Genomic DNA, 56,944 nt, shown 5'->3' with positions numbered 1-56,944 from the left:
GATCAACTCTGTAAGTATTTCAATCCAATGTAGGTAATCCATAGATTGTAATGACTCAGTGTAGCTTAGTCCAAAAGGAGGGAGGTCAGGGGACACAACATCATATCCATGCTTTTGTAGCATCCGCGCATAGGGTGCCAATAATCTGCCATTCCCGCCTGCACCATGAATTAAAATAACTTTAATTTTTGAATCTGGAGCGTACATACGATCCAGATGGATACGACAATCGTTCCATTCCCACCACTCTTCAGACGGTAAGTTATTTTCTGCTATTCGCAGTTCCTCAGGAAAAAATTTCTGATATTGCTTCCAATATATTTCGGATTCATTGTATGTTAAATGATTAGTGGTAGTATTCATCTATTCGCCCGTCTTCCCGGAGAACACCTTCGGCCAATTAGCCTGTGCAGAAAATAACCGCCGCCGTTTCTCCGCATCCGGGTCCAGCACCACCTGCGTTTCCCCATCAAAAATAACAGTTGCCCGCGAGTCCGCTCTATACGGCGGCCATTCCAGGCCGGGAATCGATGGATCCCCCCGGTGTGCGAATGCCGTCCAGGTCTTCTGCATCGTTTCGGACAACTTTTGCATGTCTGGAGTCACCGTCAAGCCATATTGCTTCAGCAGATGCAGGTTGCCGAACACATACAGAATTTCGGCACCATGAACAGCCTTCTCCAGCAGCGGATGGCCCTGAACCGTCCAGTCAAACCGGTACATCCACACAGGTGCCGCAGCAGACTGGGTCTCCGCAAAGGCAATTGAACTGCCCCAGAAAAAGAGGTCCGTCAGGAGCTCCGCCTGCCCCTCCCAGGACTTCGGATAATCGACGGCAAGCTCCGCCAGATCGTCAATACCCATAAGCATTTCCAGTGCTTTGAGCGATTGCTCGAAGCTCTCCCCCGGACGTTCTTCCCGGAAAAACAGATTTCCCTCGTGCAGATTGGTACCGATCAGCAGCGGAATTCCTTGTGCCGACCCACCCGCTATAGCTTCAGCAGGATCAGCAGGCACCGTCATAGGCTCGATAACCGGCTGGAAAAACATGCTGAGCGCTTCACCGGACAGCTTGTAAGTCATCCGCGCCGCCGCTTCCAGGATCTGCTCCGCCGGAAGGTTATCCAATACCTCCAAATCACTGCCTGGAGTAAGCCCCAGCTCAGCCAGCAGAGCCGCTGCAATCTCTTGGCCCTGCTCCGGCTGCAACGTCTGCCCGGCCCCGCTCTCCATAATAGCCCCTGCGAACAGCCCCTGCGCGGCGGGCATTGCCAGCAGCGCAGCAATGCTCATGCTGCCCGCTGATTCTCCAAAGACGGTAACACGCTGTGGATCGCCACCGAAAGCGCTTATGTTGCCCTGTACCCACTTCAGGGCCGCAATCTGGTCCAGCAGACCCGCATTTGAAGCGAACTCACTGCTGAATGGGGACATATGTACGAATCCGAACGGCCCCAGCCGGTAATTTATAGTAACCAGAACAACCTTGCCGTTGCGGGCCATCCGGGTACCGTCGAACATCGGCTGACTGCCGGCTCCGGTCACAAAGGTTCCCCCATGTATCCAGACCATCACCGGTAAGTTCTCCCCGGCTTCCGCAGGAGACCAGACATTCAGATATAGACAGTCTTCCGAGTAGTCCGGGGATGTACCGCCAAACCGTGTACTACTGGTGCTCACAGGCTGATGGCTTACCGGACTGAATGAAAGGGCCTCTCTGACGCTATCCCACGGCTGAGGCGGCTGAGGCGCGCGAAACCGCAGCTTCCCGACTGGAGGTGCAGCAAAAGGAATCCCGCGCCATACCTTCACACCCTCCTCTTCGGCTCCCAGCAGTTTTCCGTATAATGTTGTAACCAGTGGTGCTGTCATATCAATCTACCTCTTCCTGTTATTCCTTGTTATCTTCAATCTGTATATAGAGTCCGGAGCGGAAACGGAACCACTGGAAGACATGGGTAACGACCACTTTCAGTACGGCATATCCCGGTACGGCCAGAATGATTCCGAGCACACCGAACATTTTACCGGCAAAAATAATGACAAAAATGATGGTAATCGGATGTATCTTCAACGACTTGCCCATGATCTGCGGAGAGATGAACTTGCCTTCGATCAATTGAACAGCCGTCCATACGAACACCATTTTGAGCAGCATGAACGGAGACGTTACCAGCGCTACGATCAGGGCCGGAGTAATGGCAATTGCGGGTCCCAGATAAGGTACAACCGCTGTACAGGCAGCGACAATCGCCAGAACCAGCGAATATTCAAGCCCGATAATTAAATATCCGATGTAGAGCAAGGCGCCGATGCAGCAGCTGACAATAATCTGTCCCCGAATATAGGACGCCACCTGGCTGTTCATCTCTGACATGACCATGCGGGTCTGAGGCTGCAATGCCGTAGGAATAAATCTCATCAAATAATCCGGCAGCCTTTTGCCGTCGCGCAGCAGATAGAACAGAATAAAGGGGGTAGTTACCAGGGCAAGCACAATCTCCGTCAGCGCTCCTACAAAGTTGCCTACACCGTTCAACGCATTGTTCAGGAAAGAAGTGCCCCACGATGTGACTTTGCTTGTAAGGTCAGTGACATCCGTCCCCACATTCTCCTGAATCTGTCCAAATAGCTTGCTGCCGGTCAGGTTGATGAATTCCTGTTGGATCTGATCACTGTATTTAGGAAAATTATCAATCAGGCCTACCAGCTGGGTGCGGATCATCGGGATTACCGTAAGCAGGATCAGGGTTATAATTCCGGCGATGATCAGATACAGAATAACGATGCCATAAGGCCGTCTGATCTTGCTCCGCCGCTCTAACCGGTCCACCAGAGGGTTCAACAGATAGTAGGCAATCCCCGATAACAGCAGAGGTGCCGCCACGGTATGCAGCAAGACTGAAATCGGTTTGAAGATAAACGGGATTTTGGCAAATACCAGTATATTTACCCCGATCAGCAGTACGATCAGCAGCGTTACCACAAATCGGTTATTCAGAAAAAACTTCTTGAACTTTTCCGGCCATACCTGCAGCCTCTCCATCACTCAAGCCCCCTTAACACAATTGCTTCATCCTATGTGTTTATTTGCACTTTGTATTAGCATAGTTAACACGGGGGGAGCAAGTCAAATTTCCTTTTAATCAAACTTGAGGTCAGTAATTTGGCCTGCGTTCATAAACCCGATCGACCTGTAGACTTTGTTAGAGTCCGGATTTTTGCCGTCCGCGTAGAGTACCGGTGTCAATTCTGCACTCAGAAGGTGCTCACAAAGGGCTGCAACCAGTGCGCTCGCATACCCTTGCTTGCGGTGACTTGCAGGGGTGTACACATCGTTAATGCGTGCATGTCTGGCCGAACGGTGCGTGATCTTTGCCATGGATACGGGGGTATGATCCGCCATCCACAGGTACAAGTCGCCGGAGGCGGCATCTTCAGCAGCTATCGTCAAAAAATCCTCCGGCCGCAGCATCTCGCCAAAAGCATCCTTCATGAATCCGGTCAAAAATTCAGCAATCACGGGAACCTGTTCAGCCTTAGCTTTCTCCAGGTGTCCATGGACCTCGGCAGGCTTCCACACCTCCGGACAATGATATGCCTCCAGCATCATATTCGTATGATAGAGCTTACCCTTTCTGTTACAAAAAGCCTCCGCAAATGTCTTCGCAATCTCCGGCTGCGCAGAAATCCCGGGAAACTCATATAACTGCACCCGTTCTGCTAGCTGCTGCACAAGACGCTCCTGCTGTTCTCTCTCAAGCTCTCCGGACACCCACAGCCAGGGATTATGTCCCGGTGATTGTGTGAATATCAGCTTGCGGTCTGAAGTGGTCAGCCGGATCGCTGCAGGATATTCGGTAATCCGGTGGATTAGATTATACCGAACCTCCTCCTTCATGAACGCCTCACTTTGCAGCACTTCGTCTCCCGTCTCAAAGCTCTCAAACATACCCGTCCCCCCTTAAATTTCCTTTTCATTTCATCATAGACCTCCCTCCCGCAAAAATAAACAGCCCGCCGCCAATTTATTCTGGCAGCAGGCCGTTCCGTATCCGTAGTAGTTTTTGTCAGGCTATCTAGCTTACCAGCTTCATCCGAAGCTTGTCCTTTCCGTCTCTTAAACCAGCGGGATCACAAGACTCCGGCCGCAATGAGATGTCATTCTGATCTCAGATCCGGTCAGTTGGATGCCGAGAAGCAGCAGCGGATCAGTATCTCTTACAGATACATCGGCTCCTGCAAGTACATCGGCTCCTGTACCATCTTCATTCCGGGGTTCTTCCATCCCAAGACTGCTCATCAGACACGGCTCCCCATAGTAAGCTGAGACCAGCCAGTGCATGCCTGGAGCGATGCCCGCCAGCAGAGTCGGGATAGCCGTCCGCGGACGAAGGACATTGGTATTCGTATGCGGACGGATCATCACGGCTTCACGGTAGCCCGCTAGCCCCAATACTCCGCTTACACCATGACTGCTGACAGCTGTCACCGCGTATCCGTCAGCGGAGCGGAGCTCCTGAAATGCCGGCTCCAGGGCCACGGCAAAACCGCCTTCTGCCGCATCCAAGGCCCGCCCCGTCTGCACGCGGTGAATGCGGATATGCCACGGAAGACCGGCAACCACCCAGGTCTGCACCTCCACATTCGCCCAAGGCTTCCAGCGGGAGTACAGGATATTGTCTTCAATCCGTGTCTCTATATTTTGCCGGCGTACCCGGTACAGATTATCCCCCGCCTCGCTAAGCGCCAGCATGGAATCGAACGCGCCCTGGGCAATCCCCCATTCCGAGCGGGGCACACTGAAGCCAAAGGCCGTGGAATATACGAATTTCTCATACTTGGCAGAAGTGTGTGTATGCTCATTGGTCGAGAGATGACCGCTGTTGAAAGCTGCCACATGATCCGTCTCGGGCTGGCGGCAAATGACCAAATGTGCAGGCTGCTGTACAGCCAGCGTTTTCAGTTCAGGAAGCGGCAGCTCTTCAGACAGCCAAAAGGGGTGATTGTCCTCCAGCGCAAGCGGCATGAAGAACTTCAGAGACCAGTAAGGCGAGCCCGGTGAATTATAGTTCTCGGCCATCACCAGGTTCGGATAAGCATAGCCGATGGTCAGTACGCCCTCTTCATTCAGGATATCCTGCTTCAGCCACCAGCGCATGTTGCGCAGGATCAGTCCCTTGATCACCCCGTAGGGCATTGTCTCTACTTCAGCAAAAGCCAGCGCACCCCAGAAAGCAGACTGCGCAAACCGGTACGCCAGACTTCTTCCATACGGAAGAGCCGAGCCGTCCCCGGCAAACCAATGGATGAATTCTTCGGCGAACTTCCCGGCCCGCTCTTTGAACACACGGGAACGCTCCGGATCTTCATCACCCATCAGCTTAGCGTACAGCAGGCCGTAGAAGTGGAAGGCAAACGGAACATAATAATCCATATGCCCGCCGATCCCGTCGCTGTACCAGCCATCCGAGAGATAGAAATCATCAATCCGGCGCAGGTTGTTCTCGAGCTGCTGCCCGTCATAAGGCAGCCCTGCTGTGCGGAAGCCCAGATTCACCAGCACGTTGAAGAAGAGCCAATTGCAATCGTAGCAGGGATGTGAATTCATCTGATTCAGCCATGCGTACAGATTGGCGCGCTCCTGGCCGTTCAGTGGAGTCCAGATCCGCTCCGGGATCATCGACAGCGCATAACCGAACGCCGCCATCTCCACAAGCCGCTGGTCATAGTCAGCGACCTCTCCCCAATATTCCTTATGTCCGGGATCAGTACCGTTCCTGATGCCATCCAGGATCAGTTCCCACATGTCATTCTCCCCGCCTCCGGCGAGAAAAGGCACAAATCCCCACAGCACCCGGGAAAAGCCCTCCATTTCCGCAATATCCGGACCATAATGGACTCCGGTTACGCCCAGCTTCACGCGGGCATGCCCATCGCTGTAGTGTGGCTTCAGCGGATGGGCAAGCTGCAGGAAGGCTTCCTGCAGGTCCGCTTTGGTGATCAGCGGATTAGCTTTTAGTTTCTCCAGCGAATTGGTTTTTGTCCGCTGCAGTTGGCTGCCCATCAATACCACTCCCTATCTGTTTCTTTTACTCCCAATAGAAAGGTCCCTTGCCCGTCAGCCGTGCCAGCCCTTCGACATAGAAGAAGTCCCCATAAATCAAGGGTACGTCAATATTCGTGCCAGCCGGGTAATTGCTTGTACCATGGAGAATCAGACCTTCCTCAGCCTCATTGTCCCAGGTGCCGTAATTGCGGTATAACGATTCCAATATCCGGACCGCAGGTTCCCGGTATACCGGCGCCTCGAGTTCGCCAAGCTTGTCTGCGAGGAGGAGCAGCCCGCTTGCGGCGCAGGCTCCTGCCGAGGAATCCCGGAAGTTCCGTGCTTCACCGGCTGCGCGAAAATCCCAATGCGGCACATGATCCTCCGGCAGGCGCGCCAGGAAGAAATGGGCCACCTTCTGGGCCGTATGCAAGTATTCGGTTTTGCCGGTATGATGGTAAGCAAGCGCCAGGCCGTAGATGGCCCAAGCCGTTCCTCTGGACCAGGCAGACTCCGGCGCATAACCCTGACCGCCAATGCCTTCGATGAACTCCCCGCTCTCCGGATCGAAACGGACAATGTGATAGACAGAGCCGTCCGGGCGGATAAAATGCTTCACTACCGTATCCATATGCGCTTCAGCAATGTGACGGTAGCGCGGGTCTCCGGTCACCTCCGCCGCCCAGAAGAGCAGCGGCATGTTCATGGCACAATCAATAATTGCATAACCTCTGTTGTCTTCGCCTTCATACCAGGGGTTCCAGGCGCGGATATAGCTGCCCTTCAGGTTGAAGCGGGCCGCCAGGTAATTCGCCGCCTTCAGCGCTCTGATCCTGGAGACCTCATTGCCGAGAAGCTTGTAGGAAGCCACACTGGTTAAGGTCCACATGAAGCCCAAATCATGGTCCAGACGGACATACTCATTCAGCACTTGGTCCAGCTGTTCCTCGCATTGCTCGGCCAAAGCCCGCAAGGACTCATCCCTGCTGTCGTTATACAAAAGCCACAGCTGACCCGGCCAGAAGCCTGCCGTCCACCAGAACGGCTGCTCCAGTACATATTGTCCGCCCCGACTCGCATGAGGGAAGCCTGCGCCGATCCGCAAGCTGTTCTGCTGTGTCTTCTTCAGCGCCTGATGCCATGCTTCTTCTGCCCACGCATGTTTTGTTTCTGCTATCATCTTTAGCCACCGCCATTCATTCATTTGGAATTGATCATGTCTCCATGAACTGAAACTCGAATTCATAGCTTTCCTGCTTGCCTGGTTTCCCCGAGGTGTGGAAATCCATTCCGTACCAGGTCCTGGCCTCGCCAAAATGATCGCTGTAGACATGCTCCGAAATCACTGGTCTGAGCGCACCGGTATTATAGAGGATACGCAAACCTTTTCCGCCCGTACCCCGCAGCAGAACACTGCCCTCCTCCAGCACAGGCTGGCAGAAGGTCACTAGCCGTTCCATCAGCGCCGCCGGGGCTTCGGCAAACCGGAAATCGTCGGTCATCGTAAGTGCAGGAAGGATGTCTGCGGTCTGCCAACTGAACGACCGCGTCAGCCGTTCCAGCGGTCCGTACCCGTAAGCAGCGGTCAAATCCAGCTTCAGCACACTCTCATCCCCCCCTGCCTCAGCTTCCAGCACTTTGGCACAAGCCCCGGCTCCCGGCAGCTGTAGCTGCCCGTCAATAATAGGCACACTGTGCCCCTGAGAACCGTTACAATCATAGGTATACCGCTCTGCACCGAAATATCCTGCCGTGTACTCTCCGCTGCCGAGATCAGAGAGATAGACCGTATCATCCCCCAGCAGAACAAATTGGCCAAGATCATTATGATTGTGCGGCTCGTCGTTATTTCCGCCTTTGGCGGCGAAACCGAATACCCCGGCCGGAGTAATCTTCCGGGTTACCAGCCATTCCGCATCCGGTAAATAGCTGCTGCTGCTGGTCCACTCGCTCCGGCTGTCCACCGGACTGCGCCAGATCAGGTTCCGCACCGCCGGTGCCCAGCGGCTGCAGTGGTCCTCCGTATATGAAGCCCTAATCGAAACAGGCGGCGATTCCACTTCAGAATAGATGGCGCCCAGATAGTGGCTGAGTCCCAAAGACACGCTGACTCTCTGCTGCGAATCGGAGAAGTTGGCTACGACATTGCCGCCAAGAAAACATTTTTGCTGGAATGCAGCGATGCTCTTCACCTTCTCCAGCCGGAACCAATCCAGTTCTCCCCGGCTTCTGCGGCGGAGCAAGTCAGCGTAATATACGAAATAGCCAAAACCATAATTCCAGTAGCCCATCCCTTCCAGGCAGGCACCGTCTTCACCGAAGCCCTGAAGATAATATTCCATTGTCCCCTGTACCTTGAACAGGATATCCGCAAGCGTCTCCGGGTCCTTCAGCATCAGCATCGCTGCCGCACCGACCGATCCCGAGCAGACCGCCGCCCAGTTATGCGTTGCCGTCTCCCAGTGATAAGGCCCGGAGTTCAGATAAGGTCCGAACAACCGTCTCTGTACCTCTTCTTTGATTCTCGTATGTAGTAGAACAGGAAGCCTGTCCCCAAGCAGACAGCTGATCTCACTCAGTGCAAAACCGGTTTCAGCCGAGAACAGATCAATCGTTTCCGGGATACCGCTATTGCCGGTATGGGCTGGCAGACACCATGTGTATTCGTTGCAGATGCTCCATATCATCTCGCAGACCGCATGGATATGGGTTTCCTGCTCCGGCTCCAGCAGAGACAGCAGTACTGACGTGTTCAGCATTCTCCTGCGCTCAAAATAGGGCCGTTCATACTCCAGTCTGGACCCGGTGCGGACAAAAACAGTAAACAAATCATAGGTAAGCTCAGGTGCTTTTTCCCCTCTGAGCCTGTCCCCTTCTGCACGAATTTCTGCGACCTCCTCCGCATATAGCGGTGAATTCCTTACCGTAGACCAGAATCCGGCTGAATCCCCATTAGGATAATACAGTCGGGTATCGGCTGGCTCCATATTCTGTACGGTTGCAAGCAGTTCGGATCTTAGCATCTTACGTCGCCTCTCTCTACGGCACACGGCTACCCACGGTATTCAACGGGCGTTACTCCTGCATGCACCTTAAAAGTCTTGATAAAATAGCTCTGGTTGTCATATCCCAGCTGTTCACAGATCTCGCCAACTGTAGAATTTGTTCCATCCAGCAGTTCCTTGGCTCTTTCCATTTTTAGTTTTGTAACATATTCGATAAAAGTAGTACCTGTCTCCTTCTTGAACAGCCTGCTGAAATAGCTGGCGTTCAAATGGAGATGATCCGCTACCTCATCCAGACTGATCCGTGTTCCCAGGCGAAGGGAAACATATTGACAGGCCTCGGTGACTTCGGTCCTTTTGCTGCCCCCGGCGCCAGCCCCCTTCGCCGCAACAATGGATTCCAGATGATTATCCAGCCATTCCCGCAGGGATGGCAGTGAATCGATATCCACGATCTCTTTGTGCAGCGTATCCGCCGAATACGCCGGACGGATGAACTGGAGGGAGTGCAGCTTCAGCTTCAGGTCGAGCAGCAGCTTCAGCGTCCAGTCCTTGACCGTCTCCGGAGGATACCGCTCTTCCCGGATCAATGAGATCCACTTGTCGGACACGGTACGCGCCTGCTGTGCATTCCTGCCCAGCAGTACCTCCCGCAGCTCCGTGGCAGCCTGATCATAATGTGCAAACAAATTGCTCACCGCGGCGGTGCTATTGGCAGACTTACGCGGAACGGTATCCCCTGGCATCAGATAAAAACGCTGCTCTTCGGCGTTCAGCAGCCCATTCAACTGCTGCTTAAGTCCTTCCGGTGTTCCGGTGCCCTCTCCGGTAATGAAGGACATGCGGACCTTCAGTACCTTCGACAGGGTAGACTGGAGAATCTTCAGCCCGGCTGCGGCTTCCGCATAAATATTACCCTGTAGACCAGGCCTGTAGGAGAACAGCAGGAACGAAGATTTGACATTGTAGCCAATATAAAGTCCGCGCGGCTTCATCCCGTCCAGCACTTCATTCATCACATTACTCACGGCAAAATGCAGCGTCTGATCCGAGGAGAAACGGTATTTCACATGCCGGTAATCCTCCAGGTAGGCAATAACAGGCAGACAGAATTCCCCCTGCTGGAACAGTCCGTATTCAGCAGCCTCAGCCAGCCATTTCTCCGGTGACAGCAGCGGCTGATGGATGAAATTCTTGATGCTCCGCTCCTTGCGCAGCTCCTTAGTCTCTCCGAACAGCTGCCGGATGCGGGAGGTCTCCCAGCCTGCGCGGTTCTCTTCATCCATGGATTCCTTGAATCTGCACAGCAGCTGCACAAGATCCTCCGGGTCCAGCGCATCTTTTAGCAAATAATCCTGCACATTGAGGCGCATCGCCTGCTGGGCGTATTGAAATTCATTGTGGCAGGATAAAATCGCGATCCGCACACCCGGCCTCAGCTCCTTGATACGGGCAGACAGTTCAAGTCCATTCATCCGCGGCATGCCGATATCTGTAATCAGAATATCTGGTATCTCCTGCTGTGCATGCTCCCAGGCACTCTCTCCGTTCTCATGCGTACCCATCAGGCGTAAGCCAAGCTCCCCCCAGCAGATACTCTCGGACAACAGCTCGATCACCGGATAATCGTCATCCACGAGCATCACCTTATACATCCCGTATCTCCTCCCTGTGCGGAATATGCATCTCTATCGTGGTCCCGCTGCCGATTTCACTGCGAACATTGATGACAAAATCCTCACCGAACAGCATCCGCATCCGTTCCACTACATTGGTCATACCCATCCCGGAGAAAGAACCTTTGGGCTCTTCGTGACCGGAGCTCATCTCCGTTCCTGCGGACTGCATCCGTCCTGCTATACTCTCTAGCCGGTCTTCATTCATCCCTAGGCCGTTGTCGGTTACAGACAGGACCGTATAGCTCTCCTCCACATCCGCACGAATACTAATTACGCCCGGCTGCTGGCTGAGCCCATGAATGAGCGCGTTCTCAACCAGCGGCTGAAGGAAAAAGCGCGGGACCTTAATCAGAAACGCCCTGGGATCAATATCCAGCTGTACCCGGGCCTCCTCCTTCTGGCGCAGATTCATCAGGCTGACATAGTGGGAGACCAGATCAATCTCTTCATGCAGAAAAATCTCATCCTCTTCACGGCTGATCGTCATCCGCAGCAGCATGGACAGGGAGCTGATCATTTTGGCGCTCTCCGGATCACCTCGCTTCATGACCTTCATACGGATCGAGTTCAGCACATTGAACAAAAAATGAGGGTTGATCTGAGCCTGGAGCATTTTCAGCTCCGCTTTTCGTTTACGGGCCTGGGTGTCTGAGACTTCTGCGATCATTTCCTTGACCCGGTCCAGCATCTGGTCGAACATCAGCCCCAGCCGCCCGATTTCATCATTACCCCGGACTCCGGAGCGTACCAGCAGGTTCCCGCGCTGCACTGCAGTTGTTACTTTGCCGAGCCTTACCAGCGGTTTCGTAAAGGCACGGACCAGAGTAATGAGCAGCAGCAGGAAGACGAAGAAGGAGATCAGCTGGATGACAAACACACGATTAAATATAGAACTGATATCTACGATGCTCTCCTTGTAAGGCTGCATCAGTACCAGCCGCCAGCCGTTGAAGGACAGCTGCTGCTGAACAACAAGATAGCGCTCCCCGGCAATGGCAACGACCTCTGAAGCCTGCAAAGAATTCACGGCGTTCACATACGGAAACGGTTTGCCAATACTCTCCGGATCTCCCCCGGAGACAATATGGTTCTCTCCATCCAGCAGAACCACTTTCTGTCCTGCCGACAGATTGCCGAAAATATCATGAAGCTGATCCTCCATAATGGTCACAACGGCATACCCATAGATCTCGGTGCTATCGAGGCGCAGCGTTCGGGCCACCGTCACCTGATACGGATGATCAAACTTGTCGTAGGCCAATTCAGTGGGCTCTACACCCGCCCAGTAGGACTCCAGCCCCTTCAGCTCTGTCATCTTGCGGAACCAGGGCTTCTTCTTCAACTCGAGCGGATTGTAATCGCTAACAGAATAATTCATATAATATTTATCGTTGGTCAGCAGAATTGTTACATAACTGTTCTGACCAACAACAGTAAGGGTATCCAGCTGTTCGAGCACACGGTTCTGATCCATAAACCTCTGATATTCGTTACCGCTTACATTATTGGCTGCGGCAAGCTTGAAATACGCTTTCAATCCGGGATTGGTCTGGACATAATTGGCGATGGTCAGCATCCCTTTCAGGCTGTTCGTCACCGAGCCGTTCACCAGCTGTAAGGAATCTTCTGCATTTGCAATAGCCTGCCGTTTGACGGCCTCCTGGGTTAATGAATTGTAGATCAGCAGCGTGAGCGCCGCAGGAACCAGAATACAGGCAATGGATGCGACAATCAGCTTGTGACGGATCGATTTGGGGGCGAGCTCCCTGAGTCTGCTGAACATAGCGGTGTCCCCCTTCAATATGTACCCCTGAAACAAGCAGAAACGGCTTGGCCCCCAAGTGAAAAAGGACTTCCGTTTCTGCGGGAAATATATTCTCATCTTGTATACATTCTATGAAATGATTATAGCAAATTATTTTTTATTGGCTGCAATTATTTTATTCACACGGTCCTGGGAATTCTTGATGGTCGTATCCACATCCTGATCCCCAAGGATCATTTTCTCATACTCCTCGTTAATGGCTTTGTACACCTCTGCCTGGTACGTAGCCGGCGGAATGATCGCCGATGCTTTGGAAGCCACAAGAGTGTCAACGAGAGATTTCTTGTCAACCTTCTCCGGATTCTTGGTACCGGCCAGGATCGTATCAATAATCCCCTCCACCTGATCGCTCGTTACCTTGCTCCAGGCCGGAATGTTCTTGCCTTGGACAAGCTGGCCTTCGGTTGTATACCAGCGGACAAATTTATAGGCCGCTTCCTTGTTTTTGGATTTGGCGGCAACGGACACATAGTCCGTAGTCACCGGTGTCAGACCCTTTTCATCTGCAGCGTTGTTCTTAGGGAATGGGGCTACGGCTACATTAAAGTTCAAAGGTACCTTTTCTGTACCGCCGATCTCCGTGTTCATCCAGCTTCCGATTAGAATCATGCTGGCAGACTGGTTGAAGAACTGGGTGCGGTAAGCCAGCTTCTGGGAGATCATGTCCGAATAAGGAACGGAAGACTTATCTTCCTTTTCCATTCTCATTCTCAGCTCAAGCGTCGCCTTGAAGTTCGGATCATCCAGATTGGAGGTTCCGTCCGCCTTCAGAAACTCGGAGTTCTGCGGCTGGTTCTCCATCTTCAGCTTCAGGAATTCCATCCAGCCACCTGCCTGCGGACCGTGGAAGTATGCCCCGTAACGCTTCTCTGCTCCTTCGCCCTTCGTCAGCTTCTGGGCATAGTCGGCAAAATCATCCCAAGTCCAGTCAGTAGGCACGGCAAGTCCTGCTTCATCCAGATTATCCTTGTTCAACAGCACGTACCATGGATTGAATTTGCCCGGCAGCGCATAGACCTTGCCATCCAAATGGGTATCCACTTTATAATCTTCTTCTACCTTGAAGCCGTCCTTGGCGATATACTCGTCCAACGGTTCCGCCATCCCCAGCGCAATCCGCTGGGCATATCCCGCTGCGTCACTGAACATCAGGATATCCATCGGCGCGGAGGAGGCCGCCTCCAGATCCAGCTTTTTGAAGGCTTCCTGGGTATCGCCCTTTTCACTCAGCTGCACCAGCTCAATGGTCACACCCGGATTGGCCGCTTCATAGGCTTCTAGTGTGTGCTTCCAGTTGTACGCCTCCTCTGTCCCATAAGTGTAGAGCCGCAGGTTGGTTTTCTCTGTATTGCCGGCTGCGGCTCCGTTCGTTGCTTTGCCCGCATCTGTGTTCGCCCCGCCACTTGTACTATTATTGCTGTTATTCCCGCCGCAACCCGCCAGCAGACTTAACATCAGAACCCCTGCAATCGCCCCGGACCAACCTTTTCTTTTCACCATCATTGAACCCTCCCTGGATAATATCAGTGACTCACAAATGAATTATAGGATACGCTTACATTTGGCACATGAAACAATATTTACTTTTATTGAATTATTTTTACTTCTATTAACCTTTTACACCGCCAAGTGCGATGCCCTCAATGACATTCTTTTGTCCCAGGATAAAGATGATAATCAATGGCAGGATGGCAGACACCGCTGCCGCCATAATCAGGGAGTAGAACTCTCCGCTCATGGAAGTGAACTTCTGGATTGCTATCGGCAGAGTCAGCAATTTGTCGCTCCGGATGAAGATCAGCGGATTCTGATAATCGTTCCAGGTCCAGATGAACCGGAGGATCGCATACGTGGCGACCGCAGGCTTCACCAGAGGCAAGGCGATGGACCAGAAAATGCGCGGATGTCCGGCACCATCGATTTTGGCCGATTCAATAAACTCCTGGTGGAGACCCATAAAAAACTGACGCAGCATAAAGGTCCCGAGCACACTGAAGGTTCCGAGCAGCACCAGACCCAAATGGCTGTCGAACAGCCCGATGTTGCGGTAAATAATAAACTGTGGAATCAGGATTGCCTGCCCTGGAATCATGTATGTTACCAGCACAATCATGAACAGGAAATTGCTGGCCCGGAACTTGATTTTGGAGAACCCATAAGCCGCCATGGCCGAGATTAGACAGGATGCCGCAGTAGTTATCACCGCAACCTTGATCGAATTCCAGTAGTATAAAGTGAACGGATAATCACCAAACCAGACCGCTTTGTAGTTCTCAACCGCATTCCATTCCTTCGGAAGCCACTGAATGGGATACGCAAATACTTCCGACTCCACCTTGAACGAGGTGACCAGCATCCATACAAAAGGCAGCAGGAACAGCACACTTCCGGCAAACATGACCACCGTAACTATGATTTTCAACCCATCGACGCCTGGACGTTTTTCCATATGCTTAACCCTCACTTCTCTGTCTAGTAATTGACCCATTTCTTCTCTGCCAGCCACTGCCCGAACGTAATCAGCATGACGAACAGGAACAACACGACGGCAATCGCTGAAGCGTAGCCAACCTTAAGATTGACAAAAGCTGTATCATACAAGTACCAGACCATCATCGTCGTAGAGCCAATCGGGCCGCCCTGGGTCAGCACCGCGATCACATCAAACACTTTAAACGTAGCAATGATGCCGGTTACAAGCAGGAAGAAGGTCGTGGGCGACAATAGCGGAAAGGTAATCCGTCTGAATTTGGTCCAGGCGTTAGCTCCATCAATTTCGGCAGCCTCGTACAGATCCTTCGGAATGGACTGGAGTCCGGCGATGTAGATAATCATGTTGAAGCCGATGGAGATCCAGACCGAAATCATCATAATGGAGATCAGGGCAAAATGCGGATCGGCAATCCACTTCGGCGGATCAGCAATCCCGATAGCCTTCAGCATTTCGTTAATCGGGCCGTACGAAGGCTGGAACAGTACCTGCCATACAATGGCTACGGCGACGGTCATCGATACATAAGGGACGAAGTAAGCGATTTTAAAATAACCCTTCATATACACGTAGCGGTCGATCAATATCGCCAGTACCATGGATACCAGCAAATACACCGGTACTGTCAGCAGAAAGATAAAGTTGTTGCGCACCGAGCGGATAAACATGTCGTCCTGCAGCAGATTGCTGAAGTTCTGCAGCCCTACCCAGCGGATGCCGTCAAAGCCTTGCACAAAATTCCAGTCAGCAAAGCCTAGCACCAGTGTGGCAATGATCGGTATCAGTACCAGAATCGTTACCCCGATCAGCATCGGGCTTACAAAGAGCAGCCCGGACAGCGTTTCTCCCTTTTGCAGCGACCAGCCTTTGCGATTGCGCACAGCCGGCGGCTTTTGCGTTAAAGTCTCCATAATTTGCCCCATGTCTCACACCTCAATGGTTTTGTTATAGGCCAATCCCTTTTCTCTGTTCTCATTATAAAAAAAATACCGTCAGCGCTTTGACGGTATTTTGATCTTATTCAGTATAATTTTTACTTCTTCTTTTTACCCTTGGCACCCTTGTCTGTCCGGGCCTTCAGCCCGCCATCGTAGGTATAGAGGATATGATCCTCCAGTTGTTCCCCTTGGAGCACCTTCCGCACCAGCTTTTTGCCCGCCTTGGGCGTCATCTCCCTATACCAGACTCCCTCCGGGTATGAGATCACTATACAGGCGTCCGAGCATCTTCCGTTACACTCGGTTACTGTGGTATGTATCTTACTTGCCGCTCCCTGTTTCTCAATTTCTTCCTCAATGGCATCAGCCACTTCTTCGCCTTTATTCTTTCTGCAGCTGCTGCCGCCGCAGATCAGCAAATGATTAACCGTTCCTTGCAGATTCCAGGTCGTCATTAAATGTATACCCCCTTTTGAACACTAATACCCCGCATAAGGATCATTCTAAACTCTAGCCATTCACCGGATGCCCGTCAATAGCGTACAATCGGTTTCCTGGAGTGCGGAGGACAAAGTCTTGGTTACCAGCCTCATTAGATGGGGATAATATCTTTTGCTTGCCGGGTCCTCAAGGCCATTACAAAAAAGAAAAGGAGAACAAACCAAATGAAAATCCTGTATATTTACGCCGTACTTGGCTTATTGGGCTTGACTATATCAATATCCGTGGATTGGTTAACCGGAACCCCATTCTCCATGTCGTTCAGCTTTCTTACCTCGATCTTCAACACTACTACCTTCGAGGAGCTGGCCGTCATCATTATATTCTTCTTACTTCCTTTTATCCAACTAGGGATGGATGCTTACAACAGGAAAAAGAAACCCGGCCATTGAGGCTACCGGTACCAGCCGAACCGTTTGCGCACATGGTGGACAAGGAACAGCAGAATAGGAATTACCGCGCAGAGGAGCGGAAGAATGTATTTCAGAAACGCTCTCCCTTCATTCAAGTGACTAGTGTAATTCTCAGCGCTCATAAATGAACTGAACAATACAATGACTCCAACAGGCACAACCAGTTTCCGGTAATCCTGAACTTTAAACAAATCTGCAGTGATTACGGTCGCTGCGTAACAATAGATCGACATTTTAAAGAAAACACCGATGATCAGGGTCAAAATGACTAAGGCATCCAGACGCTGGATAAAGTTAGCCACGTTTACCAGCGTGATCGTCGTATAAATGGGAAAGGCCGCTCTACTATATATATTTTCTCCAAGTACGGATATTTCAATGGCATGGGTGAAAGTGAGCAGCAGCCCGCTTAGGATCACTGCCATGACCCCTGCTCTTTTGGCTTTTCGGGGTTTGTTGAAATGAGGCAGAACCGTTGTCATGCAAACCAGTTCCCCAAACGGAAAAATCCAGATGCTGGGATAGGCAGAGCTTAGCGCATCCCACCAATCGTCGGCTTGAAGGGGAAACAAATGCTTAACGTCCACCAGTCCGGCAGCGATAACAATAAAATTGCAGACCAGCCCCATGATCATGATGATCCAAAAATAAATTTCCGCTGTCCTGGCGAATACCTCAATTCCCTTGTTCAGGATGTACATGACCGCAATCACCATAATTGCATTGATAACCAGGATCGGAGTCCGGTCGTAAGTAGACGAGATTAACAGATCTCCAGCCTCCCGTAAATTACGGGAGCCGTTGAACATCAGCACCGGAATATACAGCAGACTCAGCGGCCAGCCAATGGCCTTACCCAGTATTTTTTGTGTATAGCCGCTCATGATCAGTTCGGGAAACTGACGATACAGATCGTAGTAGATCAGATAGAGCAGTACTCCTCCTGGCAGGGCCATTAATATGGACAGCCATACCGCATGGCCGCTTTTCAGACCTATAGGAACTACCAGGGCCGTTCCCAGTTCAAACAGCACTATCATGGCAAACAATTGACTGGGTCCGATGACTTCTTTTCTCATAAGAAAGCTCACCTATCTTTTCATTAGATCAATCTTTATTTTTCAGGTGACATGAACGGAGCGAGCCGCATTCCTGTACCCCGAATATACGCTTCAACCTTGAGATCAAGTGTTCCTTTGGCAAAGATCTGGTCCCATTCGTTCTCCACAGTTCTCCAAGCGTTGGGGTGGGTACGTTTTAATTCATTCCCAAAATTCAAATAATCAACACCCGTTTGCTGTGCCGCTTGGAATGCCTGCTCTATTTCTGCCTTCGTCAGCTTTTCCATAGCCTCCTCCAATTTGATGATTTCCTCAGTTTTGCTCAAGTCCGCACTGCTCTTGGTCTCATTAATATTCCCTTCCTCACTGACATTCACATGAAAAACCGGAATTCCCTCCCGCAATTCTACCTTGACCCCGGTTCTGGATAATAACACGTTCACTGCAACTGCTTTTTTCTGTTCCCCTGCATCGATGTCCACATTCGTTTCGATGATTTTATTCAGTATCCAGTCTGTTCCCCTGGCTTCGGGTCCGTCGATCCATGTTACCAGCTTCCCCTTCTTGAATACGGCCTGGCCTCCCATTGTGATAGTAGTCTCTACATCCGATTGCTCCAGGTTTGATTTCTTCTTACCTGCTTCTACATTGCCAATCATGCGCAGTCCGCTGACCGTGAAGCCTCCCTCCCCTGTCATTTTATTAATCAGCTCAAAAACGTCAACCCGTTGATTCTCCCCCCACACATTGGAAGTATTTTGAATCTTCTTAGACAATCCGATGGAGGGAATGCTTTCCTGCGGTGTGAATACTTTTAGAATAGAAGCAGCACTTGTGTCTCTTGAGATCAGAACAGCTGTATTGAGCCTAAGCTCATGGGATCGTTCGAAGATATCCAATACACCGCTGATCCCGCTTTTTGCGATGGACTCTCCCAGTACCAACAATTGGGTATGGGCAAAAAATAGCTGCCGGCTTGCCTGCTTCGAGGTTTTGCGCAGGGCCCCGAATACCGTGTGATCGTTTGACGTATAGATGGTGATTGGGGACGCCCCGCTGTTTGCCCCTTGGCTTGTAGCAGTGGCTGACGGGATGACAACCTGGAACGTTACCTTGTATTCACCCGGTTTCGTTCCCTGGTCTATTCCGATTCCGCTGACAATAGCCAGCTCGTTCAATTCTCTGCTGTTCCAGCAGCCTGTCAGACTCAGGGCCAGTCCCAGATAGGTAATCAGGCAACCTCTCATTTTAACTTTCATTGGTGTTTACCCTTTTGCCTTTAACTACCTTTTTGCGCACATTACTATTATCATTGTTCAGACGCGGCCGGATTTTCATAAAATGAATGGGCGAACGAATTAAGGTGTCCTTCTGCGCCTTAAGGGCAAAAGGAGCTATAGGAGACATATAAGGAACTCCCAATGAGCGCAGGCTACATAAATGTGCGATCAGGATTAAAGCCAGAATAGCTATGCCATAAAGACCCATAAAGGCTGCAACAAATACAATGACAAATCGCAGCAGCCTTACTGAGAGTGCCATGTTAAAGGCCGGCGTAGTGAAGCTGGAGATCCCTGTTAAGGAAACAACGATAACCATAGCTGGTGAAACAATTCCCGCCTGAACGGCCGCTTGTCCCAGAACCAAACCTCCAATGATGGAGACCGTCTGACCAATCGTGGAAGGCAGCCGAATGCCCGCTTCACGGATAATTTCAAAGGTCACCTCCATCATCAATGCTTCCACAAAGGCCGGAAAAGGCACTCCTTCCCGCTGCGAGGCCAGATTAATCAGCAACGGGGTCGGAATCATCTCCTGATGAAAGTTAAGCGCGGCAACAAAGATAGCGGGACCGAACATCGAAATCAGCAAACAGAGAAAACGCAATAAACGGATCAATGTAGAAATATCAAAACGCTGATAGTAATCCTCTACCGTATGAAAAAACATAAAAAACGTTGTAGGTGCAATGAGCACAAAAGGAGTTCCATCTACAAAAATGGCGATTCTCCCGTCCAGCAGATTCCCGGCCACGCTGTCAGGCCGTTCTGTATTATACAGCGTAGGAAAAGGGGAATAGCCACCTTCTTCAATTAGCTGCTCAATGTATCCCGATTCCAATATGGAATCCACTCTGATTTCTTGCAGCTTTTCTCTTAAATTCTGCAAATTATCTTCGTTTACTATGCCATGTATATACATGATGGCCATACTAGTCTGTGTCACAGCACCCAGTGTCATCGGCTCTACCCACAGATTGGGATTTTTAATTTTGCGGCGGACCAGAGAAATATTAACCCCAATCGTCTCCGTAAAACTCTCCTTGGACCCGCGGATCGATACCTGTGTACTCGCTTCAGACACAGGACGGACCTCGCCTCCGCTTGTGTTGCCGCATATCGCTTCTGCCATGTCTTCGATCAGGATAAGGGTATTTCCGGACAAAAGGGCTTCAAAGAGCTCGCTTATCGTGGTGACGGACTTCCCTTTACCTGGATTCAACGCTTTTTCTTTCATATATTTATAAATGTCCAGGCTTGTTGTCAACTTCTGCCCTTCCTCGTTAACAGTTTGAAAGGACATGGCGTGTGAGATGAACTCATTCACGATCTCCTTATCCGTAAGGCCATCCATATATACGGCAGCAATCCGGGGAGCATCATCTATCGTTTGAAAATAGCGGATAATCAGATCCAGACTGTTACCGAGGCCTTCCCGGATATGCTGCAAATTGTCGTCAAGGTTCTCTGTAAGCGGGGAGCTTTGATTGTTGCTATCCTCCGTTTGGGACTTTTTCGGTTTGGTTGTTCGAGTAGCCATCATCCGCACCTCCTGCCCATACTATTTGCCCGCTTCCCTTTTTTTATGCAGCATATGGAATAGAGAAACGCAGGTGCAAACAGACTAATTGCAAGGATCTATGCACACAAAAAGGCTGCCGGCACGAAGAATTTCGTACGGACAGCCTCTGGTTATTCTATATTCAATAAATCTCCAGCCAATTAGTGTTCATCCACTACGCCAAGCGCCTTGTTCTTTTCCTTAAAGCGCTCATTATGCGAGGAGACATAAGCCACCTTGGGGGCCTCAGGGTCCAAATACAGCTTCGCGCTGTTCAGAGCAAGAACCGCATCAGTGAAGGTCCCGGCAATTAACCGGACCTTGCTGCTGTAATCTACGAAATCTCCGGCGGCAAATACGCCCGGAAGGTTCGTTTCCAGCCGACCGCTGACATTGGCACACCATTCGCCCATATCAATTCCCCAATCCTTTAGCGGACCAAAGTCGCTTTTCAGCCCATGATTCACTATCACTGCATCCACTTCAAGCTGCTCGTGTTCGCCCGATTCCATATGGCTGATCGTGACCTGGTCTATCTTCTCCCCATTGCTGCTGTGCAGCTGGCTAACCGTATGAGGAACACGGACTTGAACCGATGAGGCTTTCATACGGGCAATATTCTTCTCATGACCGCCAAACTGCTCGCGGCGGTGAACAATCGTCACGCTGGCGGCAACGGGCTCCAGCTCATTCGCCCAATCCACCGCCGAATCGCCGCCGCCCGAGATCAGCACCCGCTTGCCGCGGAAAGGTTCCAGCTCCTGCACAGTATAATGAAGGTTCGTCACCTCATAGCGGTCTGCCCCCTCAATCTCCAGCTTCGCCATCTGCAGGATACCGTATCCTATGGTCAGGATGATAGTACGCGTCCAGTGCCGCTCGCCGCTCGCTGATGTCAAAATATACGTGCCGTCCTCTTGCCGCTCCTGAGCAATGATCTGTTGGCCCAGTACGATGGTAGGATCAAAGGTCCGGGCCTGCTCAGCCAGCTGATCTATCAGTTTCCGGCAGAGTATTGGAGTAACTCCCCCCACATCCCAGATCATTTTTTCGGGATAAATGAGCATTCTTCCGCCCAGCTCATCCTTGGCTTCAATCAGCTTCGTCTTCAGGTCGCGCATCCCGCTATAGAATGCTGTATACATACCGGCAGGACCCCCGCCAATAATCGTCACATCGAATAATTCCAGCTCTTTGCTCATGTAATCCCCTCCATGTGTATTGGTATTTCAGCGAATTAAGAACGGGTACGGGCCAGCAGGTAGAGAAAATAAGGCGCCCCAATCACGGCAACGACAATACCTGCCGGAATTTCGGAAGGCTGCAGTATCCAGCGGCCGATGGTATCCGCCGTAAGAACAAGCAGTGATCCCAGCAGCGCCGAAGCGGGCAGCATCAACTGATGCTTCGGCCCCACCAGGCGCCGAGCCAGATGCGGCCCCACCAAGCCGACGAATCCGATTCCGCCGCTCACGGCGACACTGGCCGCTGCTAGACCGACCGCAGCCCCCAGCAGGCGGAATTGCTCCTTCGTTACCGCCGCGCCGAGTCCGGTTGCAGTCTGATCCCCCAGGTTCAATACATTCATGACTCTGGCCTTGTAGATCACATAGGGCAGCAGAATGAGTATCCAAGGCAGCAAGGAAAGTACGAACTTCCAGCTGGTCCCCCAGATACTGCCCGCAAGCCACGTGGCGACAAATTGATATTTGTCGGGGTCCAGGCGCAGGGTAAGTACAATCATAGCCGCGCTCATGCCTGCCGCAACCGCCACCCCGGTCAGCAGCAGCCGGATCGGAGAGATTCCCTCATGCCGCTTATAGGCAAGCGCATAGATCATGGCTGCTGTACATGCAGCCCCGACAAAAGCTACCAGCGGAAGCATAAATACCGGTGCGGCTGTGGTTGCCGGATAAAAAGAAACCAGCAGCATCACCATGAGTCCGGCTCCGGCATTGATGCCAAGAATTCCGGGATCGGCCAGATCATTGCGGAACACACCCTGCATCACTGCACCTGAAACCGCAAGTCCGGCTCCGATCAGAATCGATATCACAATCCGCGGCAGACGGAAATCGAACAGGATGAGCTCCTGTTTGTCCGTGCCACGGCCGAGCAGGGTATGCAGTAGCTGGGGCGGTGTCAAATGTATGTATCCTGTGTTCATACTGATCACACAAACAGCTGCGATCAAGGCAGATAGTACTGCCAGCACTTGTAATCCCCGTCTGCGTCTAACCTCATCAAAACTTATTGCCTTCTGTTTACGCACCTTCACAGCTCCCTTCTTTCTTTGCGGGCCAGATACAGAAAGAAAGGTACACCAATCAATGCTAGAATCGCGCCCAGCGGCGTTTCATGCTGCGGGATAATGGTTCTCGCAGTGAGGTCGGCGAGCACGACCAGCAGACTGCCAAGAACGGCGGAGCATGGAATAATCCATCGGTAATCCACACCGACAAGATACCTTGTCAAGTGGGGAATAATCAGACCTATGAACCCTACAGCTCCTACGACCGAAACCGAAGAACCGGCAAGAACCAGGACGATCAGAGCACCTGCCAGCTTCACCAGACCTGTACGTTGCCCGAGACCTTTGGCAATATCCTCACCCAGGCTGAGCATGGTAATGGAACGGGATAGAGCAATTGCCCCAAGAATAGCCACAAATACCCACGGAAACATGATCTTGAGCTGGAACCATTTCGTTCCGGCTATACCTCCCGCATACCAAAAGGCCAGATCTTGTCCGATTTTAAAATATAAAGCCACTCCCTCACTTAAAGCCGAGAGTAGTGCACTCAATGCCGCACCAGCCAGTACAAGGCGTGCTGGCGTAAGTCCGCCTTTAGCCAGGGAACCGATACCATATACGATCGCCGCACCAGCCCCTGCACCGGCAAAAGCATACAGAATCAAACCCATGAACGGCAGATTCGGCATAAAAGCAAACACAAGCGCCAGCGCAAAACCTGCGCCAGAATTAATGCCCATCAGCCCCGAGTCCGCGAGCGGATTACGGGTCATCCCCTGCATTATGGCTCCAGCCACCGCAAAGCTAGCCCCGATCATCACACCACCTAGCACGCGGGGAAGCCGCAGCTCGCGGATAATCTGGTGATCCGTAATATCCGGATTGAAATGAAAAATAGCGTTCCATACCACCGGCAGCTTAATATCCGCAGCCCCGAAAGAGACCGAAACCGCAATTCCCAGCGCCAGGGCAATCAGACCGCCAACCAGGATCAGCGTAGCCGCCCAAGGACGCGAACGAAGCTTCACCTCATTCTGCCGCCTAAGGGGACCTGTGCCGGTTGCTGTCTGTTGACTCATAGGTTCCACCTTTTTCTCATGAAATTGATAATCATTATCATTATCACATTGTAAAGGAAGATGCTGTATTTTGGCAATGGACAAATATGATTTGCAGCTTTTATAGAAAACCAAAACCCCCGGAAATCATCCTGAGGAAGCGACAATTTGCCGGGGGTTTTGAATGTCCTAAAATCTGAAGACTGCATACCATCCGCTGGTTGGTTTGACAACTGCAGGCGGGGCAGGAAGGTGCTTTTATCGGGTATAGTCTTCATATTCATCGCGCCGGTTCAACTTGTGATACATATATTCGTCGTTCTTCAGTTTGTAGAGTGCACCCATTCCGGCAAAGATGAAGAACAGCACCTCCAGTAAAATCATATTAATTATCCTTATCCGTCTCCGCGATGAGTCCATTATCGATCAGTTAGAAAGCGGCTTAACGGCGATCAATAACTTGGATTTGTGGAAAATGTGAACTTGATACGAGTGCATAGGACGGACCTCCGTGTAGCTTGGCGGCAATGTATATGTATGCTCTTCCCCGTCAATTACTACCTTCACTTTATCACTCGCCCGATACTGAGAGAGTCGTTCAACAACAGCAGCTTCTTCAGTAGAATAACCCATTACCAAAGCGTCCACACTTAGCTGATAGATATTGATTGCAGTGATTAAGAGGATCCAAGTATTCTCGTTCAAATCCACTGTACTTCATATAAACTCCAAGATCTAAGAGGATCAACAACAGGGCAAGGCAAATCCTTATTGTATTTCTTGTTTTCATAAGCCTAATTCATCCATTCTGACATTCAATGTAGTCTCTACGAATTCTATTGGGGGAATCATACCTACAGTTCACTCCACTATTCATACCATAATCCTATCCAGTTGTGTAATACGAATGCTCATAGAGTTACGATTACCCAAAAAAGGGCATCCCTGTCGCCATCTCTGGCTGAGGAATACCCTTCATATCATAAATTCCTATGCAATTTTGCCCAGCGCCGAAACCTACAACAGCTTCGAAATCACCGTTCCCGACAAAAGCTGGCCCAGCGTCCGGTCGAGCGGCAGCGGCTTATTACCGAGACATGTCCGCACGGCGGTCAGCAGCACGCGTACATCAAACTTACTCGGATGCACTGGAATCACTTCTTTTTCCAGCGCCAGCAGACTGTATACGGCCATCATCGCTGATCTCACGGAATACTCCACGGTAAAGACACAGTCGTCAGGCACTTCGGCAAATTGTCCGAGGAAAGCCAGATTCGTACTGCCCTGCGGAACAACCTGCGGACGGTCACCCGCCACACGGGGCATAAACTGGGAAGTGATATATGGCATCATGCAGGGAATGACATTCGTCGTATGCTCCAGAATTTCCGGAATCCGGTCCTTCAGGCCGATATGGTAGCACAGCTCTTCCAGTAGCTCGCGTCCGGTACAATCGCTCATCTTCTTCTTGATATAGTTGCCCTCGGCATCCGGGAACAGGCCATACGCCCACAGGACCTTCACATTCTCCGGCTGATTGATGAAATGCGGCTGCTTCGGTGCAGTCCAGGACATCATCCAGTTGGAATCCTTGATCGTGACAACACCGCCCATACCCGGCAGATCACCGGTCAGCTCCAGCAAATAAGGGAAGACGATCTCATCATCGGTAAATGTCATCGTAAAAGACAGCCATTTCGTCTTGTCAATGTCCCCGCAGAATACTTCAGGATGACCGAAATCGGGGGATTTGGCGGCAAGCTTTTCCCATAGGCTCCAACAGCCGCGCTCCGTAACCGAACGGTTAAGAACCGCAGGATGGTCCATATCGCCAAGAGTCGAATTTTCCGTCATCGAGCCGTTCGTTACCATCACCAGATCGCTGCGGGAGGTCGAAATAGTCTTTGGCATTCCGTTCACTAGAACATGAATGGCCGTAACCGTCTTTTCCCCGCCAGTGAAATCCACATCCAGATCGGTGACCTGATGTCCCTTGTCAAAATGAACTCCCTCACTCTCCAGCCACTTCATCAGCGGAAGAATCAGCGAATCGAACTGGTTGTATTCCGTATGCAGGATGCCCTTCAATTGATTCATCCCGGAGATCAGGTGCATGAAACGCTCCATATAACGTTTGACCTCAACCACACTGTGCCAATTCTCGAAGGCGAACATGGACCGCCAGAAATACCAGAAGTTCGTGTCCAGGAAGCTCGGGTCAAAAAACTGCTCAATCGTCACCGCGCCCAGCTTCTCCTCTGTCACCATCACCAGCTTACCGAGTTGAAGCGCGTGGGCCGTAGACAATCCCAGCGAGGAAAAGTCGGCCTTCTGCCCTGCCTTCTCCACCAGACGGCAGTGAGATTCGATCGGCTCGGCCAGATTCAGCTCGCGGAACTCTTCCAGCACTGTCCGGTCAGGGTTGGTCAGCGATGGAATGAAGCCGAACAGCTCCATAAAGCACTCAAAATGCTCCTCAATCTCGCGTCCGCCCCGGGCACTGTAGCCGTCTTTGGCATTCCCCGCGCCGTCCATTGAGCCGCCATATACTGCAGATTGCTCCAGAATATGAATGTTCCGGCCAGGCATATGCCCGTCACGGATCAGAAAAGCCGCCGCGGACAGCGAGCCGATCCCCCCTCCAACGAGATATGCTTTTTTCGAAGCAATTCCTCCCTGCACGAGCGGGTTAATTCTTTGATAGGTTCCCATTTTGTCCTCTTCCTTTCATCGAACTGGATAAGTGACTCTAGAACTGACTTCACTATACCCAGCGGAACCTAAGAATTCTATGGACAGCTCGCCGCATCTGTACAGGGTTTACACATCTGCGGGAGATTGTGTCATTTTATTGGGGCGGTATGATAGTTAGCCAGACTCCGGGAGATACTGCCGTCCATAATCCGGGCCACTTTGTCCACGATCTGTGCCGGGTCGGTGTTCGCTCCTGCCTTGAGCCAATGGATGACCTGCTCCAGGATTGCCAGGGTATAGAAATCAGCAATATCTTGCATAGCCAGCATATTCACCCGTTCCGGCTCTTTCATATTCAGCTCCTCTACGACCTGAATCACCACTTCATAGATCACCCCGTACAAAAATCCCTCCAAATGCTCACGCCCCAGGGAATGGAAGGTGTTCAGGCATATGGTTTTGTTGCTCTGCGTATAGTACAGCACGCTAAGGAACCCCTGCTTCCAACCGGAGCAATTGCGGTATGGCTCTAGGCCTTCAATGATTTCGGTCTGGTAGACCCAGCCAAGCAGCTCATAGATATCCTGAAAATGATTATAAAAGGTATGCCGGGTCACCCCGCAATCGCAGGTAAGCTGCTGAATGGTGATTTTGTGGAGCGGCTTTGTGAGCATCAGTTTTTTGAGTGAGCGGGCCAATGCATTTTTTGTGACTTGTGAATAGGACATAGCTTCCTTCTGCCCCCTGGATAATAGATTGACCTTGCGGATTATTACACTATGTAAAATATTACTCTTACTTCCAATATATATGCAAGGGGTAACAGGAAATTCGGGATCTGGAGCTGGGTTAGTGAGCTGTGAATAAAAGCACAAAAAAAGACGGGCAAACCTCTATCATTTGTCCGTCATCTCACTTGTCTTACATTCAACAATTGCATAGCCATTTTCAGGCCCATCATTTCAGCCACAAGGCACTGCCTTCAGCATAATTTTTTCAGACGAATAACCTCAACTAATTCATTAAAAAGTCCAAAATATTCATTCCACTGCCCGTATTGGCCTTGTACAGTTCCGTATATCCGCATTCCCGGCAGCTAATGGTGATGAACTTTTTATTCTGGACATCAAAAAGCTTCGCAAAGTTGCCGCCGGTTGCCTGGAACTGGTCCACGGCATATTCTTTACATCCGCATTTATTGCAAATAAAATGTTTTTTAGCCATGGTGCTCTCTCCTCCAAAAGGTTTCTCTGTTTCGTCTAGAGTATGTGCTGTTACTTATTACATCGGCTGAACACAGACGGAAAATAATCATATTGCCCACAATGATGCTAAAGACGCAGAGGCACACTATGATTTAGTTTGTGGTCTAGGCCGTATTTCATTGGCAGATTAAAAACAAATATCAATATCATATCATCCATAATTTTCCTTATCCAGCAAATCAAATAAATAAGTAATAAAGACCCACTTGGGGGCTTATTGGGCAGGCTCAGACAGGTTATCTGAAAATCTGATCATTAATTATACTTCTAAAATCCAGTTTTGTTCCGCACCAGCCTTCCGGTAGATCGTTCCCAGCGCCAAGGTACATCATACCCCTGCATATGCAGACCTCCATACCATTCATCTATTCCTTGCATCAGGACGCGGTCCGCCCTTCCGTTCTTTATCTGCTTACCCAGCTCAGTCATTGTAACCTGCCGGCTCAGAAACTCAGGAATTTGCCGGAAATCCGTATCATCTACAGCCCCGTCGATGTACATCAGAGGATGATTACCCGCTGCCAAAGCACGCACATACTTGAAGTATTCGATATCCCCCATACCAAGTACATGCAAGGCATCCGTAACTTGACGGAATAATTCCAGCGGCGTATGCGCCCCGGCTTCAACAGCTTCAAGTGTGGTCTGTTCCACAATTCCCAAGCCATTCTCTACGGAAGGAAGCCGTGATAAATGGGCCATGAAGGCTTCATAGGCAAAAGGCAGGCCGGACGCCGCCAGCTCCGACTTCTTCAGTTCAAGCAGATCAGCCATTTGGGCAGGGTCAGCTGAAGCATACGCCTGCCAAAGCTCACTTCCAAGCTCAATTTCCCGCTTTCCGATCGTCCGCCAGGTCCCGGATAACGTTCCAAGCTGTGCCGGAGTAAGCTGTCCCAGACCATGGAACGGTTCGATTCCCGGAAACTCCCCGATGCAGAGCAGACTAAGCTTGGTGCGGCCGGGCATATTCCTTTTGAATGTATGCAGTAAATAGGCAAGCATACTCTGGTCAAACAGGTCATGCTCAAACCAAAGAACTACTTCGTCGTACCGGGTATAGTCGCGGAGCTTACGCTCCTGTTCCTCACAGCCCGCTATATACTCATTAGCCGGAATACCGAGCGTTGCCTCCAGCACCAGAGAGCGCTTCGCACGTTCCTCCGGCCGGGAGAGGTCTTCAAATATTGGACCAGAGGAATAAATCTCCCTCCATACCCATACATCCCCTTGAACAATTCCTTGCTTTAGCATGTTACCCACCGTATCTCCATTCACAATATGCAGCATATTTGCGCCCCTTTCGTATAAATGATTGAACACGGAAGCCAGATCGGCAACCGGGAGTGTGCCTTTCAGCTTTTGGCGTGCATCATGCAGCCTTTTCTTGAGTGTCTGCACCGGAGTCCCGAGATAAGCGGAAATCTCCTGGAGGGAATAGCCGTAGAAATAAAACAGCTGCACCGGGACCCTAAGCTTGGCGGATAACGCGGCCACCGAGTTTTGCAGCACCTGCTCCTCCGCATAACGTTCCGCAACCTCCGCCGCACCCGGCGCATTCTGCAAACCCTGCAGTGTTTCATCCAGAGGAATCGTGGGTTGAAGCTTGCGCCGAAGTACACGCTGACCTTGCCTTACGACAATCGTCTTGAACCAGCCCGGAAAGGCAGCCGGGTCGCGCAGCTTGTGCAAATTCAGAAACGTTTCAAGGCATGCCTCCTGAACTGCATCCTCGGCGAGATGGACGTCTTTCAGCAAGTCGTAAGCGACCGCGTATGCCATCCCCCGGCAATGCACCATCAGCTGTGCGAACGCCTCAGCATCTCCTTGTCTCGCCTTCTCCACCCACTGACGCATGTCCGCCATCCCCTTCACTTTCATGTTCTTATCTATAGGTGCCATAATCACGGGCAAAGGTTACATTGTGCCAGAGAAGAAGATAATAGATAGATAAACCAATCGAACAATCCCGGAATAGTAACCATAGACCCTTTCCCGCTTACAATGGATATCTTGATATACAGTGTAATGAATACACACAGGTGCCGCCACATCTTTCTGCAATACAAGAAAGCATTCCCTTGGAAAGAAGTGGACAGTCTGACATACGTAAACGTTCAGCTCCAAGCGTTGTTTATTTAAAAAGAGGGTTTTAAAATTCTTGAATAGAATAATTTATGAGGTAATCAATTTGTACACATAAGGAGATCAATCTATGGCAAAAAACAAATTACTAAGAATGGACAATGTTGGCATTGTTGTAGAATCCCTTGATGACGCAATTTCTTTCTTCGAGGAGATTGGCTTGAAGCTCGAAGGGCGAGCCACTGTCGAAGGGGAATGGGCTGGCCGCGTAACCGGTTTGGGTTCACAGTGTGTTGAGATTGCTATGATGGTTACCCCAGATGGCCACAGCCGAATTGAGCTTTCGCGATTTCTCACCCCACCCACTATATCAGATCACCGGACGGCTCCTGTAAATGCCCTCGGTTATCTGCGTGTCATGTTCACTGTTGAAGACATTGACGAAATGGTATCCAGACTCACTAAGTATGGTGCTCAGCTCGTTGGCGAAGTGGTTCAGTACGAGAACTCGTATCGGCTCTGCTACATTCGTGGAACTGAAGGACTTTTAATCGGTTTAGCGGAACAACTGGATAACCAAATCCCATAAGTGTAATACATGTTCATTTTGCTATATGTTGTCGTTTAATGCATACTCAGAACAAAACATGCCTAACAATAGCAATACAAAAAGCCGCCCCTCACGAGGCGGCCTTCAAACGTTCATTTCACCCGTCACATTCACTACTCGCCCTTAACTTCCAGCTCATAACACTTCTATATTCTTCACCAATCTCTTGCTGTCTTACCGCAACCCTACTGTGCGATCTGCTCGCGGATATTCGCGAGAATCTTCTTCTCCAGCCTCGACACCTGGACCTGCGAGATGCCGAGGCGGCTGGCGACTTCGGATTGGGTCTGGTCGCGGTAGTAGCGCAGGTAGACGATCAGGCGCTCACGCTCAGTCAAGGCCCCGATGGCCTCGTTCAGCGCCAGCTTGTCGAACCAGCGCTCCTGTGTCTCGTCAGCAATCTGGTCGATCAGCGTGATCGGGTCTCCGTCATTCTCGAAGACGGTCTCGTGGATCGAGGTCGGCGGCTTGTTGGCCTCCTGGGCGAACACGATTTCTTCGGGCGTGACCCCCAGCGCTTCTGCGACTTCCCCGATGGTCGGCAGACGGTCCAGCGTCTTCGACATTTCGTCCTTCATTTTGCGCACCCTGTTGGCCATTTCCTTGAGGGAACGGCTGACCTTGAGGGTGCCGTCGTCCCGGAGGAAACGCTGGATCTCGCCGATAATCATCGGCACGGCATAGGTGGAGAATTTGACCTCGTAGCTGAGGTCGAATTTATCAACGGACTTTAGCAGTCCGATACAGCCGATCTGGAACAAATCGTCAGGCTCATACCCGCGGTTCATAAACCGCTGCACCACCGACCAGACGAGGCGAATATTACAGTTGACCAGCGTATCGCGGGCCAGATTATCTCCGGCTTGACTGAGTGCGATCAGACGTTTGACCTCCGCATCGTCCAAATAGGTCGGCGGAGCTTTTTTTGACTCTGCATCCATGGCTCCAACCCCTAATTGTATAAAGCTTTTTTCGAGACGATGGTTTTCTTCATTGAAATGGAGGTACCGCGCCCCGGTTCACTTGCAACTTCGAATTCATCCATGAAATTCTCCATAATCGTAAAGCCCATACCCGAGCGCTCCAGCTCCGGCTTGGAGGTGTACAGCGGCTGCTGGGCCAGCTCGAGATCCTCAATTCCCCGGCCTTTGTCCTCAATGGTGAGATGCACGGTTTCATCCTCGATGGAGGCGGAGATGCTGACAACTCCTTCAGGATCACTATCGTAACCGTGGATAATGCAGTTGGTAACAGCCTCCGACACCACCGTCTTCAGGTCATTCAGCTCTTCCATCGTAGGATCAAGCCGGGAGACAAAAGCCGCCACTACCACGCGTGCGAATGATTCGTTCTCCGACAGTGCGGCAAACTGGACACTCATGAAGTTACCCGCTTCACTCTTTGTCATAACGCAACCTCCAAATCCGAGAGTGCAGCGCTCTCGTCGTCATATAGGGGCATGATTTTGAACAAGCCCGACATTTCCAGCAGCCTTTTTACAGGTGCGGTGGCGTCACAGACGACCATTTTCCCGCCTTTGCTGCGGATGAGCTTGTACCGCCCGAGAATGACGCCTAAGCCCGAGCTGTCCATAAACTGCAATTCCTTCAGACTGAGAATCAGATGCTCTACCTGGCCCCGCATTATTGCTTCATCCATATCCATACGTACATACTCGGCTGCGTGGTGGTCCAGCTCTCCTGACAGCCGTACAATCAGCACACCTCTGTGATGCTCCATCTCCACATGAGAATTCATACCTGCCACTCTCCTCTTCGTTGCTTTGAGAAAACGTCCTGTACATCAGTTCTTTCCCCTACAAGGACAAGGTTTTCTACGCGGGAATTCTATAATCCTGCCTCACGACAAAACTAGAAGAAAACCCCTACGAATCAACAGAAAGCCTGAGACTAATCTACAAAATACAAGAAATTAATCAGCCCTGAACATGGAGCCCGTGGTCCGTTTGAACAGCCTCCACCAGCCTGCCTTCGGCACATCTGCGTCTGCCTTCAGCTCATATTGCTTCACAATAGTTGTTCCCTGATAGACAACCAGCTTGCCTACCGTTTGACCTGCCTTTACAGGGGCCTTAATGCTGTCCGGCACCACGAGCTCATGACGGATGCCCTCCTGGGTAATTCCTTTCTTCAAAAGCACACTGTAGGTTTCTTTGGCGACTAGCGGAAGCTGGGTCTTCACGCCTTTCTCAATTTTTACACTGCCGATGGCGTCTCCCGCTTTGTGAATCGTATGGACTTTATATTGGGAAAAGAGGTAATCGAACATCGCGGACACTTCACTGTTACGGGTTTTGGTATTGGGTTCGCCCAGCACCACCGCAACGGCACGCAGTCCATCTCTGGCCGCAGTTGCGGAGAGGCAGAACTTGGCTTCGGACGTATAACCTGTCTTCAGGCCGTCAGCCCCTGTATAAAAGCGCACAAGCTTGTTCGTGTTCACCAGCCAGAACGGCTTGGCCGAGTCCTTGCGCAGGTAATCCTGATAGGAACCGGTGTACTTGATAATCCGTTCATGCTTCAAGAGCTCCTGGCTGATGACGGCAATGTCATGGGCGGAGGAATAGTGATTCTCGGCTGGCAGACCGTTGCAGTTGGCAAAATGCGTGTCCTTCAGGCCAAGCGCCTCGGCCTTTTGATTCATCTGATCGACAAAGGCGCTCTCCGAACCGGCTAATTTCTCGGCCATTGCCACAGAAGCGTCATTGCCTGAGGCCATGGCTATGCCCTTAAGCATTTCATCCACAGTCATTTCTTCGCCGGGCTCCAGAAAAATCTGCGACCCGCCCATCGACGCGGCATATTCGCTTGTCCGCACCTTGTCGGTCAATTGCAGCTTGCCTTCATCCAGTGCCTCGACGGTCAGCAGCATGGTCATGATTTTGGTAATACTTGCCGGCGGCAGCTTATCGTGGCTGTTCTTTTCATAGATCACGGTGCCGGTGTTCGCATCCATCAGAATGGCAGAGCGCGCTCCGGGTGCCAGATCCACAGCAGCGGTGTTCTTACCGGTGTCTTTAGCTTTGGTTTTTTCCTCTGCATACGCGCCTGAAGCTGAGCCCAGAACCGAAGCAGCAACACACAGCACGAGCAGTACATAACGCATTTTTCTCACAATGGTTCCCCTCCTGAACATTAACCTTCATTTCACAGGTACTGTGTTCCAGTCTGGTCAGAAAGGGTGAAAATTATTCCATTTGTGCGTAAAAAGACAGGTTTGTCTCCGGTGAAGCCCCCCTGAAGTGCAGACTCCGCAACATAGCCGGAATAAATGGTTCATAAAAGAAGTTTGCATCCCTTTTCAGCAGGGAGCATGATATTGTGAACTTCCTTTTTTTATAAAAATGGGTTGTTTTTCATTTTAAAGCATTCTAAGATGGTTTCAGACATCGATGTACTCTATATGAAAGAGAAGATCATATGAAAGTGACAATTGAAAACATACCGTCCTGTACAATTGTATATATGAGACAGATTGGTCCTTATGGAATAGCAAATTCACAATTAATGGATACATTCAAAAGGTGGGCAGCCTCTACTTCAATTTTTAATACAATGTCTGTGATCCTTGGAATTGCCCAAGATAATCCTGCATTTGTGAAACCGGAACATTGCCGCTACGATGCGTGTCTGGTTGTTCCTGAGGATTACTGTGTCCAATCTGATGAAGTCAGCTTAGGCAGTATAAGCGGAGGAAGCTACGCTGTATTTATGATCCCTCATACAGCAGAAGCTGTTCAAAAAGCCTGGGGTGAAATCTTCACGGAGTTGAAGAACCGAAGGCTGAGTCTGGATGAAACAAGACCCATCCTGGAGCGGTATAGTATGGAGCTTGTTAGTAATCATTATTGTGAGATTTGCGTTCCACTTCATTAAGAAAAAGCGGCAGTCCAGGACGTTTCTGTCCATGGCTGCCGCTTTATTTTTGCTTAGAGTCTTTCCACACCAAGCACTATAATCCCTGTCTGCCTAATACCGTATGACCCCATCCTTGGTCACCAATGCGAAGACCAGCGGTTGCGGGGGAACCGGCTCGGCGGAAATCAGGTAAGCTTCCAGCACTTTGGCTTCCGCTTCCTGCACCTTGTTCACTCCGGCGTCGTTCACATGCAGGACAGCGAGTGTTTCGCCTGCAGCTACAGCATCCCCGACTTTCTTGGACAGCTGAATACCGACCGCCAGATCAATGACCGATTCCTTCGTTTCCCGGCCGGCACCAAGCAGCATGGCAGCGATGCCAATTTGCTCAGCCTGGATGCTCTCCACGTACCCGGAAGTCGCTGCCTTCACTTCGATGAAGGTCCGTGCGGACGGCAGTGTATCGGGCGACTCCACCTGGGTTACATCTCCGCCCTGGGCCAGGACGATCTGCTTGAACTTAGCCAGTGCACTGCCATCCTCAATGTGGGTCTTCAGGATCGAACGCGCTTCGGCCTCATCCTTCGCTTTTCCCCCAAGGACCAGCATCTGACTTCCAAGAATCAGGCAGACCTCTTCCAGATCTTTAGGCCCGTGACCCTTAAGGGTTTCGATGCCTTCCTTGATTTCCAAGGCATTGCCGATGCCGTAGCCCAGGGGCTGGTCCATGTCGCTGATGACCGCAACTGTGTTGCGCCCCAGATGGGTTCCAATATCGACCATGGCCTGGGCCAGGGCGATGGAATCGTCCAGCGTTTTCATGAATGCGCCGCTGCCAGTTTTGACATCGAGTACAATGGCATCGGCGCCGGCGGCGATCTTTTTACTCATGACGGAGCTCGCAATCAGCGGAATGGATTCCACCGTCGCGGTCACATCACGCAGCGCGTACAGTTTCTTGTCCGCAGGGGTGATATTGCCGGACTGGCCGATGACAGCCGCACCGATCTCGCCAACCTGGGTGAAGAACCGTTCACGGTCCATCTCCACGGAGAAGCCGCTGATCGACTCCAGCTTGTCGAGAGTGCCGCCGGTATGTCCCAGACCGCGGCCGGACATTTTGGCGACTGGTACTCCGGCAGAAGCTACGAGTGGAGCAAGCACTACTGTAGTTTTATCGCCCACACCGCCTGTGGAATGCTTGTCTACCTTGATGCCCGCAATCGGACTAAGGTCAACCTGGTCACCTGACATGGCCATTTCCAGGGTCAGATCACCGGTTTCACGTGCGTTCATCCCCTGGAAGTAGACCGCCATTGCCCAAGCAGAAATTTGATAATCCGGAATTTCACCTTTGCTGTAGCCCTGGATCAGATAAGCAATTTCTTCACGGCTCAGCTCGCCGCCGTCTCTTTTCTTCTGAATCAGATCAACTGCCCGCATTATGCCTGTACCTCACGCACAAAAGCGCGCACCAGGCCGATAAATTTCGGTTTTGTCAGGTTTGCCACCTTTACCACCTGCTCATGCGTCAGCGGCTCCAGCTCATCCCCAATAGCCATATCGGTAATACAGGTAATACCCAGCACCCGCAGCTTGCTGTGGCTGGCAACAATCACTTCCGGCACCGTGGACATGCCTACGGCATCTCCGCCAAGAAGGGCGAGCATTTTGAGCTCAGCAGGTGTTTCGTAGGTTGGGCCGCTGATTCCGGCATAGACGCCTTCCTGCAGCACCAGTGCTTCGCCGTCCACACCTTTGACTCCAGCCGCCAGCTTTTGGGCCAGAACGATATATTCAGGATCATACGCCCGGGACATATCCGGGAAACGAACACCCAGCTCCGGATCATTAGGTCCGATCAGCGGGTTGTCACCGGTCATGTTCAGGTGGTCGGTAATCAGCATCAGATCTCCGGCTTTGAATGAACGGTTCATGCCGCCGCCCGCATTGGTAATTACCAGCGTTCCTATGCCAAGCTTAGCCATTACGTATACCGGCAGTACAACCTTGCGCATGGCATAACCTTCATAGTAATGGAAACGGCCCTGCATAATCATAACGTCTTTGCCTTCCAGCTTTCCGATGACGAACCGTCCGGCATGGCCTTCCACCGTCGAACGCGGAAAGTGGGGGATTTCCCCGTAAGGTAAGTAAATGGCATCTTCAATTTGGTCGCCCAGATCGCCAAGACCCGAACCCAGAATCAGTCCGATCTTTGGAGCGTATGCACCCAGTTTGGATTGAATATATTCAGCAGCTTCTTTGACCTGCATGCCATAAGGGGTATTTGCGTGTTGTGTCATAAGTAACGTCCTCCCTATATCAATTGTGTATGGTGTAAAAGTCAGTTCAGCTGAGGCCTCAGCCTACATCTTCGGAATAAACGCCAGGACCAGCTTCAAAAAGTGCTCCCGCACACGGTCTGCCGTCTCCATAACCTCCGCATGGTTCAGCGGCTGGTCCAGAATACCGGCAGCCATATTTGTGATACAGGAAATACCCAGCACCTCAATGCCGGCATGACGGGCAACAATGGTCTCCGAAACGGTAGACATCCCGACCGCATCCGCACCCTGGCGGCGAAGCATCACAATTTCAGCCGGTGTTTCGTAGTTGGGTCCAAGCAGTCCGGCATATACACCTTCCTTGAATTCAAACCCCTGTACTGCCGCAGCTTCTTTGGCCACTGCTATCAGACGGGGGCTGTAGGCTGAGGACATATCAGGGAAGCGCACACCCAGCGCATTGTCATTGGGGCCCGTCAGCGGATTGCGTCCGGTCAGGTTCAGATGATCGGTGATCAGCATCAGATCCCCAGGCTTGAAGTCTGTGTTCACGCCTCCGGCGGCATTAGTCACCAGCAGGCTGGCTACTCCCAGCTCCTTCATTACACGAACGGGAAAGGCTGTCGTTTCCGGGCCATAGCCCTCATACATATGAAAACGGCCCTTCATCATAACCACACGGCGTCCTTCGATCATGCCGATCAGCAGTTCACCCTCGTGTCCTTCCACCGTAGATACCGGGAAATGCGGAATTTCATGATAAGGAATGACCACCTCATCGGTGATCAGATCCGCCAGCACGCCAAGACCCGAACCGAGGATCAGGCCGATCTCCGGGGCAACCGGACATTTATCTTTGATATAGATTGCTGCTTCCTGAATATTGCTCTGAGTTACTACGTTCATGATTATATTGCCTCCTAAAGGGGTTGTGGGATTACTTCAATTCCGCCAAAAAGCTTGTCCCGTACTGCGGCGCTTTCGCCCCGAAGTTGTCGGCAATCGTCGCTGCCACATCCGAGAACGTCTGCCGGATGCCCAGGCTGTCCGGGTTCTTGAACCGCGGACTATAGACCAGCAGCGGCACATATTCGCGCGTATGATCCGTTCCGCTGTGGATCGGGTCATTCCCGTGGTCTGCCGAGAGGATCAGAAGATCGTCTTCCGTTAACGTCGAGAGCAGCTCAGGCAGCGCCTGATCAAACACCTCCAAGGCATGACCATAGCCCTCAGGATCACGGCGGTGGCCGTACAGGGAGTCGAAGTCTACCAGATTGGTGAACAGGAAGCCGTTAAAAGGCTTGCGCAGCTCTGCAATTGTAATTTCGATACCATGTTCATTGCTTTTGGTCGGATAGGAGGCTGTAACCCCTTCACCCGTAAAAATATCATTGATCTTGCCGACGGCAATCACGTCTTTGCCGATATCCTGCAGCGCATTCATTAGGGTTGGCTCAGGTGGCTTCACCGCATAATCATGACGATTCGGCGTGCGTACGAAGTTCCCCGGTTGGCCCACATAAGGGCGGGCGATTACACGTCCCACCGAGAATTCAGGAGCCATCGTCAGCTCACGGGCGATAGCGCATGCGCGATACAGCTCTTCCAGCGGGATAATATCCTCATGCGCAGCAAGCTGAAATACACTGTCTGCAGATGTGTATACAATCCAGGCGCCTGTCTTCATCTGCTCCTCACCATACTCTACCAGTATCTCCGTACCGGAGGCCGGTTTGTTGCCAATCACCTTGCGGCCGGTAGCGGCTTCAAACTTCTCAATCAATTCAGCAGGGAAGCCGTCAGGGTAAGTATTGAAGGGAATCTCAATCTTGAGTCCCATCAGCTCCCAGTGGCCGGTCATCGTATCCTTACCAACCGAAACCTCCTGCATTTTACCGTAATATCCGGTTGGGGCAGCCACAGGTTCAAGCGGCGGCAGCGGTGCAATATTCGCAAGGCCAAGCTGCTGCAGGTTAGGAAGCTTAAGACCCGGCACCCGTTCCAGAATATGGCCCAGCGTATGGGCTCCTTTATCTCCAAAACCTTCGGCATCCGGCGCTTCACCGATACCTACACTATCCAGTACAATAAATCCGATTCGTTTAAATGAGGACATTGCCGTCTTCACTCCTTTAGTAGTATGCAAGACTTGAGCCGCTGATCTTTCAAATGAGTACCACCTGGTGGTGCCTTAGGTTTCAGTATGATTCCATCATAGCGATCTTACTCACAAAAAGCATCTTTTGCCGACTGCGGACTTGATTATTGTAAGTGATCTCTTAGATTAAACGTGTTTCCGGTTATCTGGCCCGCGGATGATGGCTCTCATAGACATCCTTCATATTCTTACGCGCAATTCCGCTATAAATCTGGGTAGTAGAAATATCAGAATGTCCCAGCATTTGCTGTACGGAACGCAGATCAGCCCCACCCTCCAGCAGGTGTGCCGCAAAAGAATGTCTTAAGGTATGCGGAGTAATGTCCTGCTCGATCTGGGCTTCGCGGGCGTATTTCTTAATGATTTTCCAGAATCCCTGACGGGTCAGCCTGCCTCCCAGACTGTTCAGGAACAGGGCTGATTCATCCGTATTCCCGCGAAGCAGCTTGTCCCGCATACCAGCCGTATACCGGGCTACACATTCAGCGGCCATCTCCCCCATGGGAACGATCCGCTCCTTCCCGGAAGATCCGGTGCAGCGCACATACTTCATATCTGTATGCACATCCTCCACATTCAGCGAGATCAGCTCGGAGACGCGGATACCAGTGGCATAGAGCAGCTCCAGCATCGCCTTATCGCGTTTGCCCGGGGGAGTGTCTTCACCAGGTGCTTCCAGCAGCCGTTCCATCTCTTCCACACTCAGAATTATCGGCGGCTTGCTGCTTGGTTTGATTTTGTCCATATCCAGCGTCGGGTCCTGCCCGATCAATCGTTCCTTCAGTAAATAGTGAAAAAAAGCCCGGAGTGACACCGTATTCCGGTTCACCGTTGCGGCTGCGCGCCCTGCTCCCCGCTGTGCCGCGAGATAGAGCATAATATGTGATCTTTTGATCTCTTCCGGCGAGGCTAAGCCCCGCTCTTCTGCAAAATCCATAAACTGTGAAATGTCCCGTCCGTAGGACTCCAGTGTGCTTGGCGACAAGCCTTTGTCTTCGGATAAATACTGCATAAACGGCTGCAAATGTGACTTCATCAATCCACGCTCCTGTCTTACTCAGGCTGCTCTTCACGATTCTGGAGCATTTTAGGCATAGGGCTCGCGGCAAGCTTTTAAGGGCAGGCCATGTGCGGTCCCACCCTTGTCTTTTTCGACAGACTCTCAGCTATTTCCTGCTTATGGAGTAGTGTTCACTCACCGTACCAGTAATAAAACCGCAATCTCTCCCCCGCGCCCAGCGCTTCGGGACTATGCGGAACCTCTTGGAATGCCCGGACGGCCGTTCCTTCAGGGATTTCATGATGCTCATAAGGATTGATCCAACTGCTGATCCAGCTCATGGCATAATAAGCAAGGCAGCTCATGGCCACCAACAGTGTCATAAAATACAGCCGGCGCATGGTCTTCGGCACAGAGACGATCATCGGGATTCCTCCTCAAATTTTATGGAGCAATTTAGCCCCACGAACTCGTCCTACACTCTATGCACCGGTGACTTCTAATATGTATGAAGCACTGTAAATCATTTAAAAAGCCCCCTCCGGTATATCGTACCGGGGAGAGCTTATGTGGTAAATCCTCATCTATAAGCTTATTCGGAAGGCTTGCTGTCCGTGCTGTTCTTGTCCTTGCAGCGGTAGCAGATTCCGTGAAAATCAAGTCTATGATCCAGCACGGTAAAATTAAACTCGTTCTCCAGCCGCTCTTCCAGCGGTCCGAGCCAATCTTCGCGAATCTCATCCATCGTGCCGCACTGCACACAGATTAGATGATGGTGGTGATGCTTCGCTGTATCTGTCCGCAAGTCATAACGGGCCACGCCATCACCGAAATTGATCTTCTCCACGACATGAAGTTCACTAAGCAGCTCCAGAGTACGATAGACAGTAGCGAGACCGATCTCAGGAGCTTTCTCCTTCACCAGCATGAAAACATCTTCTGCGCTTAAGTGGTCTTCCTCATTCTCCAGCAGCACTCTTAAAGTCGCTTCCCGTTGGGGTGTCAGCTTATATCCTTGGGATTGTAGCTGTTGCTTAATCTTATCTATCCGGGCTTCCATTGTCTGCCTCCCCCTTGGAAAATTACCGCTCCGGGCAACCAAAATCACTTCTTCCATTATAGGGGGAGTCGGTTTGAGAAGTCAAACGCTTTTGGAGCGGAGAGCTCCTAAGAAGCAACCCGGTAATCCCTGTTATCCTTTGGGGACCAGCATAGGTGTAACCCAGCGCATCATGCAGACATTTTAATGTAGTGTATTTTAACTTAGCACCCACTCTTTTTTTGATGTCTTGGATATAATTCATTCATTTTCTAAAATACTCTGAAGCTTGTTTTAGATAAAATGTGTTTTTTACGTGATTATTTTTAGGTAAAAGATGATGAGAACCCGGTTTCTTCTACTGAAATATACTTTGATCTTTATTATTGATTTGTTTTTTTCAAGTACAAAATATTCCCTTATTCTGATAGACTACCTCCAGAACATCTCTTGGGGGATTTTATGAAGAATAGAATTGCTTTATCAATGATCTTGTCGGTTTTATTGATCTTGCTTCCTGTTATCGCCAATGCACATCCGGGTAGAACAGATTCAAATGGTGGTCATTACTGCCGTACCAATTGTGCAAAATGGGGACTGGAAAACGGTGAATACTACTACCACAATGGCGGAGGTTCTAAATCAGCTCCGGCTGCCACTGCCAAACCAACAGCCAAACCAGTTATAAAACCGACCGCAAAGCCTACAACCAAACCAACTACAACACCAGCTCCTACTTTGATCGTGCCTAAAAAACAAAATGTCGGCACTCTGCAGGTTTACTTTTTCGATGTTGGACAAGGTGACTCCACCTTGATCCGAACGCCAAACAATCAGTACGTCCTAATCGACGGTGGCAACAATGATCAAGGAAAGAATGTTGTAAAGTATTTAAATGCTTTGGGAGTAAAGACGCTTGATGCCATGGTGGCTACTCATCCCGACGCAGATCATATTGGTGGATTGGATGATGTTCTAAAGGCCCTCAATGTGAAGTCTGTTTATGCACCGAAGGTGTCTCATACCACGCAAACCTATAAGGATTTCCTGACAGCAGTTAAAAATGAAGGGCGCACTATAAAAGCAGTGACTAAGGGAGTTACTATTCCTTTGACGGGTGTAGAAGCAAATTTCCTTGCGCCCGTTAATACCTATGGTGATGATCTTAACGATTGGAGCGCAGTTCTAAAGGTTACTTATAAAAATAAGTCCTTCTTATTCACCGGAGATGCTGAACTGAAGTCTGAAAATGATATGCTTGCGGATGGTAAGAGTTTGAAAGCCGATGTACTAAAGGTCGGCCATCATGGCTCCAGCAGCTCAACCAGCAAAGCCTTTCTCGATGCTGTCAAACCAACCCTCGCCATTATAAGCGTCGGGAAAAACAATTATGGTCATCCGGATTCAGGCATATTGACAAGGCTAAAAAGCGCGAATGCTTCAGTTTTGCGAACTGATCAAAAGGGAACTATTACTGCAATTAGTGATGGAAATAAAATACTACTACCAAGGGGGCAAGTAAATGAGGAAGGGAATTATTGATCGCTTCGAGGGTGAGTATGCAGTCATTGAATTTGATGGTAAAACGGAAGATATCCTAAAATCAGAATTACCTGCAGAGGTAAAGACTGGAGACACCCTTATTTTCGAGGACGGCAAGGTCATAATAGATACTGAGGATACGGACTCACGGAAAGAGGAAATTGATAGTTTAATGGACGAATTGTTTGAAGAATAATAAAAATGCCCCGGTCACTTCGGGGGCCACTGAAAAACCAGCCTTTCATGGTTCAAACACGATCATGTATCAAAAAGACGACGTCCATTCTGTTACTTCCGAATGGAGCGTCGTCTTTTTTTCTCCCTGTTCGCCTTACATGGCCGTTGTTTACTCCATAAGTTTCAATATTCGTTTTAAATTAACGGTGAATATCGCCATGGACCCTGAATTTCCATGCCAATTAAACCCGAGGAGGACGCAACGTCGTACCCGTGTCTGTGTTTAAGTTCGCTGTTTTTTGCTTCAATCTTATACCGTTCTTTAGCCTTGGATTTAAAGGCCTCACTTTCCTGAAACGCAGCTTGTTTTAAATGCTCATGGCTCTTTATGCTCACCGAATACGTTTTGCTTTTTGCACCTTCCGTATAACACCCTTCTCTCATCGGGCACTTTTTGCACCGTTCAACATCAAAGTAATAGGTGTGCTTCTGGTTTTTCCCTTGACCTTTTTTGCCCTGACGTGCCCTGCGGATCGCCAGATGTCCGGCTTTGCATACGTACATTCCTGCATCTTTGTTAAACTCAAACTCATCTTCCTTCGCGCGGGCACCTTGCGTAATCATTGGATTTAACTTCGATATCAGCTCAATTTCATGTTTCATGCTGTAGGCGATGTTGTCTTTTTCAGAATAGGCGGTGTCTCCAATGACGGTGTCTACAATCATTCCAGCTTCTTTGCTTTTTTCAATCAAGGTTTGCAATTCTTTCCCGTCACTCTTTTCCCCTATGGTAATCGTTGCCGCCGTAATGATTCGTTCTTCGCTCATCGCGATATGAGTTTTGTATCCGAAAAAGGAGGAGTCCGCCGTTTTATGGCCCACTTTGGCATCCGCATCCGTAGAAGTTTGTAGATGCTCCAAATCATCAGCAATGCTTTCTTTCAATAGATTCAATGGCTCAGTCACCTTAGGTAGTCCCGTAAAACGCCCGTCCTGCTCAATTACTGCGACAAGCTGCTGGCAGTATCGCACCTCATCCTCAATGACATCGGTAGTCACTTTGACCGGAAAGGCGGTCTTCATGGATTCATCCAGTGTAATGCAGCCACTTCGCTGCCATTGGTCACGCGGTACCCGACCACAGTCGCCCCGTTCTCCGCTGCCAACTCCAACTCATCTACAAGCAGCCCGGATTCTTTAAAGCGCTCGGGCTGGCCTGCCATATCTACAGCTTTGTTCGGCAGCCCCCACTCCGCTTGATACGGCACAAGCACGCGGCCTGATACCGACAGGACACGCGACTTGGCGACCGCCTTCAGTTCAACATACGCGCCGGGTCTATTCCGTTGTATCGACATTCACTACTTCCTCCTTTGTTGTCAGGCCTAAATAGTCCTGCACTTTCTGATTGACTTCTTCCTATGAGAGCAGGGCCTCATCTGTACAATCAAAAAGAGCGCCGGCAATTTCAAAGCGTTCCCGCTTCAAAACCACTGCGCTCTCTATCCATTCCTTTTTACTTCGCTTGTTTAGGTCATCTGGAACAACAGCATCAGTAGGCTGGCGAATCTGTTTTTTTAGGCTCATATTAAACAATCCTCCCTTTTTCTGAACAAAAGAAAAACCGCCTATCCTTGGGCGGTTAATTCTGTACTTCACAAAAATATCTTTGATAGTACATCATTGTGTTTACGACGAAAGCTGAAAGTCAAACCTCAGTCATTTGGTTTAATAGTTTTGATTAATCCAATTGTGATCCCTTGTGCTATTGCCACTATTATTGGTATGAACAAATCCCATAAACCCCAATCCCATCCAAAACTAATCCAGCCTCCAGAACTAGGGGTATAATAGCCATAGAAAATAAAAGCTCCTCCAGGTACTACAGATAAAAGTACCCAGATTACTATTACTCGTTTTTTATATTTTGATGTAATGAATAGAAATACTACAACACATAGTAGAAAAAGCATTATTCCATCAAATAAACTAAATTCAATATTGAACATTGAACTGTTCAACATTTCACCAATAGATAAATAAAAAATCAAAATAAACAGAAGGCCCAAAAACCACAAAAAATATTACACCACCTTTAATAATATATAATTTGCTTATATTATTACATACCTCAGTGGAGGAGGTATGTTAACTATATTATGAATGACTGCAGTTTAATTATTAGTTGAGCAAGTCTGTTCGTCATAAGTGAAACTCAATATGATTTAATAAAAAAAAATCATTGATCTTACCAATTGGGCTGCCATCACCGTTCACAAGCAACTTCGGCACGTGTAAAAGGTATGAATACCTGAAGGTGATTTCAATCCGGTCATTCAACGACCGTGTACGCGGAGATTCTATCACCATCATGATGCCAAAGCGCTGTGAAGCCACGCAGGACCGCTGCTGACGAAGGTACAGGAAGAACGGTGATAAGTCAAACGGAACCGGCTCTCCCTGATCTTGATCGTCGTCCCGCTCCATATCGTAGTGGAAGACCAGGCCCACATCCTCTATGATCCGGTCAGCCCCTGGGGTGTGCGCCTTATCGGAAACTAGATCAGTTTCTATAAATACGCTCGGCTGCTCGAATTGTCTGGCCAGCCAACGGGAACGATCTTGAAGAATTGGAAGAACCGGATAGACCTGCTGCACGAGTTCTGCCCAGGCTTTTAATCCAACATCCATCATGATAGCATCCCCTCCAATTCCTTCTCCAGCCGCTTCATGATCAAAGCGTTCATACCACCCTCCAACTGCTGAATGGCAATATCAAAGTAATGCCGGCCGATGAAAGAACGGGGCTTGGCCATAAACCCAGTCTTTGCTCTAGGGTCGTAAACAAACGTTCCATTGGAGGCCCAGTAGCCCGGGACAAAGTGAGCCTTATGGATGGTGTAGCCGTCATTCAGCAGCCTTGGATACCCACGCTTGCCGGGATCACTGCTGCTCGTACCCAAATTAGAGCCGACCTCCAGCGTAATGCTATTCCGGTCCACATCCCACTCCCAGACGTTGCCGTCCTCCCCGCGAGTAAAGGAGTTCCACATGGTCCCGGTGTCGATCAGATCCTGCTCATCAATTTCGTCGATGATAAGGTTCAGCAGCGTCTCGCCAACAGCCTCCGTGATGTTCCGGAGAATTTGATTCACACCGTCGTCGCTAAACTTCTTAAATTTCTTGGCCAAACCATCAAAATCATGCATGTTCACTGCCCTTCACCTCGCAAGTCACCAGCAGTTCACGCCAGTAACGGCGCGGGTTAGAGTCAATCACCAGATACCGGCGTCCTAACAGCAAAACTTCGTCACTGATTCGAACATCCGCTGTCTTCGGAACCCCTATTGTCTTTTTGATAATGTATATGACAGGATTGGATTCTGCTTTGGCATCCGTCTGCGTCTTAACAACGAAACATTTCAGATCCGCGACCTTTCCCGCCTTCCGATCGCTGAACAGATTGTCCGCATCCTGCTGCCGGCCGACCCGGTACACCGAGAGTGGGGTATTCATGCGGTGATTCATAGCAAATAGGCCGTGATGTTCCCATCATCCGGCCCGGACTGCTGCTTCTTGACCCAGAGGAAGAGGATAGAGTCCACATCAGCATTACCCGTGGTCTTTCCCTCCACCGCCAGTCGGGTGTATGTCCAGGCACCATCACTTTCTGCTGAATAGCCCCGTGCAACGGAAGCCAAGTATTCCTCACTGTCCTGCAGGGCCAGCGATTCCGCCAGCTTCACCCAGGCAAGCAAAAGCTGCTTATCTACCATCGCTGGAAAAGGAACAGGTAAATACAATTCTATCCGGGTCTGTGCGTCATCGATGTACTGCTCAAGCTGGTCACCAGTCTCCTCCTGCACGGCGCTGACACGGCTGCGGATTTTAAGGAGTGTCGTTGTTAGCATTCGGAACACCGCCGCCTTCCAGCGTCTTCAGAGCAGCGATCAGCTCAGGCTTCTTCATGTCAGCAAAACCTTCGATGCTGGCTTTCTTCGCTTTGTCCTTCAACTGTACAACGGTAAGGTCCTCCAGCGGAATCACCTTTTCCTCATTAACTTCAAAATCAGGATGATCACGCAGCTTTTCCAGCACAGTCTTGTCTTGTACAAGCACCGGCTTAGCCGGCTCGAACCGGATACTATATAGCCGAAGGGAGGCATTTTTGCCCCTGTAGGTTACGTATGGCATTAAAATTCCACCCCTTCCACATAAGCCAAGGCCTGCGGTTCTTCGAAGATGGCGTCAAAGTCTGAGTGAATCGCATAGAACCGCTTATCCGTCCAGATTGCTTCCTTGCCCTCAGTCGTCTTACGAATCTGCATATCGTAAGTGTGGACCATGGCAAAGTTCGGCTGATAGGTAAAGAGAATGGCGCCTTCCGGCATACTCCAGACCTCTTCAACATCATAAGCATTGACTTGCTTCGTACCCCCCATAATCTGCAGTTGGATTGATGCACTTGTATCCTTCTCCGCCAGCATCTGAAGACGCTCGCTGAAGGTGTTCGGATGCATGAAATATTTGAACACGCCACCGGCTCTGTTCCGGGTCGGGATCGCTCGCTCTACCTCAAACAAAACCCCAGTTTTCTCTTTAGCCGAAAGTGTTTTCCAATCTAAGTAATGACCGGTGGTACGCGCCTTCTTCAACCACCCATCATTTATGCTCAGAAACTCATAATCCGGATCAGTGTTCGGGGTTGCCTTATCACCATTAAAACCAATATCCTGCATATTCTCACCATAGTTGTTGGCCATGTTCCGCATAATGATATCTTCAGCGTTTTGACCGCGTACCCGCTGCGTCTGGCGGATAAACTCTTCTGTGATGTCGAAAGGCAGTACTACCGGCTCTACTGAATAGGGAATCTGCGGGAAGGTAAGCCCTGGTGTATTGGTCGCCATGATATTCTCTTTTTTACCGCGCATGTTCCGGCCCCGCACACCGACTTTATCGATGGTCCCTTTGGAACTCTTCCGGTTCTCATGACGGATGCCTTTCAAGAAACCATTTGCCTCATACGCCATATCGGTGAAGGCTTCGACTTCCTCATAGTTCATAGCGTTTTGGTCCATCGTAGTTACAATAGTTGATTTCTGGATGCTAGATCTCGTGATAATACCGTTTGTTTTCATAGTATGCATTCCTCCTTCGAATTACAGGAAGCGTCCGAAACTAACGGCGCCTTCTGATTTGCTGATTTCTTCTTCATCACCTTGAGCGGAGGCTCCGCGGCTATTCTTCACCAGCTGCACATCAGCTGTTAGCGACTGCATCTGCTCACTCAACGGTGCCAGAGCTATGGCAATGGCATCTGTAATCGCAGTCTCTTCTACGGTCGCAGCCGGAGCAGCAGCACCGGCGGGTTGATCACCCTCGACACCTTCCTCTTTCTTCAACTCCGCAATCTCTGCCGTCAGGCCTTCTACCTGCTTAGCGATCGGGGCCATTGCGGCCGTAACGGCCTTGGCAATATCTTCAGTTTTCAATTCGTCTTCCCCCTCGGGCTCCTCTTCTACGGGAGCCGTTTTATTTTTCAATTCAGTTAGAGCAGCGATAGCATCGTCGACGTGTTTCAGGTTGCCGGCTGAAATCTTTTTACCGGCTTTGGCAATCTGCTCCGGCGGCGCGCCGATGGCCTTGATAATGTCGTCCTGAATCAGCACACCTTGAGCGATCTCTACAAAATCCTGTAGCGCCTCCCGAATGGTCTCCGCATCAGTTTCCAGTCCACTCTGCCAGCTGTCCCAATTAAAAAGAACCGAGTTGAGGGCATCCTGCGCCGCCCAAAATTCTCGGTTCTTCCGGTTCTTATGATATTTATCTGCGACCGCGCCTTTTTCAATCAGCCCCAGCGCTTTGGCTATTCGGCTCAAGATCCCCTTGGATACTTCCTCTTCCTCCTCGATCTCTTCCCGCTTACCTACACCCCACATTGAAAAGCCTGTTATCTCGCATTTCTTTATGGCCTCCCAAGTATCGTCGTCCGTCACTTTCACAGCTGCCACCCAGGAGCCCTTCGCGATCTGCTGCTCACCGAGCGTCATGTCACAAGGAGCAATGAAAGACTCTATGACAAATCCCTTGTCGGCTTCGAGATCGTGCTGCTTGTCGATGTTGTAGGTGTGTTGCTTCTCCATAAAGAGATGAGCTGCCTTCTCGATCTCGACTTCATCCATTTGATCGTCATGAGCATCGGCCACATCCGGCTGATACACTACTCCTTTGACAATTCGCTTGTCATCGTCAATTTTGGCAATCTGGACCTGTTTCTGAATGGCATTCTTTCCAGCAGCCTTGATAATAGCAAACGGCACGCCGTTTGCGCCCTTGTCTACCAGAGAGATATGCGTAATCTTAGCGTCTTTCAGTTTAAAGCTCATAATCTGTTCTCACCTCCTTTCATGAAATATCAATCCATCACCGACTGCATTGTGCAACGGCATTGTATAATTTCTTCCGGTCGTCCTGAAGGATCACCAGGGAACATAAGCTTGCTCTTACCGACTTCAAAAGGCTTGTCCAGCGGCTGCACCTGCCGTTCGCCTTACGGTGTGTCTTCCTGGTGCGATCACCCTTCGAAGAACGCCATTTCTTACCGATGACCACCTCGGATTGCTTCCAACCCTCCAACTTACCACCGTTGGCTGCGGCCGTGCTCATGGTTCGGGAAACGGTAATGGACCGCTCTATGTTAAAAGGGCCAGCGTCTCCCTTAGCAGCGGCAGCGCTGACCTCTCTCACCAGCAATGCCCGCTCGGAGGGTGTCTTTCCCTCCTTGATGGCTTTCTGAAAGGCTCGGGTCATGACATCCGCACTAGTCCCGTTCATATCTGGAACAAGCTTCTGCAGGTTCTTAGCGAATCGGGACGCTGCCTTGTTTTTCGTGGACCAGGTCTTATCGGTGTTTAAGACCGTCAGCTCCGATTCGCCGGCAAGATGATACAGCGGCGTGAAGGCATCATATACCGCCTGTTCAAACTGGACTGTGAATAAATCACCGGACTGTACGGACTGTATAACCTTGCCCAGCTCCCCGAGATCAAGCAGCAGCTCCTCGCTGAGTTCCAGAATCGCATCATGCAGCGCCTTCCCCTGAAGATCAAGAATCTCAACAATCCGATTCTCTCCTTGCTTGTAGAGTTCTTCCAGCACCGCGCGCTCTGCATTGGTTAGTTCCAGGCTGTCTAGAAACTCAGTGTCGTCCGCTTTGGCGATGAGCTCCCAGCATTCCTTACACATGGTCGACTACCTCATCATGACTCTGACGTAGCAGACGCTTGGCAATTGTAGCCACACGCTCCTGCAGATCGTTCACATCGGAGTCAGGTTCAGGTACGGTTATAGCCGGCTGGCTGTTCACAAGCTGCGCGATCGGTGTATCCAGGTATTCCGCACTGTACTTAGACTCATCAATGGTTGTATCAAGTACTTCTTCAGCAATAGGAATCAGATCCCGCACCAGCATTATGCCCCGGTCTGCGATAAAGTCCAGCAATGCCTTCCGGTCTTCTGGGTCAATGATGCGCGGCCCGCGCAGGGTCGCCCGCACCCGGAAGATGCCCATAGCCGGAAACAGGCGTTTATTGAAAATCTCATCCATAATCCACTTGCGGTAAGGCTCAAAGACCTGCTCCTCTGCAAACCGCAGCGCGGCCTGCGCCGTAGCGCGATTGTAATCGGAGCTCTGCCCCACCAGAATCGGCGGCAACCTGAACGCGGATAGGATGTCGGCTTTCTTGTCCTTTCCATATTCCAGGAACAATGCATCCTGCTGCAGTAGATCATTCAGTTTGTCCAGCTTGATGGCCACTTTCTCGACCTTCTCATCTAAAGGCCCGCCGGTCTCTTCCCCTATCGCTTCCAAGTAAAGTATGCCGCCCTGCGATTGTGCTCCCTTAACATTCCGCAACAGCTCCATGGATTGCTTGGTCAGCCGGCCATTGGTCACAGTCAGCAGCATGGAAAGCATACGGCCATTGGAGAAATAGGAAACATTTAGCTCCTCAGCCTCCCGGCTGCCGACCACGCCCGGCGCATTCCCAAACCACCGCGGCTCCCCGTAGGGGCCGTCATTACCAAGCTTCAGAGGAATGATCTGATTGCCTTGACCTTCTGTTCCGAAGGATCTGAACCATACTACCGACTGCCCGCGCTTCATGGCGTATTTCCGGGCGTAGATGTCCTGCGAGAACTCCTCGACCTTCTTCGACGACCGGATCAGCCGCGTCCGCTTGATTGTCACCTTGTCAGTTTCCCGGGTACAGCGTACATATTTGGGATTCATCCGGTAGAGTGTCGGGAACTCACTACCCGTGGGCCAGGCGACCTCCACATTCGCATTCCCGCTACTCTCAATGTCCTCAATCAAAGAGCTGATAATCTCATCCGGTGTATCCTCCAGGTTACAGGTCTCCAGAAACTTGTCGGCCCTGTTCCACTCCTCAAGCGCGGTCTGATCGCTCTCCCCCGGGATATATTCCAAAGCAATGCCGTAACCGGCAATGTTCCGCTTGTATGCCTCAATGCACTGCGGGATAATGTTGCTGTTTCGGACCAGAAGCTTGCAGGAAGCAGGGTCGTTGCCAGGAGGGAATGGCAGCAGCCCATGCTGATCATAGAGGTTCTCAAAGCTATCCGGCAGCTGCGCGCTGGAAGGAATGTGCCTATCCTCTGCTTTTGTTATCTGGAACCACTGTGCTTCGCCGCTCATTCGTTATACCCACCCCAAATCATTATCCATTCGTTCCTCTCGCTCTTTCTTCCGTTGTTTCACACGCTGCAGCAGATAATCCGTATGGATACCATACCGGCGCGCGTCACAGGTATGGTCGTTTTGCTTAATGGGCTTGTCCTCACCGCGTTCGGCGGCTTTTTCATCCCATACGTAAGACACCAACTCCTGAAGGGAATTGGTGTTATCGGCACAGATATACAATTCATTGCGCTGGAACCGGTTGGACACCGTCTGAATACCATCCAGTACCGTATTCACAGCAGCCCGGACATTCTTAATATCGCGTTTCTTCAGCTCAATAATAAAAGCCTTTGCTGATGGGTCGATGAAGATTGCATACTCATCGCCGTCAATAAAGGCTTCCAGGTCATCCGCATATTCACCATTCGTTTTCTCACCCTTGCGGCGGATGTTGTGATAATACTCTTCCAGCTCATAATAGATGTTCCCGCGGACTCCGTATTTCAGGAACGCTGTTGGATTATTGGCCCCGTAGTCAATACAGATGAACTTACGGTCAAACTTGGCCGGGAACCAGTCCCGTGCCTTCTTATGGACCGCGTCATCAAACTTGGAGAAGATAACCCCCTCGGCCATGACCCATAGGCCCAAGATGTACCGCTGAAAGAAAATCCCGCTGTACATGCGCCGGTACCGCTCACGCACCCGATCAGAGAGAGACAGGTTGTCCTCCATTGTGAAGTGAAGATGCAGCGCATGCTTCTTCTGCAGCTGATCCAACCACTCCATCTTAAACCAGTGATACGGGCCGGCCGGATTGCAGTTGAACCAGAGCTTGGCACCGTCCACAGAACAACGGGCTGTCGCTTGGTCTACGAAAGACATCGGCATCAAGGCAACTTCATCGAAAAACATGCCTGCCAGCGTGATTCCGGCGATCAAATCCTGGGAGCTTTCATCTCGGCCACCAAACAAGAAAAACCGGTTGCTGATAAGCCCCCGGGTAACGGTGAGTACATTTTCAGATCGATTGTCATGAACGTGATACCCACGGCTGGCCAGCATACGTTTTAGTGGCCCAACTACGTTACGGCGGAGTGCACCGATGGTCTTGCCGGACATATCGAACTGCTCACCACGTCCATCCCCCAGGCGATATATGAGAAGGACATACAGACTGTCTTGCCAGCCCGAACCGAACCAACACAGATAATGGCGTCTTTGTCATGGTGTGGGCTTTCGGGTGTCCACCAAGTCAGCACCTTAAGCTGCTTAGCTGAAAAAGGGGATCACTTGAACGCCGGTGGCTTGAGTTTAAGTTTCGCCATCGTCGCTCCACACTCCCGCCGCCATGCCCTTCAGCGCGTCGATAAAGCCATCATCCTCGAAGTCTTCCTTACCTCCACCGCCGCGAAGCATCTGCAGCTCATACTCCATGGTTTCAATACGGATGCGTTTCTCGTCGTCGGTCAGCCGGTTCTTCAGCTCGATAGCTCGGATCTTCTTGTCCTGAATGCGGGTCAAGGCTTCCTCCAGCTTCACAATGTCATCCAGTTTGCGGAAGCCCTTCTCCTCGATCTTGGATTCCATCATCTCATCACGGCTATGCGGGATCTTTTTCGTGATGCCGGTCTTCTCATCATGGATTGTTGCGACTTCCTTAATAGCCTTCAGCTCATAAAAGACGTTGCGCTCAGTTTCGGAGAGGCCATCCATCAAGGCTTTGATCCGCTGCATCATACGGCGCTCCCGGATCGTCAGAAGGTAAAGCGATTCATTCGCCTGAATGATCGGATCAGTGTCCACCTGATCGATGAGCTGCTGCTCGGTTTCGGTCAGGGTATCGAGCCAGATGGTTTCATGCTCACCGGTGGTGACCGCCTTCTTGTTGCCAGGCGGCCCACCGGCCCCGCCGCTGTTTCCCTTCGCGTTTTGATTGCCCGGGGGAGCACCGCCGCGATTACCGACTGCGTTTTTGTTCCCTTTGGGAGCGCCGCGATGTGGAACGTTCCCTTTCGTTTCAACTGGAACGTTCCCATTGGATTCAGGTGGAGCGTTCCCTTTGAGCTCCTCTTCCCAACGGTCAACCGACTTCCATTTACGGACCTTATTTTCGCCAACAAAAAGCGTAGCGGCGATGTCCTTAAGCTTCATGGTCCCACTGCTCTCCAGCCACATCTGCTTTGCTTTGTCCCGCTCGGGACTGCGTTCTCTGGCCATGTTACATTTCACCACCTCCATAATCAGTTTCATCAGAATAATTCCCTTAACTTCTCCACAAGATAATCTAGGAAGGAGGTGCTCGACTTGGCAGAAACAATTATAAAGCTGGATAAACAATTAAAAGCTCATTTTGACATGAATAATAGACACGCTAGGCCGTCTGATGCTGACATCAGAGAAGCGGGAAAGCCTTCTGCAGAGCTGAAAGCGAAAAATGAAGATATTGATTTAGTGCGTGAATTCGTTCCAAATGCTGTTTTCGACCATGTAGAAGTTATCGGATATGACATACAACATCTTGAACAACATCAGACACTCGGTACAAATGAACGGCATTGGGAGTGCAGTGGAGACTGCATTTACAATTTATATTACAAGTAGGCTAAAACCCTTCTCTCTGTAATTCAATGTCCAACTCAACAAGCTTCCGCAGATCCTCCACTGTCTTGATTTCAATCAAGCCATCCTGGAAGTCATTGACCCATTTGGCTATGCCGACCTTAACAATTTTACGGTACTGAGCCTTGCTTTCGAGAATACCGGCCATGACTTCGAGCTCGTGCTGCAACAAAATTTCACCTGGTGTTCCCATTGTGTTCCCCTCGACTTTCCAGCATAATGGAATGCGAGCCAGCGGATGACTGCAAAGTGCCGCGCGCGGCGGACCGCTGTCTCAGCCGGGGGATACCCTGGGTGATTGGGAGGACGTTAACGCGTCCTCCTTTTAATATGTCTTGGCATAAGAAAACCGCCGAATCTTTAGGCGGTTGATTCTAAATTATAGTGTCACGTAGATTAACTTTTTATTACTAGATGAAGTAAGGGGAAGGGTCGTCCTGAACCGTCCAATTCCGATCGTCCTATCTGTACAAAACCAAACCGTTTATAGAATGTGTACGCTCCATCGTTTTGCTCATTCACATCAACCTGGAGATTGCTGCCTTTTAATTTTTTGGCATGTTTTATCAATCGACTACCTATACCCCTTCCGTGATATTTGGGATCTACGAATAGCATCTCTATCTTTGTTCCGTCAAGCCCAATAAACCCTGTCGGTTCTTCATTTTCGTTCAATTCCAACCAAATCTCAACTTCATTTAGCGCTCCGTTTTGAAGCATCTGATGATAAAATTCAATATCCTCATCAGTCAAAAATGTGTGTGTATGACACACAGCCTTGTACCAAATATTTATTAAATTATCATGATAGTTTTCTTCATATGGGACAATTTTGTTTAGCATTACTCAGCCTCCGTATTTCTAATTTGTCAAAAGATTAATCCCCTTGATAAATCTTCTTTTTAATATCATACAGAGTCAAACATGGAAATGGGAAGCTTTTACAAAGATAAGTAATCGCCACCGTACTATCCTATCGTTAGCTTAATAAGAAATCAAATACAAAACTTAAGCCTACCTTTAAACTACGGGATCAGCACGGGCTCAATATCGGGAGCTTCCTGATATCGCTTCTTAATGACATCACAGAAGATCGGATCCAGTTCCATTGTCCGGCATGTCCGGCCAAGCTGGTCACAAGTCATAAGGGTGGAGCCGCTGCCACCGAATAGGTCGACCACAATATCCTCACGCTGGCTACTGTTCCGGATCGGTATGGCCAGCAGCTCAAGTGGCTTCTGTGTAGGATGAACATATTTGGTTACATCCCCCTTTGAAACCTCCCAAACCGTTTCAGGGAGTGGATCTTCTGCCGGTAAACCGGACCGCCAGACCGTGGTCTGAGTACGATCGCCGTACCATGCCGGGGCCTTGCCCATCATATGGCCATAAAAGACCGGCTCATGCTTCCAGCGGTATTGTGCCCAGCCGAAAGTGGCCACGTTCTTGACCCAAATGCACTGGCAGCGTACCGTAATCCCTGCGACGTTCATCGCGTCCTCAAATTCCCGCTGATAGGATGAAGGATGGAAGACATAGATTGCAGCGGTCGGTTCCATGGCCACGGCGTACTGTTCAAAGACGGCATGCAAAAAGCCCGCAAACTCCTCTGCGGGCATATCGTCGTTCATTATAGAGCTGCGACCATCGGCAGCCAAGCGGGCTGAGTCGCTCTGTACCGCCACATTATAAGGGGGGTCCGTTACAATTAGAGACGCCTTCACCCCGTCCATCAGTTTGGCAACATCCTCAGCATCCGTAGAATCACCACACATGAGAATGTGCCGGCCAAGCTGCCAAATGTCACCGCGCTGCGTTTCAGGCTCTTTGATTTGATCAAGGGCTCCATTGACGTCGAATTCGTCTTCCACAACCGGTAGATCAATCTCGGTATCCGGCATGCCGCCGAACTCTGTGATCAGCTCTTTGATCTCCTCCGGATCAAAACCGGACAGCGCCAGATCCGCCTCGCCTTCCTGCAGCTCACTCAGCAATTGCGCCAAGGCTTCATCATCCCAGCGGCCAGATACCTTATTCAGCGCCAGATTCAGCAGACGCTCCCGCTCCGGGTCTAGGTTAACTACCGATACGGCCAGCTCCGTGCAGTTCTGCTCATTGACCAGTACCTTGTACCGCTACCATGTTACCAGTCTGCTCATTCCAAACGATTGGGTCAACGTAGCCGAATTCGTCCAGGCTACGGCGAAGCTTCTCATACTCCGGATCTCCTGGCTTTAAATCAATTCTTGGGTTGTAGGTTGCTGCGTTAATTTGCTCGATTGATATGGTCTTAAGAATCATTATCCAGAACCCCCGTGTAAGGAATTTTGTAAAAGAAAATTATTCAATGTAACAAAGCATGATGTTCATCACTTACTTTTTTTGTAATTAGAGGTAAGGTTATCTAACAAAATTTAAGGAGGTTTCTTTTGAATGAAAAAACTCTTATTAGCATCATTTGCTGCTCTAATGTTGTCGTTTGGCCTCTTCTTTTCAAACTCCCCGCTTTTTACTCCTACAGCTGAGGCAAAAGCTCAACAGATAGTATATTCAATTCACCTTACCCCTGGTGGAACTTATCAGTTAGGTTCAGGAACAGGATATAAGTATGTTATACTCCAAGGCGACTTTAAGAACCTCACAGTTTCAAGCAAAGGACTAGTTACTGCCACTACAAGCCCCATCACTGACGATGACGGTTTTGTAGGTGATATTTACGTAATTGATAAGTATGGGAATTCATTAGAATTTGTTCATGTATATATTAATT

At 50.4% G+C, this 56,944-nt stretch carries 60 protein-coding genes and 1 pseudogene (1 of these 61 cut by a window edge); 7 read left to right on the top strand and 54 right to left on the bottom strand.

Annotated elements, in window-relative coordinates; all coding sequences use genetic code 11:
- From A3848_RS24875 to A3848_RS24815, 13 genes are all read right to left on the bottom strand, one after another.
- Positions 1-363 carry the start of an alpha/beta hydrolase gene (locus tag A3848_RS24875; RefSeq protein WP_074087548.1) on the bottom strand. The gene continues 600 nt to the left of window position 1, outside the view, so only the first 363 of its 963 coding nucleotides appear in the window; it begins with the start codon at positions 361-363; the stop codon falls past the left edge of the window.
- Positions 364-1,872 (bottom strand): carboxylesterase/lipase family protein, encoded by a 1,509-nt coding sequence (locus tag A3848_RS24870; RefSeq protein WP_074087547.1) that lies wholly within the window; start codon positions 1,870-1,872, stop codon positions 364-366.
- A gap of 19 nt (positions 1,873-1,891) precedes the next feature.
- Positions 1,892-3,046 carry an AI-2E family transporter gene (locus tag A3848_RS24865; RefSeq protein ID WP_074087546.1) on the bottom strand — a complete coding sequence of 385 codons (1,155 nt, stop codon included), beginning with the start codon at positions 3,044-3,046 and terminating at the stop codon, positions 1,892-1,894.
- 96 nt (positions 3,047-3,142) lie between these two features.
- Positions 3,143-3,952, bottom strand: a complete 810-nt coding sequence (locus A3848_RS24860) for a GNAT family N-acetyltransferase (protein WP_074087545.1) — start codon at positions 3,950-3,952, stop codon at positions 3,143-3,145.
- A 168-nt stretch (positions 3,953-4,120) separates the two neighbouring features.
- Positions 4,121-6,067: a DUF2264 domain-containing protein gene (locus tag A3848_RS24855; RefSeq protein WP_074087544.1), complete on the bottom strand. Its 1,947-nt coding sequence runs from the start codon at positions 6,065-6,067 to the stop codon at positions 4,121-4,123.
- Positions 6,068-6,092: 25 nt separating this feature from the next.
- Positions 6,093-7,229 (bottom strand): glycoside hydrolase family 88 protein, encoded by a 1,137-nt coding sequence (locus A3848_RS24850; RefSeq protein WP_074087795.1) that lies wholly within the window; start codon positions 7,227-7,229, stop codon positions 6,093-6,095.
- Positions 7,230-7,263: 34 nt separating this feature from the next.
- Complete coding sequence (locus A3848_RS24845; protein WP_074087543.1) at positions 7,264-9,072, bottom strand: heparinase II/III family protein; 1,809 nt, start codon at positions 9,070-9,072, stop codon at positions 7,264-7,266.
- A gap of 29 nt (positions 9,073-9,101) precedes the next feature.
- Positions 9,102-10,709: a response regulator transcription factor gene (locus tag A3848_RS24840; protein WP_074087542.1), complete on the bottom strand. Its 1,608-nt coding sequence runs from the start codon at positions 10,707-10,709 to the stop codon at positions 9,102-9,104.
- Positions 10,702-12,516: a cache domain-containing sensor histidine kinase gene (locus tag A3848_RS24835; protein WP_074087541.1), complete on the bottom strand. Its 1,815-nt coding sequence runs from the start codon at positions 12,514-12,516 to the stop codon at positions 10,702-10,704. The genes A3848_RS24840 and A3848_RS24835 overlap by 8 nt, the downstream gene beginning before the upstream one ends.
- Before the next feature lie 132 nt (positions 12,517-12,648).
- A complete protein-coding gene (locus A3848_RS24830; protein ID WP_074087540.1) occupies positions 12,649-14,058 on the bottom strand; it encodes an ABC transporter substrate-binding protein in 1,410 nt (469 codons plus the stop codon).
- 109 nt (positions 14,059-14,167) lie between these two features.
- The gene (locus tag A3848_RS24825) at positions 14,168-15,007 is read right to left on the bottom strand and encodes a carbohydrate ABC transporter permease (protein WP_074087539.1); all 840 of its coding nucleotides are present in this window, start codon (positions 15,005-15,007) and stop codon (positions 14,168-14,170) included.
- A gap of 23 nt (positions 15,008-15,030) precedes the next feature.
- A complete protein-coding gene (locus A3848_RS24820; protein WP_074087538.1) occupies positions 15,031-15,972 on the bottom strand; it encodes a carbohydrate ABC transporter permease in 942 nt (313 codons plus the stop codon).
- A 110-nt stretch (positions 15,973-16,082) separates the two neighbouring features.
- A complete protein-coding gene (locus A3848_RS24815) occupies positions 16,083-16,442 on the bottom strand; it encodes a (2Fe-2S) ferredoxin domain-containing protein (RefSeq protein WP_074087537.1) in 360 nt (119 codons plus the stop codon).
- A gap of 141 nt (positions 16,443-16,583) precedes the next feature.
- Between A3848_RS24815 and A3848_RS33585 the strand changes: the two genes are divergently transcribed.
- Complete coding sequence (locus A3848_RS33585; protein ID WP_483874437.1) at positions 16,584-16,880, top strand: YczF family membrane protein; 297 nt, start codon at positions 16,584-16,586, stop codon at positions 16,878-16,880.
- A 2-nt stretch (positions 16,881-16,882) separates the two neighbouring features.
- On the opposite strand, the gene A3848_RS24805 is transcribed toward A3848_RS33585, so the two are convergent.
- From A3848_RS24805 to A3848_RS24755, 11 genes are all read right to left on the bottom strand, one after another.
- Positions 16,883-17,980 (bottom strand): GerAB/ArcD/ProY family transporter, encoded by a 1,098-nt coding sequence (locus A3848_RS24805; RefSeq protein ID WP_074087535.1) that lies wholly within the window; start codon positions 17,978-17,980, stop codon positions 16,883-16,885.
- 35 nt (positions 17,981-18,015) lie between these two features.
- A complete protein-coding gene (locus tag A3848_RS24800) occupies positions 18,016-19,221 on the bottom strand; it encodes a Ger(x)C family spore germination protein (RefSeq protein ID WP_074087534.1) in 1,206 nt (401 codons plus the stop codon).
- The gene (locus A3848_RS24795; RefSeq protein WP_074087533.1) at positions 19,211-20,782 is read right to left on the bottom strand and encodes a spore germination protein; all 1,572 of its coding nucleotides are present in this window, start codon (positions 20,780-20,782) and stop codon (positions 19,211-19,213) included. Before A3848_RS24795 ends, A3848_RS24800 begins: the two co-directional genes overlap by 11 nt.
- A gap of 182 nt (positions 20,783-20,964) precedes the next feature.
- Positions 20,965-22,005, bottom strand: coding sequence for an NAD(P)/FAD-dependent oxidoreductase (locus A3848_RS24790; RefSeq protein ID WP_074087532.1), 1,041 nt, complete (start codon positions 22,003-22,005; stop codon positions 20,965-20,967).
- 35 nt (positions 22,006-22,040) lie between these two features.
- Entirely contained in the window at positions 22,041-23,075 is a 1,035-nt protein-coding gene (locus tag A3848_RS24785) for a FecCD family ABC transporter permease (RefSeq protein ID WP_074087531.1), read from the bottom strand.
- Between the two features lie 2 nt (positions 23,076-23,077).
- A complete protein-coding gene (locus A3848_RS24780) occupies positions 23,078-24,136 on the bottom strand; it encodes a FecCD family ABC transporter permease (RefSeq protein ID WP_074087793.1) in 1,059 nt (352 codons plus the stop codon).
- 237 nt (positions 24,137-24,373) lie between these two features.
- Complete coding sequence (locus tag A3848_RS33145) at positions 24,374-24,499, bottom strand: hypothetical protein (RefSeq protein ID WP_256701765.1); 126 nt, start codon at positions 24,497-24,499, stop codon at positions 24,374-24,376.
- Positions 24,500-25,132: 633 nt separating this feature from the next.
- Positions 25,133-26,827 carry an oleate hydratase gene (locus A3848_RS24770; protein WP_074087529.1) on the bottom strand — a complete coding sequence of 565 codons (1,695 nt, stop codon included), beginning with the start codon at positions 26,825-26,827 and terminating at the stop codon, positions 25,133-25,135.
- Positions 26,828-26,958: 131 nt separating this feature from the next.
- A complete protein-coding gene (locus A3848_RS24765; protein WP_074087528.1) occupies positions 26,959-27,537 on the bottom strand; it encodes a TetR/AcrR family transcriptional regulator C-terminal domain-containing protein in 579 nt (192 codons plus the stop codon).
- Positions 27,538-27,823: 286 nt separating this feature from the next.
- Positions 27,824-28,033, bottom strand: coding sequence for a zinc ribbon domain-containing protein (locus A3848_RS24760; RefSeq protein WP_074087527.1), 210 nt, complete (start codon positions 28,031-28,033; stop codon positions 27,824-27,826).
- 308 nt (positions 28,034-28,341) lie between these two features.
- Positions 28,342-29,928: a sigma-70 family RNA polymerase sigma factor gene (locus tag A3848_RS24755; protein WP_074087526.1), complete on the bottom strand. Its 1,587-nt coding sequence runs from the start codon at positions 29,926-29,928 to the stop codon at positions 28,342-28,344.
- Between the two features lie 358 nt (positions 29,929-30,286).
- Between A3848_RS24755 and A3848_RS24750 the strand changes: the two genes are divergently transcribed.
- The gene (locus tag A3848_RS24750) at positions 30,287-30,745 is read left to right on the top strand and encodes a VOC family protein (protein ID WP_074087525.1); all 459 of its coding nucleotides are present in this window, start codon (positions 30,287-30,289) and stop codon (positions 30,743-30,745) included.
- Positions 30,746-30,951: 206 nt separating this feature from the next.
- Here A3848_RS24750 and sigF read toward each other — a convergent pair whose 3' ends face one another.
- The 4 genes from sigF to A3848_RS24730 all read right to left on the bottom strand — a co-directional run bounded on the left by sigF (position 30,952) and on the right by A3848_RS24730 (position 33,892).
- Complete coding sequence (sigF, locus tag A3848_RS24745; protein WP_025704171.1) at positions 30,952-31,707, bottom strand: RNA polymerase sporulation sigma factor SigF; 756 nt, start codon at positions 31,705-31,707, stop codon at positions 30,952-30,954.
- 11 nt (positions 31,708-31,718) lie between these two features.
- The gene (spoIIAB, locus tag A3848_RS24740) at positions 31,719-32,174 is read right to left on the bottom strand and encodes an anti-sigma F factor (RefSeq protein ID WP_074087524.1); all 456 of its coding nucleotides are present in this window, start codon (positions 32,172-32,174) and stop codon (positions 31,719-31,721) included.
- Positions 32,171-32,524 (bottom strand): anti-sigma F factor antagonist, encoded by a 354-nt coding sequence (spoIIAA, locus tag A3848_RS24735; RefSeq protein WP_062522208.1) that lies wholly within the window; start codon positions 32,522-32,524, stop codon positions 32,171-32,173. The genes spoIIAB and spoIIAA overlap by 4 nt, the downstream gene beginning before the upstream one ends.
- Positions 32,525-32,698: 174 nt before the next feature.
- Positions 32,699-33,892: a D-alanyl-D-alanine carboxypeptidase family protein gene (locus A3848_RS24730; protein WP_074087791.1), complete on the bottom strand. Its 1,194-nt coding sequence runs from the start codon at positions 33,890-33,892 to the stop codon at positions 32,699-32,701.
- 314 nt (positions 33,893-34,206) lie between these two features.
- Between A3848_RS24730 and A3848_RS24725 the strand changes: the two genes are divergently transcribed.
- Entirely contained in the window at positions 34,207-34,662 is a 456-nt protein-coding gene (locus A3848_RS24725) for an AraC family transcriptional regulator (protein ID WP_074087523.1), read from the top strand.
- 93 nt (positions 34,663-34,755) lie between these two features.
- Here A3848_RS24725 and A3848_RS24720 read toward each other — a convergent pair whose 3' ends face one another.
- From A3848_RS24720 to fur, 7 genes are all read right to left on the bottom strand, one after another.
- Complete coding sequence (locus A3848_RS24720; protein ID WP_074087522.1) at positions 34,756-36,087, bottom strand: pyrimidine-nucleoside phosphorylase; 1,332 nt, start codon at positions 36,085-36,087, stop codon at positions 34,756-34,758.
- Entirely contained in the window at positions 36,087-36,950 is an 864-nt protein-coding gene (locus A3848_RS24715) for a purine-nucleoside phosphorylase (RefSeq protein ID WP_083606815.1), read from the bottom strand. The genes A3848_RS24720 and A3848_RS24715 overlap by 1 nt, the downstream gene beginning before the upstream one ends.
- 63 nt (positions 36,951-37,013) lie before the next feature.
- Entirely contained in the window at positions 37,014-37,838 is an 825-nt protein-coding gene (locus tag A3848_RS24710; RefSeq protein ID WP_074087521.1) for a purine-nucleoside phosphorylase, read from the bottom strand.
- A gap of 31 nt (positions 37,839-37,869) precedes the next feature.
- A complete protein-coding gene (gene deoB / locus A3848_RS24705) occupies positions 37,870-39,048 on the bottom strand; it encodes a phosphopentomutase (protein WP_074087520.1) in 1,179 nt (392 codons plus the stop codon).
- A gap of 184 nt (positions 39,049-39,232) precedes the next feature.
- A complete protein-coding gene (gene xerD, locus A3848_RS24700) occupies positions 39,233-40,126 on the bottom strand; it encodes a site-specific tyrosine recombinase XerD (protein ID WP_074087519.1) in 894 nt (297 codons plus the stop codon).
- Positions 40,127-40,281: 155 nt separating this feature from the next.
- A complete protein-coding gene (locus A3848_RS24695) occupies positions 40,282-40,515 on the bottom strand; it encodes a DUF4227 family protein (protein WP_074087518.1) in 234 nt (77 codons plus the stop codon).
- Between the two features lie 167 nt (positions 40,516-40,682).
- Entirely contained in the window at positions 40,683-41,150 is a 468-nt protein-coding gene (gene fur, locus A3848_RS24690) for a ferric iron uptake transcriptional regulator (protein ID WP_074087517.1), read from the bottom strand.
- A gap of 441 nt (positions 41,151-41,591) precedes the next feature.
- Between fur and A3848_RS24685 the strand changes: the two genes are divergently transcribed.
- Positions 41,592-42,671: an MBL fold metallo-hydrolase gene (locus A3848_RS24685; protein ID WP_074087516.1), complete on the top strand. Its 1,080-nt coding sequence runs from the start codon at positions 41,592-41,594 to the stop codon at positions 42,669-42,671.
- Positions 42,652-42,867, top strand: a complete 216-nt coding sequence (locus tag A3848_RS24680) for a DUF3006 domain-containing protein (RefSeq protein ID WP_074087515.1) — start codon at positions 42,652-42,654, stop codon at positions 42,865-42,867. Before A3848_RS24685 ends, A3848_RS24680 begins: the two co-directional genes overlap by 20 nt.
- 150 nt (positions 42,868-43,017) lie before the next feature.
- On the opposite strand, the pseudogene A3848_RS24675 reads toward A3848_RS24680, so the two are convergent.
- From A3848_RS24675 to terS, 15 genes and pseudogenes are all read right to left on the bottom strand, one after another.
- Positions 43,018-43,961 (bottom strand): annotated as a pseudogene (locus A3848_RS24675) (transposase); the annotation flags it as partial.
- Entirely contained in the window at positions 43,928-44,206 is a 279-nt protein-coding gene (locus tag A3848_RS24670; RefSeq protein ID WP_244169758.1) for a hypothetical protein, read from the bottom strand. The pseudogene A3848_RS24675 and the gene A3848_RS24670, both read right to left, overlap by 34 nt.
- A gap of 61 nt (positions 44,207-44,267) precedes the next feature.
- The gene (locus A3848_RS32475; RefSeq protein ID WP_143186199.1) at positions 44,268-44,507 is read right to left on the bottom strand and encodes a hypothetical protein; all 240 of its coding nucleotides are present in this window, start codon (positions 44,505-44,507) and stop codon (positions 44,268-44,270) included.
- Between the two features lie 56 nt (positions 44,508-44,563).
- Positions 44,564-44,926: a hypothetical protein gene (locus tag A3848_RS24665; protein ID WP_074087514.1), complete on the bottom strand. Its 363-nt coding sequence runs from the start codon at positions 44,924-44,926 to the stop codon at positions 44,564-44,566.
- Between the two features lie 124 nt (positions 44,927-45,050).
- Complete coding sequence (locus A3848_RS24660) at positions 45,051-45,542, bottom strand: hypothetical protein (RefSeq protein WP_074087513.1); 492 nt, start codon at positions 45,540-45,542, stop codon at positions 45,051-45,053.
- Positions 45,539-46,057 carry an HK97 gp10 family phage protein gene (locus A3848_RS24655; RefSeq protein WP_244169764.1) on the bottom strand — a complete coding sequence of 173 codons (519 nt, stop codon included), beginning with the start codon at positions 46,055-46,057 and terminating at the stop codon, positions 45,539-45,541. Before A3848_RS24655 ends, A3848_RS24660 begins: the two co-directional genes overlap by 4 nt.
- Positions 46,050-46,364: a hypothetical protein gene (locus A3848_RS24650; protein ID WP_256702548.1), complete on the bottom strand. Its 315-nt coding sequence runs from the start codon at positions 46,362-46,364 to the stop codon at positions 46,050-46,052. Before A3848_RS24650 ends, A3848_RS24655 begins: the two co-directional genes overlap by 8 nt.
- 8 nt (positions 46,365-46,372) lie before the next feature.
- Entirely contained in the window at positions 46,373-46,759 is a 387-nt protein-coding gene (locus A3848_RS24645; protein ID WP_074087510.1) for a hypothetical protein, read from the bottom strand.
- On the bottom strand, positions 46,737-47,042 hold the full coding sequence (locus A3848_RS24640; RefSeq protein WP_074087509.1) for a Rho termination factor N-terminal domain-containing protein: 306 nt from the start codon (positions 47,040-47,042) through the stop codon (positions 46,737-46,739). Before A3848_RS24640 ends, A3848_RS24645 begins: the two co-directional genes overlap by 23 nt.
- Positions 47,042-47,989 carry a major capsid protein gene (locus A3848_RS24635; RefSeq protein ID WP_074087508.1) on the bottom strand — a complete coding sequence of 316 codons (948 nt, stop codon included), beginning with the start codon at positions 47,987-47,989 and terminating at the stop codon, positions 47,042-47,044. The genes A3848_RS24640 and A3848_RS24635 overlap by 1 nt, the downstream gene beginning before the upstream one ends.
- Positions 47,990-48,010: 21 nt before the next feature.
- Positions 48,011-49,237: an XkdF-like putative serine protease domain-containing protein gene (locus tag A3848_RS24630; RefSeq protein WP_074087507.1), complete on the bottom strand. Its 1,227-nt coding sequence runs from the start codon at positions 49,235-49,237 to the stop codon at positions 48,011-48,013.
- A 37-nt stretch (positions 49,238-49,274) separates the two neighbouring features.
- Positions 49,275-50,096: a structural protein gene (locus tag A3848_RS24625; RefSeq protein ID WP_244169756.1), complete on the bottom strand. Its 822-nt coding sequence runs from the start codon at positions 50,094-50,096 to the stop codon at positions 49,275-49,277.
- Positions 50,089-51,567 carry a phage portal protein gene (locus A3848_RS24620; protein ID WP_074087506.1) on the bottom strand — a complete coding sequence of 493 codons (1,479 nt, stop codon included), beginning with the start codon at positions 51,565-51,567 and terminating at the stop codon, positions 50,089-50,091. The genes A3848_RS24625 and A3848_RS24620 overlap by 8 nt, the downstream gene beginning before the upstream one ends.
- A 3-nt stretch (positions 51,568-51,570) precedes the next feature.
- Positions 51,571-52,674: a PBSX family phage terminase large subunit gene (locus A3848_RS24615; protein WP_305953448.1), complete on the bottom strand. Its 1,104-nt coding sequence runs from the start codon at positions 52,672-52,674 to the stop codon at positions 51,571-51,573.
- A 192-nt stretch (positions 52,675-52,866) separates the two neighbouring features.
- Entirely contained in the window at positions 52,867-53,805 is a 939-nt protein-coding gene (terS, locus tag A3848_RS24610) for a phage terminase small subunit (protein WP_256702547.1), read from the bottom strand.
- 54 nt (positions 53,806-53,859) lie between these two features.
- Here terS and A3848_RS24605 point away from each other — a divergent pair, with 54 nt between their 5' ends.
- Complete coding sequence (locus tag A3848_RS24605; protein ID WP_074087505.1) at positions 53,860-54,156, top strand: hypothetical protein; 297 nt, start codon at positions 53,860-53,862, stop codon at positions 54,154-54,156.
- A 1-nt stretch (position 54,157) separates the two neighbouring features.
- On the opposite strand, the gene A3848_RS24600 is transcribed toward A3848_RS24605, so the two are convergent.
- From A3848_RS24600 to A3848_RS33345, 4 genes are all read right to left on the bottom strand, one after another.
- Positions 54,158-54,367: a hypothetical protein gene (locus A3848_RS24600; protein ID WP_074087504.1), complete on the bottom strand. Its 210-nt coding sequence runs from the start codon at positions 54,365-54,367 to the stop codon at positions 54,158-54,160.
- A 203-nt stretch (positions 54,368-54,570) separates the two neighbouring features.
- Entirely contained in the window at positions 54,571-55,017 is a 447-nt protein-coding gene (locus A3848_RS24595; RefSeq protein WP_074087503.1) for an acetyltransferase, read from the bottom strand.
- A gap of 182 nt (positions 55,018-55,199) precedes the next feature.
- Positions 55,200-56,177, bottom strand: coding sequence for a DNA-methyltransferase (locus A3848_RS24590; RefSeq protein WP_305953447.1), 978 nt, complete (start codon positions 56,175-56,177; stop codon positions 55,200-55,202).
- A gap of 109 nt (positions 56,178-56,286) precedes the next feature.
- Complete coding sequence (locus A3848_RS33345; RefSeq protein WP_305953446.1) at positions 56,287-56,475, bottom strand: ParB N-terminal domain-containing protein; 189 nt, start codon at positions 56,473-56,475, stop codon at positions 56,287-56,289.
- A gap of 132 nt (positions 56,476-56,607) precedes the next feature.
- On the opposite strand from A3848_RS33345, the gene A3848_RS24585 reads away from it, so the two are divergent.
- On the top strand, positions 56,608-56,944 hold a 337-nt coding region (locus tag A3848_RS24585), incomplete at its 3' end, for an immunoglobulin domain-containing protein (protein WP_074087502.1).

The sequence above is a fragment of the Paenibacillus sp. P32E genome (genome assembly GCF_001909085.1).
Taxonomy (GTDB): Bacteria; Bacillota; Bacilli; order Paenibacillales; family Paenibacillaceae; genus Paenibacillus_AQ; species Paenibacillus_AQ helianthi.
The sequence above is the reverse complement of the archived record's forward strand: the minus strand, read 5'-3'. Positions and strand labels throughout refer to the sequence as shown.

What these genes read in the sequence shown, in the direction of transcription:
- A3848_RS24870 (WP_074087547.1), bottom strand. Translation starts at nt 1,872, where the DNA reads ATGACAGCACCACTGGTTACAACATTATACGGAAAACTGCTGGGAGCC.
- A3848_RS24865 (WP_074087546.1), bottom strand. Translation starts at nt 3,046, where the DNA reads ATGGAGAGGCTGCAGGTATGGCCGGAAAAGTTCAAGAAGTTTTTTCTG.
- A3848_RS24860 (WP_074087545.1), bottom strand. Translation starts at nt 3,952, where the DNA reads ATGTTTGAGAGCTTTGAGACGGGAGACGAAGTGCTGCAAAGTGAGGCG.
- A3848_RS24855 (WP_074087544.1), bottom strand. Translation starts at nt 6,067, where the DNA reads ATGGGCAGCCAACTGCAGCGGACAAAAACCAATTCGCTGGAGAAACTA.
- A3848_RS24850 (WP_074087795.1), bottom strand. Translation starts at nt 7,229, where the DNA reads ATGATAGCAGAAACAAAACATGCGTGGGCAGAAGAAGCATGGCATCAG.
- A3848_RS24845 (WP_074087543.1), bottom strand. Translation starts at nt 9,072, where the DNA reads ATGCTAAGATCCGAACTGCTTGCAACCGTACAGAATATGGAGCCAGCC.
- A3848_RS24840 (WP_074087542.1), bottom strand. Translation starts at nt 10,709, where the DNA reads ATGTATAAGGTGATGCTCGTGGATGACGATTATCCGGTGATCGAGCTG.
- A3848_RS24835 (WP_074087541.1), bottom strand. Translation starts at nt 12,516, where the DNA reads ATGTTCAGCAGACTCAGGGAGCTCGCCCCCAAATCGATCCGTCACAAG.
- A3848_RS24830 (WP_074087540.1), bottom strand. Translation starts at nt 14,058, where the DNA reads ATGGTGAAAAGAAAAGGTTGGTCCGGGGCGATTGCAGGGGTTCTGATG.
- A3848_RS24825 (WP_074087539.1), bottom strand. Translation starts at nt 15,007, where the DNA reads ATGGAAAAACGTCCAGGCGTCGATGGGTTGAAAATCATAGTTACGGTG.
- A3848_RS24820 (WP_074087538.1), bottom strand. Translation starts at nt 15,972, where the DNA reads ATGGGGCAAATTATGGAGACTTTAACGCAAAAGCCGCCGGCTGTGCGC.
- A3848_RS24815 (WP_074087537.1), bottom strand. Translation starts at nt 16,442, where the DNA reads ATGACGACCTGGAATCTGCAAGGAACGGTTAATCATTTGCTGATCTGC.
- A3848_RS33585 (WP_483874437.1), top strand. Translation starts at nt 16,584, where the DNA reads ATGGGGATAATATCTTTTGCTTGCCGGGTCCTCAAGGCCATTACAAAA.
- A3848_RS24805 (WP_074087535.1), bottom strand. Translation starts at nt 17,980, where the DNA reads ATGAGAAAAGAAGTCATCGGACCCAGTCAATTGTTTGCCATGATAGTG.
- A3848_RS24800 (WP_074087534.1), bottom strand. Translation starts at nt 19,221, where the DNA reads ATGAAAGTTAAAATGAGAGGTTGCCTGATTACCTATCTGGGACTGGCC.
- A3848_RS24795 (WP_074087533.1), bottom strand. Translation starts at nt 20,782, where the DNA reads ATGGCTACTCGAACAACCAAACCGAAAAAGTCCCAAACGGAGGATAGC.
- A3848_RS24790 (WP_074087532.1), bottom strand. Translation starts at nt 22,005, where the DNA reads ATGAGCAAAGAGCTGGAATTATTCGATGTGACGATTATTGGCGGGGGT.
- A3848_RS24780 (WP_074087793.1), bottom strand. Translation starts at nt 24,136, where the DNA reads ATGAGTCAACAGACAGCAACCGGCACAGGTCCCCTTAGGCGGCAGAAT.
- A3848_RS33145 (WP_256701765.1), bottom strand. Translation starts at nt 24,499, where the DNA reads ATGATTTTACTGGAGGTGCTGTTCTTCATCTTTGCCGGAATGGGTGCA.
- A3848_RS24770 (WP_074087529.1), bottom strand. Translation starts at nt 26,827, where the DNA reads ATGGGAACCTATCAAAGAATTAACCCGCTCGTGCAGGGAGGAATTGCT.
- A3848_RS24765 (WP_074087528.1), bottom strand. Translation starts at nt 27,537, where the DNA reads ATGTCCTATTCACAAGTCACAAAAAATGCATTGGCCCGCTCACTCAAA.
- A3848_RS24760 (WP_074087527.1), bottom strand. Translation starts at nt 28,033, where the DNA reads ATGGCTAAAAAACATTTTATTTGCAATAAATGCGGATGTAAAGAATAT.
- A3848_RS24755 (WP_074087526.1), bottom strand. Translation starts at nt 29,928, where the DNA reads ATGCGTCAGTGGGTGGAGAAGGCGAGACAAGGAGATGCTGAGGCGTTC.
- A3848_RS24750 (WP_074087525.1), top strand. Translation starts at nt 30,287, where the DNA reads ATGGCAAAAAACAAATTACTAAGAATGGACAATGTTGGCATTGTTGTA.
- sigF (WP_025704171.1), bottom strand. Translation starts at nt 31,707, where the DNA reads ATGGATGCAGAGTCAAAAAAAGCTCCGCCGACCTATTTGGACGATGCG.
- spoIIAB (WP_074087524.1), bottom strand. Translation starts at nt 32,174, where the DNA reads ATGACAAAGAGTGAAGCGGGTAACTTCATGAGTGTCCAGTTTGCCGCA.
- spoIIAA (WP_062522208.1), bottom strand. Translation starts at nt 32,524, where the DNA reads ATGAATTCTCATGTGGAGATGGAGCATCACAGAGGTGTGCTGATTGTA.
- A3848_RS24730 (WP_074087791.1), bottom strand. Translation starts at nt 33,892, where the DNA reads ATGCGTTATGTACTGCTCGTGCTGTGTGTTGCTGCTTCGGTTCTGGGC.
- A3848_RS24725 (WP_074087523.1), top strand. Translation starts at nt 34,207, where the DNA reads ATGAAAGTGACAATTGAAAACATACCGTCCTGTACAATTGTATATATG.
- A3848_RS24720 (WP_074087522.1), bottom strand. Translation starts at nt 36,087, where the DNA reads ATGCGGGCAGTTGATCTGATTCAGAAGAAAAGAGACGGCGGCGAGCTG.
- A3848_RS24715 (WP_083606815.1), bottom strand. Translation starts at nt 36,950, where the DNA reads ATGACACAACACGCAAATACCCCTTATGGCATGCAGGTCAAAGAAGCT.
- A3848_RS24710 (WP_074087521.1), bottom strand. Translation starts at nt 37,838, where the DNA reads ATGAACGTAGTAACTCAGAGCAATATTCAGGAAGCAGCAATCTATATC.
- deoB (WP_074087520.1), bottom strand. Translation starts at nt 39,048, where the DNA reads ATGTCCTCATTTAAACGAATCGGATTTATTGTACTGGATAGTGTAGGT.
- xerD (WP_074087519.1), bottom strand. Translation starts at nt 40,126, where the DNA reads ATGAAGTCACATTTGCAGCCGTTTATGCAGTATTTATCCGAAGACAAA.
- A3848_RS24695 (WP_074087518.1), bottom strand. Translation starts at nt 40,515, where the DNA reads ATGATCGTCTCTGTGCCGAAGACCATGCGCCGGCTGTATTTTATGACA.
- fur (WP_074087517.1), bottom strand. Translation starts at nt 41,150, where the DNA reads ATGGAAGCCCGGATAGATAAGATTAAGCAACAGCTACAATCCCAAGGA.
- A3848_RS24685 (WP_074087516.1), top strand. Translation starts at nt 41,592, where the DNA reads ATGAAGAATAGAATTGCTTTATCAATGATCTTGTCGGTTTTATTGATC.
- A3848_RS24680 (WP_074087515.1), top strand. Translation starts at nt 42,652, where the DNA reads ATGAGGAAGGGAATTATTGATCGCTTCGAGGGTGAGTATGCAGTCATT.
- A3848_RS24670 (WP_244169758.1), bottom strand. Translation starts at nt 44,206, where the DNA reads ATGTCGATACAACGGAATAGACCCGGCGCGTATGTTGAACTGAAGGCG.
- A3848_RS24660 (WP_074087513.1), bottom strand. Translation starts at nt 45,542, where the DNA reads ATGATGGATGTTGGATTAAAAGCCTGGGCAGAACTCGTGCAGCAGGTC.
- A3848_RS24655 (WP_244169764.1), bottom strand. Translation starts at nt 46,057, where the DNA reads ATGCATGATTTTGATGGTTTGGCCAAGAAATTTAAGAAGTTTAGCGAC.
- A3848_RS24650 (WP_256702548.1), bottom strand. Translation starts at nt 46,364, where the DNA reads ATGAATACCCCACTCTCGGTGTACCGGGTCGGCCGGCAGCAGGATGCG.
- A3848_RS24645 (WP_074087510.1), bottom strand. Translation starts at nt 46,759, where the DNA reads ATGCTAACAACGACACTCCTTAAAATCCGCAGCCGTGTCAGCGCCGTG.
- A3848_RS24640 (WP_074087509.1), bottom strand. Translation starts at nt 47,042, where the DNA reads ATGCCATACGTAACCTACAGGGGCAAAAATGCCTCCCTTCGGCTATAT.
- A3848_RS24635 (WP_074087508.1), bottom strand. Translation starts at nt 47,989, where the DNA reads ATGAAAACAAACGGTATTATCACGAGATCTAGCATCCAGAAATCAACT.
- A3848_RS24630 (WP_074087507.1), bottom strand. Translation starts at nt 49,237, where the DNA reads ATGAGCTTTAAACTGAAAGACGCTAAGATTACGCATATCTCTCTGGTA.
- A3848_RS24625 (WP_244169756.1), bottom strand. Translation starts at nt 50,096, where the DNA reads ATGTGTAAGGAATGCTGGGAGCTCATCGCCAAAGCGGACGACACTGAG.
- A3848_RS24620 (WP_074087506.1), bottom strand. Translation starts at nt 51,567, where the DNA reads ATGAGCGGCGAAGCACAGTGGTTCCAGATAACAAAAGCAGAGGATAGG.
- A3848_RS24615 (WP_305953448.1), bottom strand. Translation starts at nt 52,674, where the DNA reads ATGTCCGGCAAGACCATCGGTGCACTCCGCCGTAACGTAGTTGGGCCA.
- terS (WP_256702547.1), bottom strand. Translation starts at nt 53,805, where the DNA reads ATGAAACTGATTATGGAGGTGGTGAAATGTAACATGGCCAGAGAACGC.
- A3848_RS24600 (WP_074087504.1), bottom strand. Translation starts at nt 54,367, where the DNA reads ATGGGAACACCAGGTGAAATTTTGTTGCAGCACGAGCTCGAAGTCATG.
- A3848_RS24595 (WP_074087503.1), bottom strand. Translation starts at nt 55,017, where the DNA reads ATGCTAAACAAAATTGTCCCATATGAAGAAAACTATCATGATAATTTA.
- A3848_RS33345 (WP_305953446.1), bottom strand. Translation starts at nt 56,475, where the DNA reads ATGATTCTTAAGACCATATCAATCGAGCAAATTAACGCAGCAACCTAC.